At 64.5% G+C, this 57,671-nt stretch carries 40 protein-coding genes, 2 tRNA genes, 6 rRNA genes and 2 pseudogenes (2 of these 50 only partly in view); 34 read left to right on the plus strand and 16 right to left on the minus strand.

The window, feature by feature from the left end; genetic code table 11:
• Together lipB and lipA are read left to right on the plus strand one after the other, a co-directional pair.
• Positions 1 to 28, plus strand: the final stretch of a protein-coding gene (lipB, locus tag OU995_RS07415; RefSeq protein WP_267834894.1) for a lipoyl(octanoyl) transferase LipB. 641 nt of this gene lie to the left of the window's left edge; only the last 28 of its 669 coding nucleotides appear in the window; its start codon lies beyond the left edge, outside the window; the stop codon is at positions 26 to 28.
• Positions 29 to 51: 23 nt separating this feature from the next.
• Positions 52 to 1,074 (plus strand): lipoyl synthase, encoded by a 1,023-nt coding sequence (gene lipA / locus OU995_RS07420; RefSeq protein ID WP_267834895.1) that lies wholly within the window; start codon positions 52 to 54, stop codon positions 1,072 to 1,074.
• A gap of 59 nt (positions 1,075 to 1,133) precedes the next feature.
• Here the strand turns inward: lipA and OU995_RS07425 are convergent, their stop codons facing one another.
• The 9 genes from OU995_RS07425 to OU995_RS07465 form a co-directional block, all read right to left on the minus strand.
• Complete coding sequence (locus OU995_RS07425) at positions 1,134 to 2,579, minus strand: efflux transporter outer membrane subunit (protein ID WP_267834896.1); 1,446 nt, start codon at positions 2,577 to 2,579, stop codon at positions 1,134 to 1,136.
• A gap of 7 nt (positions 2,580 to 2,586) precedes the next feature.
• Positions 2,587 to 5,838, minus strand: a complete 3,252-nt coding sequence (locus tag OU995_RS07430; RefSeq protein WP_267834897.1) for an efflux RND transporter permease subunit — start codon at positions 5,836 to 5,838, stop codon at positions 2,587 to 2,589.
• Positions 5,835 to 9,077: an efflux RND transporter permease subunit gene (locus OU995_RS07435; RefSeq protein WP_267834898.1), complete on the minus strand. Its 3,243-nt coding sequence runs from the start codon at positions 9,075 to 9,077 to the stop codon at positions 5,835 to 5,837. The genes OU995_RS07430 and OU995_RS07435 overlap by 4 nt, the downstream gene beginning before the upstream one ends.
• 28 nt (positions 9,078 to 9,105) lie before the next feature.
• Positions 9,106 to 10,830 (minus strand): MdtA/MuxA family multidrug efflux RND transporter periplasmic adaptor subunit, encoded by a 1,725-nt coding sequence (locus OU995_RS07440; RefSeq protein WP_267834899.1) that lies wholly within the window; start codon positions 10,828 to 10,830, stop codon positions 9,106 to 9,108.
• Between the two features lie 409 nt (positions 10,831 to 11,239).
• Positions 11,240 to 11,755 (minus strand): TlpA disulfide reductase family protein, encoded by a 516-nt coding sequence (locus OU995_RS07445; protein WP_267834900.1) that lies wholly within the window; start codon positions 11,753 to 11,755, stop codon positions 11,240 to 11,242.
• A gap of 201 nt (positions 11,756 to 11,956) precedes the next feature.
• Entirely contained in the window at positions 11,957 to 13,159 is a 1,203-nt protein-coding gene (locus OU995_RS07450) for a hypothetical protein (RefSeq protein WP_267834901.1), read from the minus strand.
• A 138-nt stretch (positions 13,160 to 13,297) separates the two neighbouring features.
• Positions 13,298 to 14,041: an alpha/beta fold hydrolase gene (locus tag OU995_RS07455; protein WP_267834902.1), complete on the minus strand. Its 744-nt coding sequence runs from the start codon at positions 14,039 to 14,041 to the stop codon at positions 13,298 to 13,300.
• 106 nt (positions 14,042 to 14,147) lie between these two features.
• Entirely contained in the window at positions 14,148 to 15,416 is a 1,269-nt protein-coding gene (locus OU995_RS07460) for a CaiB/BaiF CoA transferase family protein (RefSeq protein ID WP_267834903.1), read from the minus strand.
• Positions 15,417 to 15,444: 28 nt separating this feature from the next.
• Entirely contained in the window at positions 15,445 to 15,972 is a 528-nt protein-coding gene (locus tag OU995_RS07465) for a hypothetical protein (protein ID WP_267834904.1), read from the minus strand.
• Between the two features lie 70 nt (positions 15,973 to 16,042).
• Here OU995_RS07465 and OU995_RS07470 point away from each other — a divergent pair, with 70 nt between their 5' ends.
• The gene (locus tag OU995_RS07470; RefSeq protein ID WP_267834905.1) at positions 16,043 to 16,453 is read left to right on the plus strand and encodes a PTS sugar transporter subunit IIA; all 411 of its coding nucleotides are present in this window, start codon (positions 16,043 to 16,045) and stop codon (positions 16,451 to 16,453) included.
• A complete protein-coding gene (locus tag OU995_RS07475) occupies positions 16,450 to 16,719 on the plus strand; it encodes an HPr family phosphocarrier protein (protein ID WP_267834906.1) in 270 nt (89 codons plus the stop codon). The genes OU995_RS07470 and OU995_RS07475 overlap by 4 nt, the downstream gene beginning before the upstream one ends.
• 63 nt (positions 16,720 to 16,782) lie before the next feature.
• Here the strand turns inward: OU995_RS07475 and OU995_RS07480 are convergent, their stop codons facing one another.
• Positions 16,783 to 17,634 (minus strand): GNAT family N-acetyltransferase, encoded by an 852-nt coding sequence (locus OU995_RS07480; protein WP_267834907.1) that lies wholly within the window; start codon positions 17,632 to 17,634, stop codon positions 16,783 to 16,785.
• A gap of 158 nt (positions 17,635 to 17,792) precedes the next feature.
• Between OU995_RS07480 and ptsP the strand changes: the two genes are divergently transcribed.
• The 10 genes from ptsP to rrf (OU995_RS07530) all read left to right on the plus strand — a co-directional run bounded on the left by ptsP (position 17,793) and on the right by rrf (OU995_RS07530) (position 31,286).
• Positions 17,793 to 19,565, plus strand: coding sequence for a phosphoenolpyruvate--protein phosphotransferase (ptsP, locus tag OU995_RS07485; protein WP_267834908.1), 1,773 nt, complete (start codon positions 17,793 to 17,795; stop codon positions 19,563 to 19,565).
• 551 nt (positions 19,566 to 20,116) lie between these two features.
• Positions 20,117 to 20,248, plus strand: coding sequence for a hypothetical protein (locus tag OU995_RS07490; RefSeq protein WP_267834909.1), 132 nt, complete (start codon positions 20,117 to 20,119; stop codon positions 20,246 to 20,248).
• A 99-nt stretch (positions 20,249 to 20,347) separates the two neighbouring features.
• Positions 20,348 to 21,876: ribosomal RNA gene (locus OU995_RS07495) — 16S ribosomal RNA — on the plus strand.
• A 429-nt stretch (positions 21,877 to 22,305) separates the two neighbouring features.
• Positions 22,306 to 25,184 (plus strand): 23S ribosomal RNA (locus OU995_RS07500).
• 169 nt (positions 25,185 to 25,353) lie between these two features.
• Positions 25,354 to 25,466: ribosomal RNA gene (gene rrf, locus OU995_RS07505) — 5S ribosomal RNA — on the plus strand.
• 406 nt (positions 25,467 to 25,872) lie between these two features.
• A 16S ribosomal RNA gene (locus tag OU995_RS07510) occupies positions 25,873 to 27,401 on the plus strand.
• A gap of 208 nt (positions 27,402 to 27,609) precedes the next feature.
• Positions 27,610 to 27,686, plus strand: a tRNA-Ile gene (locus tag OU995_RS07515).
• Positions 27,687 to 27,720: 34 nt separating this feature from the next.
• Positions 27,721 to 27,796: transfer RNA gene (locus OU995_RS07520), tRNA-Ala, on the plus strand.
• 328 nt (positions 27,797 to 28,124) lie between these two features.
• Positions 28,125 to 31,004 (plus strand): 23S ribosomal RNA (locus tag OU995_RS07525).
• A 169-nt stretch (positions 31,005 to 31,173) separates the two neighbouring features.
• Positions 31,174 to 31,286 (plus strand): 5S ribosomal RNA (gene rrf / locus OU995_RS07530).
• The 16S, 23S and 5S rRNA genes sit together here with 2 tRNA genes alongside, the layout of an rRNA operon.
• On the opposite strand, the gene OU995_RS07535 is transcribed toward rrf (OU995_RS07530), so the two are convergent.
• Positions 31,281 to 31,646 carry a hypothetical protein gene (locus OU995_RS07535; protein WP_267834910.1) on the minus strand — a complete coding sequence of 122 codons (366 nt, stop codon included), beginning with the start codon at positions 31,644 to 31,646 and terminating at the stop codon, positions 31,281 to 31,283. The two genes, rrf (OU995_RS07530) and OU995_RS07535, sit on opposite strands and share 6 nt — an antisense overlap.
• A 97-nt stretch (positions 31,647 to 31,743) precedes the next feature.
• Here OU995_RS07535 and OU995_RS07540 point away from each other — a divergent pair.
• The 3 genes and pseudogenes from OU995_RS07540 to OU995_RS07550 form a co-directional block, all read left to right on the plus strand.
• Positions 31,744 to 32,028 (plus strand): annotated as a pseudogene (locus OU995_RS07540) (hypothetical protein); the annotation flags it as partial.
• 137 nt (positions 32,029 to 32,165) lie between these two features.
• Positions 32,166 to 32,585 (plus strand): annotated as a pseudogene (locus OU995_RS07545) (LysR substrate-binding domain-containing protein); the annotation flags it as partial.
• Between the two features lie 400 nt (positions 32,586 to 32,985).
• Positions 32,986 to 33,651: an RNA polymerase sigma factor gene (locus OU995_RS07550; protein WP_267834911.1), complete on the plus strand. Its 666-nt coding sequence runs from the start codon at positions 32,986 to 32,988 to the stop codon at positions 33,649 to 33,651.
• A 97-nt stretch (positions 33,652 to 33,748) separates the two neighbouring features.
• On the opposite strand, the gene OU995_RS07555 is transcribed toward OU995_RS07550, so the two are convergent.
• From OU995_RS07555 to OU995_RS07570, 4 genes are all read right to left on the minus strand, one after another.
• The gene (locus OU995_RS07555) at positions 33,749 to 35,734 is read right to left on the minus strand and encodes an ExeA family protein (protein WP_267834912.1); all 1,986 of its coding nucleotides are present in this window, start codon (positions 35,732 to 35,734) and stop codon (positions 33,749 to 33,751) included.
• 96 nt (positions 35,735 to 35,830) lie between these two features.
• A complete protein-coding gene (locus OU995_RS07560; protein ID WP_267834913.1) occupies positions 35,831 to 36,931 on the minus strand; it encodes a hypothetical protein in 1,101 nt (366 codons plus the stop codon).
• Between the two features lie 33 nt (positions 36,932 to 36,964).
• Positions 36,965 to 37,456, minus strand: coding sequence for a CesT family type III secretion system chaperone (locus OU995_RS07565; RefSeq protein ID WP_267834914.1), 492 nt, complete (start codon positions 37,454 to 37,456; stop codon positions 36,965 to 36,967).
• Positions 37,457 to 37,522: 66 nt separating this feature from the next.
• Positions 37,523 to 37,855, minus strand: coding sequence for a hypothetical protein (locus tag OU995_RS07570; RefSeq protein ID WP_267834915.1), 333 nt, complete (start codon positions 37,853 to 37,855; stop codon positions 37,523 to 37,525).
• 884 nt (positions 37,856 to 38,739) lie between these two features.
• Here OU995_RS07570 and OU995_RS07575 point away from each other — a divergent pair.
• The 10 genes from OU995_RS07575 to OU995_RS07620 all read left to right on the plus strand — a co-directional run bounded on the left by OU995_RS07575 (position 38,740) and on the right by OU995_RS07620 (position 49,511).
• Positions 38,740 to 39,669 carry a toxin co-regulated pilus biosynthesis Q family protein gene (locus OU995_RS07575; RefSeq protein ID WP_267834916.1) on the plus strand — a complete coding sequence of 310 codons (930 nt, stop codon included), beginning with the start codon at positions 38,740 to 38,742 and terminating at the stop codon, positions 39,667 to 39,669.
• Entirely contained in the window at positions 39,666 to 41,411 is a 1,746-nt protein-coding gene (locus tag OU995_RS07580; RefSeq protein ID WP_267834917.1) for a PilN family type IVB pilus formation outer membrane protein, read from the plus strand. Before OU995_RS07575 ends, OU995_RS07580 begins: the two co-directional genes overlap by 4 nt.
• 12 nt (positions 41,412 to 41,423) lie before the next feature.
• On the plus strand, positions 41,424 to 42,716 hold the full coding sequence (gene pilO2, locus OU995_RS07585) for a type 4b pilus protein PilO2 (RefSeq protein WP_267834918.1): 1,293 nt from the start codon (positions 41,424 to 41,426) through the stop codon (positions 42,714 to 42,716).
• A complete protein-coding gene (gene pilP / locus OU995_RS07590; protein ID WP_267834919.1) occupies positions 42,706 to 43,353 on the plus strand; it encodes a type IV pilus biogenesis protein PilP in 648 nt (215 codons plus the stop codon). The genes pilO2 and pilP overlap by 11 nt, the downstream gene beginning before the upstream one ends.
• Complete coding sequence (locus OU995_RS07595) at positions 43,350 to 44,921, plus strand: GspE/PulE family protein (RefSeq protein ID WP_420714825.1); 1,572 nt, start codon at positions 43,350 to 43,352, stop codon at positions 44,919 to 44,921. The genes pilP and OU995_RS07595 overlap by 4 nt, the downstream gene beginning before the upstream one ends.
• Positions 44,911 to 45,987, plus strand: a complete 1,077-nt coding sequence (locus tag OU995_RS07600) for a type II secretion system F family protein (protein WP_267834921.1) — start codon at positions 44,911 to 44,913, stop codon at positions 45,985 to 45,987. The genes OU995_RS07595 and OU995_RS07600 overlap by 11 nt, the downstream gene beginning before the upstream one ends.
• Before the next feature lie 56 nt (positions 45,988 to 46,043).
• Positions 46,044 to 46,601 carry a type 4 pilus major pilin gene (locus tag OU995_RS07605; protein WP_267834922.1) on the plus strand — a complete coding sequence of 186 codons (558 nt, stop codon included), beginning with the start codon at positions 46,044 to 46,046 and terminating at the stop codon, positions 46,599 to 46,601.
• A gap of 16 nt (positions 46,602 to 46,617) precedes the next feature.
• A complete protein-coding gene (gene pilM / locus OU995_RS07610; protein ID WP_267834923.1) occupies positions 46,618 to 47,076 on the plus strand; it encodes a type IV pilus biogenesis protein PilM in 459 nt (152 codons plus the stop codon).
• A complete protein-coding gene (gene pilV / locus OU995_RS07615) occupies positions 47,073 to 48,800 on the plus strand; it encodes a shufflon system plasmid conjugative transfer pilus tip adhesin PilV (protein ID WP_267834924.1) in 1,728 nt (575 codons plus the stop codon). The genes pilM and pilV overlap by 4 nt, the downstream gene beginning before the upstream one ends.
• Before the next feature lie 156 nt (positions 48,801 to 48,956).
• A complete protein-coding gene (locus tag OU995_RS07620) occupies positions 48,957 to 49,511 on the plus strand; it encodes a lytic transglycosylase domain-containing protein (protein WP_324288722.1) in 555 nt (184 codons plus the stop codon).
• A gap of 146 nt (positions 49,512 to 49,657) precedes the next feature.
• Here OU995_RS07620 and OU995_RS07625 read toward each other — a convergent pair whose 3' ends face one another.
• Positions 49,658 to 50,761: a type IV pilus twitching motility protein PilT gene (locus OU995_RS07625; RefSeq protein WP_420714879.1), complete on the minus strand. Its 1,104-nt coding sequence runs from the start codon at positions 50,759 to 50,761 to the stop codon at positions 49,658 to 49,660.
• A 294-nt stretch (positions 50,762 to 51,055) separates the two neighbouring features.
• Here OU995_RS07625 and OU995_RS07630 point away from each other — a divergent pair, with 294 nt between their 5' ends.
• From OU995_RS07630 to OU995_RS07660, 7 genes are all read left to right on the plus strand, one after another.
• Positions 51,056 to 52,384 (plus strand): sigma 54-interacting transcriptional regulator, encoded by a 1,329-nt coding sequence (locus OU995_RS07630; RefSeq protein ID WP_267834926.1) that lies wholly within the window; start codon positions 51,056 to 51,058, stop codon positions 52,382 to 52,384.
• Between the two features lie 96 nt (positions 52,385 to 52,480).
• The gene (locus tag OU995_RS07635) at positions 52,481 to 54,100 is read left to right on the plus strand and encodes an ExeA family protein (RefSeq protein ID WP_267834927.1); all 1,620 of its coding nucleotides are present in this window, start codon (positions 52,481 to 52,483) and stop codon (positions 54,098 to 54,100) included.
• Positions 54,101 to 54,104: 4 nt separating this feature from the next.
• A complete protein-coding gene (locus tag OU995_RS07640) occupies positions 54,105 to 54,986 on the plus strand; it encodes a general secretion pathway protein GspB (protein WP_267834928.1) in 882 nt (293 codons plus the stop codon).
• 266 nt (positions 54,987 to 55,252) lie between these two features.
• Positions 55,253 to 55,465, plus strand: coding sequence for a hypothetical protein (locus OU995_RS07645; RefSeq protein ID WP_267834929.1), 213 nt, complete (start codon positions 55,253 to 55,255; stop codon positions 55,463 to 55,465).
• A gap of 126 nt (positions 55,466 to 55,591) precedes the next feature.
• Positions 55,592 to 56,761: an HrpJ domain-containing protein gene (locus tag OU995_RS07650; protein WP_267834930.1), complete on the plus strand. Its 1,170-nt coding sequence runs from the start codon at positions 55,592 to 55,594 to the stop codon at positions 56,759 to 56,761.
• Positions 56,762 to 56,768: 7 nt separating this feature from the next.
• Entirely contained in the window at positions 56,769 to 57,026 is a 258-nt protein-coding gene (locus OU995_RS07655; RefSeq protein WP_267834931.1) for an EscS/YscS/HrcS family type III secretion system export apparatus protein, read from the plus strand.
• A gap of 76 nt (positions 57,027 to 57,102) precedes the next feature.
• On the plus strand, positions 57,103 to 57,671 hold the beginning of the coding sequence (locus OU995_RS07660) for a hypothetical protein (protein ID WP_267834932.1). The gene runs 652 nt beyond the window's last position; only the first 569 of its 1,221 coding nucleotides appear in the window; it begins with the start codon at positions 57,103 to 57,105; its stop codon lies beyond the right edge, outside the window.

Here is a 57,671-nt window from a genome sequence, read left to right on the forward strand (position 1 = left end):
GCGCCTGCAAGCGCAGCTGAGCCCCTGAGCTTCCGACGGAGCACGCCTGCCATGGCAACCGAGAACATCACGCACGAAGCAAAAAGCGCGGCCGACTATGACGCGACCGCCAAACAGAAGGCCCAGGCCAAGACGGCGCGGATCCCGATCAAGATCGTGCCCGCCGAACAGCTGAAGAAGCCGGACTGGATCCGGGTGAAGGCGGGGTCGCCGACCACCCGTTTCTACGAGATCAAGCAGATTCTGCGCGAGCACAAGCTGCACACGGTCTGCGAGGAAGCGTCCTGCCCGAATATTGGTGAATGCTTCGGCAAGGGCACCGCCACCTTCATGATCATGGGCGACAAGTGCACCCGCCGTTGCCCGTTCTGCGACGTGGGCCATGGCCGCCCCGACCCGCTGGATGTGGACGAGCCGGTGAACCTGGCCAAGACCATTGCCGCGCTGAAGCTGAACTATGTGGTGATCACCAGCGTGGACCGCGACGACCTGCGCGACGGCGGTGCCGGCCACTTTGCGGAATGCATCCGGCAGGTGCGGGCGCTGAGCCCACGCACGCAGATTGAAGTGCTGGTCCCGGACTTCCGCGGCCGCATGGACCGTGCGCTGGACATCCTGCGCGCGGCTCCGCCAGACGTGATGAACCACAACCTGGAAACTGCGCCCCGCCTCTACAAGGAAGCGCGTCCGGGGTCGGACTATCAGTTCAGCCTGAACCTGCTCAAGCGCTTCAAGGAAGAAGTGCCCAACGTGCCGACCAAGAGCGGCATCATGGTGGGTCTGGGTGAAACGGACGAAGAAATCCTGCAGGTGATGCGGGACATGCGCGCCCACAACATCGACATGCTGACCATCGGCCAATACCTGGCGCCGTCCGGCCACCACCTGCCGGTGCGTCGCTATGTGCACCCGGACACCTTCAAGATGTTCGAGGAAGAAGCCTACCAGATGGGTTTCACCCATGCCGCCGTCGGCGCCATGGTGCGCAGCAGCTACCACGCCGACCAGCAGGCCCATGCCGCGCTGGAAAAGGCGGAGCAGCAGGCCGGTGCTTTGATTCAGCAGGGATCCTGATGAACAGCGGGGGCGTCTTCTGATCCTTACTTCCGATCACCCCCACGGTCACAGCACGCTCACGCCGGAGTCCACCGCCCGGCGATGTTCTTCAGCAGCAGGTTGACCGCCGCCAGTTGGCGATTGCGGATCGACAGCAGCGATGCCTCGGCGCTGAATGCGCTGTTCTGCGCGGTGGTGACCTCCAGGAAGCTCACCGTGCCAGCCCGGTATTGATCGGTCACCAGGCTCAGGCTGCGCTGCGCCGATGCCACCGCGTCCTGCTGCAGTTGCGCCTCGCGCTCCAACCGGTCCGCCAGGATCAGGTTGTCTTCCACTTCCTGCATCGCCGTCAGCACCGTCTGCCGATACGTAGCCACCGCAGAATCCGCGCTGGCACGGGCCTGGACACTCGCCATCTTGTGTTGCCCGTTGTCAAAGATCGACAAGGCCAGCGAAGGTCCCAGCGACCAGAACAGGTTGGGCGCGCTCACCAGGTTGGACACCGTGCTGCTGCGATAGCCCCCGCTGGCTGACAGCGACAGCGTGGGATAAAACGCCGCATCCGCCACACCGATCTGGGCATAGGCCGACACCACCCTTCGCTGCGCGGCCGCGATGTCAGGCCGGCGCTCCAGCAATTGCGAAGGCACCATGCGCGGCACCGCCGGTGGCGTCGGCAGGGCGGCGTGGGTCTCCAGCTTCAGCGCGGAGGGCGGCAGGCCCAGCAGCACGGCAATCGCATGTTCCTGCTGGGCCCGGGTGGCCTGCGTTTCCAGCAACTGGGCCTGCGCGGTGCGCAATTGCGTCTGCGCCTGCAGCACGTCGCTGCGAGCCGCCACGCCGCCTTGATAGCGCGCTTCCGTCAGGGTGAGATAACGCTCATAGGCCTTCACGCTCCGGTCGTACAAGGCCTCCTGGGCCTCCGCCGTACGCAACGAAAAATAGTTCTGCGCCAGCGTGGTCTGCGCCGACAGGCGCGCCGCCGCCAGATCATCCGCCGAGGCTTGCAAGGTGGCTTGCGCACCTTCGCTGGCCAGACGCAGACGACCCCAGAGGTCCGCCTCCCAACTGGTGCTCAGCGACAACTGCGCACTGTTGGTGGGGCCGCGGCTGATCGAGCCCTCGCTGACACTGCCGTCCGGGCTGGCACTGCGGGTGCCGGTGGCGCCCAGCGACAGCGTCGGGAACAGGGCGGAGCTGCTGGCATCCATCGACGCGCGGGCACTGGCCACCTGGGCAATCGACGCCTTCAGATTTTCATTGCCGATGACGAGCCTGGCCTGCAGGTCATTGAGCACCGGGTCCTGGAACAGCGTCCACCAGGACTCCGGCACGGCTTCAGCCGTGCCCGGCTGCGCACGTTGCCACAGGTCGGTTTCCTTGTAGTCGGCCGGCGCCGTCATCGGCGGCGGCGGGTCCTGGCGGGTGATGGCACACCCCCCGAGGCCGGCCGCCAGCATCACAGCCAGCAGCAGGGTCACGGAGGAACGCGGGAAGGGAGTGGAATCAAATCGGATCTTCATGGATCTCTCAGCCCTGGAGGGACGGAGCCGCAGGCGGCTCGGAAGTCTGTGCGGATGGTGGTGGCAGGCCGGCATCATGGCCAGCAGGCCGGGCCCGACGGCGCAGGCGCTGCAACTTCTGGCGCAGACGCTCCATCAGCACAAAAACCACCGGTGTGGTGTAGAGCGTCAGCAACTGGCTCAGGATCAGCCCGCCGACGATGGCGATGCCCAGCGGCTGGCGCAGTTCAGCGCCGTCCCCGGTGCCCACCGCCAGCGGCACCGCACCAAAGATGGCCGCGAAGGTGGTCATGAGGATGGGCCGCAGCCGCAGCTTGGCCGCGCGGAAGATGGCCGCCCCCGCCGTGAGGTGCGCGGTGGTGCGCTGCCGGGCAATGGCGAAGTCGATCATCATGATCGCGTTCTTCTTCACGATGCCAATCAGCAGGATCACGCCGATCAACGCAATGATGGAGAACTCGGTGTTGAACATCATCAGGGCCAGCAGCGCACCCACACCTGCCGAGGGCAGCGTGGACAGGATGGTCACCGGATGCACCAGGCTTTCATACAGCATGCCCAGCACCAGGTAGATGGCGATGATGGCGGCACCAATGAGCAGCGGTTGCGACTGGAGCGACTCCTGGAACGCATTGGCCGTGCCGGCAAAGGTGCCCCGCAAGGACACCGGCACCCCCAGCTCGGCCATGGCGTTGTGGATGGCATCGGTGGCCTGCGACAGGGACACGCCCGGCGGCAGGTTGAAACTGATGGTGGACGCCGGTGTGCCGCCCTGGTGGTTGACCGACAACGGCGTGTTGGTGGTCTCCACCCGGGTGAAGGCGGAGAGTGGCACCTGCGCGCCGCTGCTGCTGGTCACATAGAGCTTGCGCAGCGTCTCCGGGCCCTTCAGGAACTCCGGGGCCAGTTCCATCACCACCCGATACTGGTTCAACGGGTTGTAGATCACGCCCACCTGCCGCTGACTGAAGCCGTTGCTGAGCGTGGTGTCGATGTTGCTCACCGTGATGCCCAGGCGCGCTGCCGCCTCTCGGTCGATGACCAGCGTGGTCTGAATGCCCTTGTCCTGCTGGTCGGTGTTGACGTCGGTGAGCTCCGGCAGTTGCGACAAGGCATTGCGCACCCGCGGTTCCCAGGTGCGCAGCACCTCCAGATCGTCCGCCTGCAAGGTGAACTGGTATTGAGAATTGGACTGCCGGCCGCCGATGCGGATGTCCTGCACGGGCACCAGGAAAAGATTGGCGCCCGGCTCATGAGCCATCTTGTCCCGCAACCGGTTGATGACGGCATCGGCCGACACCTTCCGCTCCGCCAGCGGCTTGAGGATGATGTAGAAGTTGGCCGAGTTGCCGCCCGAGGTGCTGCCGTTGACGTTCTGCACGGCAGGATCGGCGAGGATGATGTCCATGAAGCGGTCCACCCGGTCCCGCATCATGCCGAAGGAACTGCCCTGGTCGGCCTGCACCCCACCGATCAGCACACCGGTGTCCTGCTGCGGGAAGAAGGTCTTGGGAATCACCCCGTACAGGTAGACGTTGATCGCCACCACCGCCAGCAGCGAGGCCAAGGCGACCGGTTGGTGGCGCAGTGTCCACATCAGGCTGCGGCGGTAGCTTCGCGATACGGCGCGATTAAAACGCGCGGCAGAACGCGTGGCATAACGCGCGACAGAACGCGTCAGGCGGTTCCCGGCGCGTCGGCGGTCCGTGGCGTGGCCACCCGCCGTTGTCTCCATCGTCCCTGACGTGGTGGAGGGTGAGGGCCCCGGCTCACGCTCACGCCGGGGCCGCAGCACGCGGGAGGCCATCATGGGGGTGGTGGTGAGCGACACCACCATGGACACCAGAATGGCCGCCGACAGCACCACCGCAAACTCGCGGAAGAGGCGCCCCACCACACCACCCATCAGCAGGATGGGAATGAACACCGCCACCAGCGACAGGCTGATGGAGATGACGGTGAAGCCGATTTCCTTGGCCCCCTTGAGCGCCGCTTCCCGGGGCGAATCGCCCTGCTCGATATAGCGGGAGATGTTCTCCAGCACCACGATGGCGTCATCCACCACGAAGCCGGTGGCCACCGTCAGCGCCATGGCGGAGAGGTTGTCCAGGCTGTAGCCACACAAATACATGACACCGAACGTACCCGCCAGCGATACAGGTACGGCTACCGCCGGCAGCAGCGTGGCACGCCAACTGCGCAGGAACAGCAGCACCACCAGGATCACCAGCCCCACCGACACCGCCATGGCCCGTTCCACCTCCTCCAGCGAGGCGCGGATGGTGGGTGTGCGGTCGCTGATGACCTTCAGCTCGATGGACGGCGGAATCGATGCCTGCAGATGCGGCAGCAGGGCGCGGATGCGGGCCACCGTCTCGATGATGTTGGCGCCCGGCTCCTTCTGGATGAACATCAGGATGGCCGGTTGCTTGTTGGAGGCGGCGTAATTGCGCACGTCCTGCACCGAGTCCTGCACCTCGCCCACATCCCGCAGTCGCAGGGCCGCGCCATTGCGGTAGGACAGCACCACCGGGGCATAGTCCGCTGCGGTGCGGGCCTGGTCGTTGGCGCCGATCTGCCAGTAGCGGCCCCCTGCTTCCACCGCGCCCTTGGGCCGGTTGGCATTGGTGTTGGCGATGGCCGTGCGCACCGTGTCCAGGGCAATGCCGTTGGCGGCGAGCTTGTCGGGGTTCAGTTCCACCCGCACCGCCGGCAGCGCACCGCCACCGACGTTCACCTGGCCCACCCCTTCCACCTGCGCCAGGCGCTGGGCCAGCACGGTGGAGGCGGCGTCATACATCTGGCCCCGACTCAAGGTCTGCGACGTGAGGGCCATGATCATGATCGGCGCATCGGCCGGATTCACCTTGCGGTAGGTGGGATTGCTGGGCATGCCGGTGGGCAGCAGCGACCGCGCGGCGTTGATGGCGGCCTGCACGTCTCGCGCCGCGCCGTTGATGTCCCGGCTGAGGTCGAACTGCAGGACGATGTTGGCCGACCCCTGGGACGACCGGGAGGTGATTTCCGTCACCCCCGCAATGCTGCCCAGGGACCGCTCCAGTGGTGTGGCCACGGTGGCGGCCATGGTGTCCGGGCTGGCCCCAGGCAAGGAGGCCGACACCGAAATGGTGGGAAAGTCCACCTGGGGCAGGGGCGCGATCGGCAGCAGCTGGAAGCCCAGAATGCCGGCCAGCGCGATGCCGATGGTGATCAGCGTGGTCGCGACTGGGCGGGCAATGAAGGGCGCGGAGATGTTCATCGCGCCCCCTGGTCATCAGCCGCCGGCAACGCCTTGCGGGCCTGTCGGTCGCGCCAGCGCTGGGCCAGGCCGGCAAAGCCGAGGTAGATCACCGGTGTGGTGAACAGCGTCAGCAACTGGCTCACGATCAGGCCGCCCACCATGGTCACGCCCAGCGGATGACGCAGCTCATGGCCGACACCGGTGCCCAGCATCAGCGGCAGTGCCCCCAGCAGGGCCGCCATGGTGGTCATCAGGATGGGACGGAAGCGCAGCAGCGAGGCCTTGTGAATCGCCTCACGCGGGGCCAGCCCCTGCTCGCGTTCGGCTTCCAGCGCGAAGTCGATCATCATGATCGCGTTCTTCTTCACGATGCCGATCAGCAGCACGATGCCGATGATGGCGATGATGCCCAGGTCCAGCCCGCCCAGCAGCAGGGCCAGCAGGGCGCCCACGCCGGCGGAGGGCAGGGTGGAGAGGATGGTCAACGGGTGGATGTAGCTTTCATAAAGCACCCCCAGCACGATGTACATGGTGACCACCGCCGCCAGGATCAGGAACAGCGTGCTGGACAGCGAATTGCTGAAGGCTTCCGCAGCGCCCTGGAAACTGGTTTCGACACTCACCGGCAGATCCAGTTGCGCCTGCTCGGCCTTGATGGCCTTCACCGCATCCCCCAGCGCCACACCCGGTGGCAGGTTGAACGAGATGGTGGCCGCCGGAAACTGGGCCACATGGTTGATGGCCAGGGCCGTCGGCCGCTCGACGATCTGTGCCACCGAACTGAGCGGCACCTGCACCGAGGTGGTGGTGGTCGTGCCGTTGACGGTGGTGGTGCTGCTGCCCGGCACATACAGGGCTTCCAGCGCCTGAGGTCCGGTTCGGAATTCCGAGCTGACTTCCAGCACCACGCGGTATTGGCTGGACTGGGTGTAGATGGTGGAAATCAGCCGTTGGCCGAAGGCGTTGTAAAGCGCGGTGTCGATGGCCGACACCGTCACGCCCAGGCGCCCGGCCGCTTCCCGGTCGATCTGCACCCACGCCTGCAGACCCTGGTTCTGCAGGTCGCTGGCGACATCCGCCAGTTGGGGCAGGGCCTTCAGGCGGGTCAGCAGGGCGTCATTGGCCTGGGCCAGATCGTTGGCATCCGGAGAACTGATCAGGAACTGGTATTGCGTTTTGGAGACGCGGTCCTCGATGGTCAGGTCCTGCACCGGCTGCATGTAGGCGGTGATGCCGGGCACCTTCTGGTTGGCCTCGCTCAGCCGGGCGATCACCTCGTTGGCCGAGCTGTGCCGCTGCGCGAAGGGCTTCAGCGTGATCTGCATGCGCCCGGTGTTGAGCGAGGTGTTGGCGCCGTCCACACCGATGAAGGAGGTGATGTGGTCCACATCCGGGTCCTTCAGGAAGGCTTCCGCCAGGCGGCGCTGCCGCTCACCCATGGCGTCAAACGAGGTGCTCTGCGTGGCTTCGGTGATCACCTGCACCAGGCCGGTGTCCTGCACGGGGAAGAAGCCCTTGGGCACCACCACGTAGAGCAGCGCCGTCAGCGCCAGCGTGGCGGCAAAACCCAACAGCGTGAGGGCCGGGCGGTCCAGCACCCAATCCAGACCCCGGCCGTAGGCCTGGATCAACCGGTCAAAGCGGTCCGCCGTCCAGGCGCCGAGCCGGGTGGGCTTGTGCTGGCTTTCCGGCTTGAGCAGCCGTGCGCTCATCATCGGCGTGAGCGTCAGCGACACAAACGCGGAGATCAGGATGGCCACGGCCAGCGTGATGGCGAATTCATGGAAGAGCCGACCCACCACATCCCCCATGAACAGCAGCGGAATCAGCACCGCGATCAGGGACACGGTGAGCGAGATGATGGTGAAGCCGATCTGCTTCGACCCCTTGAAAGCGGCCTCCATCGGCGAATCGCCTTCCTCCACGAAGCGGGCGATGTTCTCGATCATCACGATGGCGTCGTCCACCACAAAGCCGGTGGAGATGGTCAGCGCCATCAGGGTGAGGTTGTTGATCGAGAAGCCGGCCATGTACATCACGCCGAAGGTGCCCACCAGCGACAGCGGCACGGCCACGCTCGGAATCAGCGTGGCGCTGGCACTGCGCAGGAACAGGAAGATCACCATCACCACCAGCGCAATCGCCAGCAGCAGCTCGAACTGGGTGTCGTCCACCGAGGCGCGGATGGTGGTGGTGCGGTCGGCCAGCACCTGCACATCGACCGAGGCCGGCAGGGTGGCCTGCAGCTTGGGCAGCAGTTCCTTGACCCGGTCCACCGTCTCGATGACGTTGGCGCCGGGTTGACGCTGCACGTTCAGGATCACGCCCTGGGCCAGGGTGCGCGGAGCGGGGCCTGCGGCGGGGGTCGATCCGCTGGAAGCGCGGCTGCAGTCCTCGGCGGCGGCATCATTGGAGGCTCCGCAGGGCACGTCGGCCCAGGCGGCCAGGCGCCGGTTCTCGGCGTCATCAACGATCTCGGCCACGTCGCGCAGTCGCAGCGGGCTACCGTTTTTCCAGGCCACGATCAGGTCCTGGTATTCCGCCGCCGAGCGCAACTGGTCGTTGGCATCGATGGTGGACGCCCGCTGAGAGCCGTCAAAGCTGCCCTTGGCCTGGTTGACGTTGGCCGCCGCAATGGCGCTGCGCACGTCATCCAGCGACAGGCCCAGCGATGCCAGCGCACGCGGATTGGCCTGGATGCGCACGGCCGGTCGCCGTCCGCCGGCAATGCTGACCAGACCCACACCATCCACCTGGGACAGCTTGGGGGCCAGGCGGTTTTCCACCAGGTCATGCACCTTGATCACCGGCAGCGATGGCGATGTGATCGCGATCGTCATCACCGGCGCATCGGCCGGATTGACCTTGCTGTAGACCGGCGGCATGGGGAGGTCGCTGGGCAGCAGGTTGCTGCCGGCATTGATGGCGGCCTGCACTTCCTGCTCGGCCACATCCAGCGACAGGCCCAGCGAAAAGCGCAAGGTGATCACCGACGCCCCACCCGAGCTGGAGGAGGTCATCTGGCTCAGGCCGGGCATCTGGCCGAACTGGCGCTCCAGCGGCGCGGTGACCGTGGTGGAGATGACGTCCGGGCTGGCGCCCGGATAAAGCGTGGTGACCTGGATGGTGGGGTAGTCCACCTCCGGCAGCGCCGAGAGCGGCAGCAGCCGATAGGCCAGCAGGCCCGCCAGCAGGATGGCCAGCATCAGCAGCGACGTGGCCACCGGCCGTTGGATAAAGGGACGTGACGGGTTCATCGCCGCAGCTTCCGGTCGGTTGCGCGAATCATTGACCGTTGGCACCGGAGGCGCCTTGGCCAGCCTGGCGCCGCGCACGGCGTTCGGCGATCCAGGCTTCCCGCTCGGCGGGGCTCATCTTCATGAGCTTCTCGGCCACTTCCGGCGGGAGGCGGTCCAGCCAGGCCGGACGTTCGCCGTCGGCTTGGGCCAAGGGCGCAGAGGCACCCGAAGCAGGACGCACGCCGTCAGCCGGTGTGCCGGGGCGCGCGCCGGAGGCGGCATTGGCGGTTCCCCCTGCTGCGCCCGGCCCGCCCGCGCCGGACCACTGACCGCCTCCGGCGGCTCCACTGGCCCCCCGCTGGCGGCGCGGCGCGGCATTCGCGCCGGCTCGCTGCTGGGGATCGGCCGCAATCACTTCCACCTTGGCGCCCTCGCGCAGACGGTCCACGCCGTCGATCACCACCCGGTCACCCGGCTTGACCTTGCCTTCGATGGCCATCCAGTCGCCATCCACCGCGCCGGTCTGCACCACCCGCGTGGAGACGCTGTTGTCCTCGCCCACCACATAGACATAAAAGCCCTGCGCGCCGCGCAGCACCGCTGCGGACGGCACCGTCAGCTGGTTCTGCAGCGTGGACAGTTGCAGGCGCACGCTGACCGACTGGTTGGGGTAGAGCGCGTCATCGTCGTTCGGGAACAGCGCCTTCAGCTTGATGGTGTCGGTGCTCAGGTCAATGGCGTTGTCCGCCGTTGCCAGCTTGCCGGTGGCCAGGCGGGTCTTGCCGTCGCGGCTCCACGCTTCCACCGTCATGGGCGTGCCGGACTTCAGGCGGGTGTTGATCTGCGGCAGCAGGCCCGAGGGCACGGCAAAGGTCAATGCGATCGGACGGGTCTGGGTGATGCTGACCACGCCGTTGGTGTCGCTGGTCTGCACCACATTGCCGATGTCCACCTGCTTGAGGCCGACGCGGCCGCTGATCGGTGCAATCACCCGGGTGTAGGTGACCTGCAGACGGGCGCTGTCCACGGCGGCCTGGTCGGCCTTCACGGTGCCTTCCAACTGGCGCACGGTGGCCTCCTGCGTGTCCAGGGTCTGTTTGGCCAGCGCATCCTTGGCCACCAGATCGCGGTAGCGGGTCAGGTCGATGCGGGCGTTGTCCAACGTGGCCTTGTCGCGGGCCAGAGTACCTTCGGCCTGGGCGAGGCTGGCCTGGAAGGCGCGTGAGTCGATCTGCGCCAGCGGCTGACCGGCCTTCACCTGCTGGCCTTCCTTGAAATGCAGCGCCTGCAGCACACCGCTGACCTGGGCGCGGACCACTGCAGTGTTGGACGCGGTGATGGTGCCGATGGCGGAGGCGGTCTGGCGGACGTCCTGCTGGCGCGCCTGGGCGACCGAGACAGGCTGCACCCGGTTGGCGGCGAAACGGCGGTTGGCGCCGCCTGCGCCGGGGCCGCCCGGTCCAGCGGCTCCACCTGGGCCACCGGCACCACCCAGGCCCACACCGGGGCCGCTGGCTGAGCGGACACCCTCCGCGCCCATTTGGGCGTCGCGCCCCTTCCACCACCACCAGCCACCGGCCGCAGCGGCCAGCAGCACCACGGCCAGGATCCAAGGCGCGGCCTTGCCCGACTGGGACAAGCGGCGCCCGGTCTGAGGAGCGGGTGATCGGCGCGCCCCAGCGGGCGCGGCACTGGCGGCACTGGCGCCACTGACGCTGATGCGGATCGTGGTCATCGGGGAAGACGGAAGGCGGGTCGGATTGTTTTTCATGCGGGCCGGCAATTGGTCCTGGGGCAAACGGTCACGGCAACCCGTCCGGCAAGGGCGGGGCCAGTCAATGGGTACTGCATGGGGAGAGGGCCGCTGGCTCGCCCGGTTGTCTGCGTGAGAAAACGGGCCGGCTGGGCACTTGTGTACACCCTAGTATCGGGTGGCGACGCCCTGGTGTCCCTCAGGAAAAGAATCGCAAAGGGGTGGGCTTCCACCAACGTTGGCACGGCAATGCCAACGCCGATCAGGCAGGGCGGCGGCGGTGGACTAGTGGCCTTGGGGGCGCCGCGGCAGGGGGCTGAGCAAGAGCGTTATGGAAGGGAAGGCAGGACGGGAAGGCAGGACGGCGGTGCAGGATGGGGGGAGGGCGAGCGGGGCCCGGACGACCATGCCGCCGTGCGACCGCACGTCAACTTTCTGCCAGCAGCTTTTCGATGGTGGCATGCAGGGCGTTGAAGTCCGGCTCGCCCACAAAGCGCTTGACGATTTCGCCGCGCTTGTTGATGAGGAAGGTGGTGGGCGTGAGCTGCACCTTGCCGAAGCTGTGAGCAATCTCCCCGGTGCTGTCCATCGTCACTTTGAACGGGAGCTGGCGGCTTTCAGCGAAATTGGAGACATAGGCCGGCGGGTCGTAGCTCATGGCGACGGCCAGCGTGTCAAAGCCTTGGTCCTTGTACTTGAGATGGGTGGCGATGACCTCCGGCATCTCCTTCACACAGGTGGTGCAGGAGGTGGCCCAGAAATTCACCAGCATCACCTTGCCGGCCCAGGACTGCTGCGACTGCTGCGTGGAGCCATCCAGCAGCACGTATCGGATCTGCGGCGCGGTGTCACGCGCGTTCAGTGTCTGATAGGCCAGCCCGCCGCCGATACCGAGGGCGGCTACCAGCACCACGAGTCCAGTCCAGCGAGGCAGCTTGTTCATGCGGGTGAGTGTAGGACAGCCGCCCGCAGGCCACCAAGTCGGCGTCAATGTCCTGCTGCGGGCTTCAGATTCGGGCGTTGGGCGCACGATCAGCCAGTGGGCCGTCGCCGGGTGTCGGTGGTCGGCGGTCGTTTCTAGCAGGGGAGGGCGGATTGAAATGGGTCGGCGATCACCTGACGGCGATGGTGATGGCGATGCGCTCTAAATGGCCTTCGACAGCTCGAACAGCAGCACCGACGGCAGCGCATCGCCCAGGTTGGTCCGGGAGATGCGGGCCAGCCGGTCGGGCGTGGCGGTGGACAGCTGCGTCTGCTGCTCCCCGTCCCGCACTTCAATGAAGCTGAAACTGGGCACCTCGGCGGTGACGTCTGCGTGCAGGCGATCGAAGTCCGGGCCATGCAGGGACTGCTCGAAGGCGATACCGTGCGGCAAGCCCTCTTCGCAGAACGCCAGCGCCTCGTTCATCGACCCCACGCTGTCGATGATCAAGCCCATATGGCGCACCGCATCCTGGATCTGCTGTCGCAACTCCTTGCGGGGGGTGACGATCAGCAGGTGGCAGCCGGCCAGCGGCTTGGAATTGTGAGCGGGCAGCTGATCGTCCCGTTCCATCGGGGGCGCGGACGACGGTGGCACCGGCGGCGCCGGCGCCTGCTGTGACGCCGCGCCCGCAGGCACCGGCGCACGAGTCTCTTCGCTGACGATGTGCGGAAACTCCAGCGTCAGCAGCGTGATGCCGGCTTCGTCTTCCCGCAAGGGCAGGGCGCCCATGGTGAGCGCTGTCTGCTCGATCAGCCGCCAGGTGAGCGAGTTGAGCGATTCCGGCGTGTCCGACAAGGTCACCGTCGGCGCGCTGCCCAGATCCAATGAACGATGTGCAAAGCGGCAGACCAGCCGAGCCTTGGTCGGCCATGGGGTCAGATCCAGCCGCATTTCGAGCGAGGAGTGGGTGTTGGCAAGTGCCCAGTCCATCACCGCATTCAGCAGCGAGAACAGCAGCGAGCCGTCGGCCATGATCTCGATCGGCTGCAGCATCTGCCGCACCTGGATGCCGCGTGCCTGGGTTTCGCGGCTGCGCTGCGCCAGCACGCCCCGCATCACCTGCGTCAGGTGGACACGCTCCCGCGAGAGCCGCAACCGGCCGGATGCCAGCCGGGAGAGTTGCTGGGTCACCATGCCGGCCTCACGGGCCTGGGCGACCGACTCCCGCAGCGCCCGCAGGCCCTGGCGGTCGATCTGCCCGGTGGCGATCAGCTCCTGGATGCGTTCCAGCGCATGGCTCAGCGGCCCGGCGATCTCTGCGCCCAGCTGCTGGACGATGTCCCCCCACTGGGCATCATTCAGGCGCGGCGCCATGTCGTTGGCGGCGGCTGTCCCTGCAGCGGTGGGGGGGGAGCTGGGCATGGCTTCTCGTGGTTTTTGTGATTTTTGCCGCGATCGGACGCCGCGGTCGGAAGGCCGCCATGGTTCCGAGGGGGGGGGGGAGCGTCCATCCCCCGAGTCAGGGTACGTTTGACACCACCTGTTACACCGTGAAATGTCTCACGAATTGGCGGGGGTGGGCAGGGGGGACGGCTGCGCGCCGGCCATCGCAAGCAGGAGGTCCAGCAACGCCGGAGCCGCAGAAATCATCACGTTATGGCCGGTGGGGATCTCATGCACGGTCCAGCCGGGCTGCTGGCGGACCCGCTTGCGAGCCTCGGCAATGGTGAGCAGGGCGGGGCGGTCACAGTCGATGAAAGTGCGGGGCAGAGCCGCCCAGGCCTGGGCATCGAACTGCAGCGGGCTGTCATACACGCCACCCGGATGCGGGCGCTGCCGCCGCTCGACCCAGGCAAAGTCCTCGGCATTCAGCCCCATGCCCTGTGGCGGGGACGGCGGCAGATGGCCGTGGGCCTGGATGACCGCCCGACGCTGGGCCTGGGTGTCTTCGGAGTGGCGGCTGGACCAGGATTCCCCGGGCAGGGGCACAACCGCATCGACATAGACCAGTTGCGCAATCCGGTCGCGCATCTGGTCCGCCACGCCGGTGATCACCATGCCGCTGTAGCTGTGGCCCACCAGCAGGACCTGCGTCAGTTCCTCGCACTCGATCACGGCTTTGACGTCCTCGATATGCGTCTGCAGGGTGATGGGGGCATGAGGCTGATGGGCGCGCTCGCCGGTGCCGCTCAGGCTGACGGTGAACACGCGGTGGCCGGCGGCACGCAGGGGGCCGAGCACCCGTTGCCAGACCCAGGCGCCGCCCCAGGCGCCATGGACCAGGACGATGGCCGCGCCGCTCATGGCTGGTGCTCCTCGGCGGCAGCCGGTCGGCAAGGCGGGGCGGCATGGGGGTGATCGGCCCCGGGGTGTGGCGCCCGGCGTTGGGGTGGCAGCAGAGAGGGCAGGGTCATGCAATCACTCCTTGTTGGCGCCAGGCGGCGATGGCGTCCGGGCCATGGCCGAGTTCGGCGAGGATGTCGTTGGTGTGTTGTCCAAGCAGCGGCGGCGGCAAGCGGTAGGCCACCGGCGTCGCGGACAGTTTCATCGGACTGGCCACCAGCCGGAGCCGGTCGGTCAGCGGATGCGTCATTGGCACCACCATCTCGCGATACTGCACCTGGGGGTCCTCGAAGACTTCCGCCAGATCATTGATGGCGCCGCCCGGCACCTTGGCGGCCTCCATCGCGCTCAGCCAGTGCTGGCGCGGCTGGCGGGCCATGCACTCGGCCAGCAGGGGCACCAGCGTGTCTCGGTGACGCACCCGTTGGGCGTTGGTGGCAAAGCGGGGGTCTTCGGCCCAGGCGGGCTGCCCCAGGATCTCGCAGAACTTGGCGAACTGGCGGTCATTGCCCACGGCCACGATCAGATGGCCGTCGGCGGCCTGGAAGGTCTGGTAGGGGACGATGTTCTGATGTGCATTGCCCATGCGGCGCGGGGCCTGACCGGTGCAGAGATAGTTGGCGCCCAGGTTGGCCAGCATGGCGACTTGCGTGTCCAGCAGGGCCATGTCGATCTCCTGGCCCTGTCCGGTGGCATCCCGGTGCCGCAGGGCGGCGAGGATGGCCACGGTGGCATACATGCCGGTGAACAGGTCGGCCACGGCCACGCCCACCTTCTGTGGGCCTCCACCTGGCAAGGCGTCCCGTTCGCCGGTGACGCTCATCAGCCCCCCCAGCCCCTGCACCGCATAGTCATAACCGGCCCGGTCGCGGTAGGGGCCGTTCTGACCGAACCCGGTCACCGAGCAGAAGATGAGACGGGGATTGAGCGTGCGCAGGGCCGGCGCATCCAGGCCATACCGTGCGAGGTCACCCACCTTGTAGTTTTCCAGCAGGATGTCCGCCTGACTCGCCAACTCGCGGATCAGGGCCTGGCCGGCGGCGCTGGCAATGTCGATGGCGATGGAGCGCTTGTTGCGATTGGCACCCAGGTAGTAGGCCGCCTCGGAGGTGTCGTCGCCCTGGGCATCCCGCAGGTAGGGCGGGCCCCAGCCACGGGTGTCATCGCCGCCGGGGTGCCCGGCGGCGGGGGGGCGTTCCACCTTGATCACATCAGCGCCCAGATCGGCCAGGGTCTGGCTGCACCAGGGGCCTGCCAGTACGCGGGAAAGGTCCAGCACCCGGACGCCCTGCAGGGCCATGGCCTGGGAGACGGGGGGAGTCGTCGCTTGATTCATGGCAGGCATTGTGGCGCCAGCGCCGGGGTCAAGGCCCCGTCAGCACCACCGAGCTGACAAACACGTCCCAGGCTTCGTCATTGGGGGTGGGGCCCTGTTGCAGCAGTTGGTAGATATAAGGGCCCCTGGCAAAAACAGCCTGCCGCACCGACTGGGCCGGTTGACCGGCGGGTGCGGAAAAGCGCTGCTGTCCGGCGGAAGGGTCAGGGGTCATGCCCTTGATGGTGAGCGGCGCGCTCTCCCCGGGGACCACCAGGGCCGCCATCCGCTCCCGCAGCCGCCGCAGGGCCCCAGGGACTTCCTGTTGGGTCCCCAGGTTCACCCAAGTCAGCGAGTACTGACCGCCCTGTGCCTTGCAGCTGTAGCTGTGGACGCTCATCGGGCGGCCGTCCGGCCCGGGTTGGGGGCGGGTCTCCTGCTCCGGCTTGCAGGGGAACATCAGCCGGGCAGCGGCCCCCTCCGGCGTGATGTCCCGCCAGTTCAGCGACGGCGAACATCCGGCGGTCAGCGCCGTGAGCCCAGTGAGCACCAATCGTGTGCGAGTGATGGAAGCCATTGCCCATTATGTTGGCTCGCCAGCGGGCGGGCATCGCACCGTGAGGCAAACGAATGGGGATAATGAAGTCATGTCCGGCTTGCTCCTGATCGCCCACGCCCCGCTTGCCTCCGCCCTCAAAGAGGTGGCCGAGCACACCTTCCCGCATTGCTCGCTGCAGCTCAGCGTGCTGGACGTCACGCCCGACATGGGGGCGGACGAAGTGGAAGCCCAGGCCCGTGCGCTGATCGAGGCTTCCGGACATCTGCAGACCCTGGTGCTGACGGACGTCTACGGCGCGACCCCTTCCAATGCGGCGCTGCGTCTGCAGGGCGAACAGGTCAAGGTGTTGGCGGGTGTGAATGTGCCTATGCTCTGGCGGTCGCTCTGTTATGCCGGCGAAGGGCTGGAAGCGCTGATGCAGCGCGCCAGCCAAGGCGGCATGCAGGGCATCGTGTACGAACAGCCGACCAACTTTCCGCCTGAACGTTCCTGCTCATGATCAAGTCCACGCTCACCATCAGCAACAAGCTGGGGCTGCATGCCCGCGCCTCGGCCAAATTGACCAAGCTGGCAGGTGGATTCAAGTCCGAGGTCTTCCTCAGCCGCAACGGCCGGCGGGTGAATGCCAAGAGCATCATGGGCGTGATGATGCTGGCCGCCGGGATTGGTGCCGAGGTGGCGCTGGAGACCGAGGGTGAGGATGAGCAGGCGGCCCACGACGCCATCACGGCGCTGGTGAACGACAAGTTCGGCGAAGGGCAGTGAGCCTTCGCTGACCGCCTTGCCGCTCAGGGCATCAAGGCCGGGGCAGGACCCCGGCGTGGCGGATCAGGCGTCTCCGCCCAGGAAATGTCGGCGGTAGCGGGCCGGCAGATCGTTGATGCGCATCATCATCGGCAGGTCGGCGGTGTTGAAGTCCGGATCCCAGGCGGGCCGACCCAGCACACGCGCTCCGCAGCGCAGATAACCCTTGATCAGCGGCGGAGGTTCCACCGCCAGGTCCTGGCGCAGTTCATCCACCGGTAGCGGCAGACGCGGGCGCACCTGCCATTCGATGTCGGCCATATGGCGGTCTTCCAGCTGCTTCCAGATGCTGGCGGCGTAGTGACCCCCATCGCGCATGCTGATGCTGGCGCAGCCGATCATGGTGTCCAGGTCGTTGCGGACCATGAATTCCGTCAACGCTCCCCACAGGGCCATGATGGCGCCGCCGTTGCGGTGGTCCGGGTGCACGCAGGAGCGTCCCAGTTCCACCATGCGCGGACGCAAGGAACGCAGCCGGGTCAGGTCGAACTCGGTTTCTGTATAGAGACCGCCGGCGCGACGGGCGGCTTCGGGGGTGAGCACCCGATAGGTGCCGATCACCTCACCCGGCTGATCGTTGGCATCCAGCAGGCGGACCAGCAGGTGCTCACAGAACGGGTCGAAGATGTCCACATCGTGGCCGACGGGCGCATGGACCGGGACGCTCAGGCGGGCCCCCATCTCTTCCACAAAGACCCGATACCTCAGGCGCTGGGCATGGCGGACTTCTTCTTCGGAGCGCGCCCAGCCCACGTGGAAGCGAGCGCGCGCAGACGTGACAGCGTCCCCCTGCGATGCAACTGGAAGTGACCTCCGGGACGCCTCAGACGGGCGCAGATCGGAGAAGGGCAGGGTGGGCAGCGGCAGATCCCTCATGGCTGGGCCTCGTTCGGATGGGATGACGTGATGCTGAGCGAGTGGGGTGACTTGTCGGTGACCGACCCGTGAACGAATCGTGACATCACGACACGTCGCCGTGCCATCAGTGACCAGATGCGCCTGAATGATTCCGGCGCCGCTGCTACAGTCAGCGCATGAGCTTCCAGGTCTTCGGCATTTCCGTGTCGCGTGGCGTGGCCATCGGCCGCGCAGTGCTGGTTGCGTCCAGCCGCGTTGACGTTGCGCATTACTTCGTCTCCCCCACCGAGGTCGAGACCGAATACAACCGCCTGCTGCAGGCACGTGACGCGGTGTCACAAGAATTGCAGTCCCTGAAGGCGGACCTCCCGCCGGACGCCCCCCACGAGCTGGACGCGTTGCTGGACGTGCATCTGCTGCTGCTGAATGACGAGGCTCTGGTGGACGCGGCCCGGCAGTGGATCCAGGAGCGTCACTACAACGCCGAATGGGCCCTGTCGGCCCAGCTCGAAGTGCTGGCCCGCCAGTTTGACGAGATGGAGGACGATTACCTCCGTGAGCGCAAGGCCGACCTCGAACAGGTGGTGGAACGGGTGCTGTCGGCGCTGGCCCATGCCCAGGACAAGGGCGCGCCTGGCGCCGCGGCCGTGGTCGCGCGGGATTTTGCGGGGGAAGATCCCCTGTTGCTGGTGGCTGCGGATATTGCGCCGGCCGACATGATCCAGTTCAAGCGCAGTGTCTTCCAGGGATTCATCACCGATATCGGCGGAAAAACTTCGCATACCGCCATCGTCGCGCGCAGCATGGATATCCCCGCCGTGGTGGGCACCCGGGAGGCCTCCCGCCTGATCCGGCAGGACGACTGGGTCATCATTGATGGGGATGCCGGCACGGTGATCGTGAATCCGTCGCCCATCGTGCTGGAGGAATATCGGTTCCGCCAGCGCCAGTCGGAACTCGAACGTGCGCGGCTCGCGCGGCTGCGCCATACCCCGGCCATCACCCTGGACGGGCAGCGCATTGAACTGCACGCCAATATCGAGCTGCCCGGAGATACTGCCGCAGCGCTGGACTCAGGCGCAACGGGCGTCGGGTTGTTCCGCAGCGAGTTTCTATTCATGAACCGCAACGGCGAACTGCCGAGCGAGGATGAGCAGTTTGCCGCTTACCGCGCGGCGGTGGAGGCGATGCGGGGTATGCCGGTCACCATCCGAACCGTGGATGTGGGGGCGGATAAGCCCCTGGACCGCATGAGCGTGAATGAATTGCGCCATGAGCATGTCCTGAACCCGTCCATGGGCCTGCGCGCCATTCGGTGGAGCCTGGCCGAGCCGAGCATGTTCCGCCAGCAACTGCGTGCTATTTATAGAGCAAGCGCTTTTGGCCATGTGAAGCTGCTGCTCCCAATGGTGGCCCACCTGAGCGAGATCAAGCAGGTGCAAGAGGCGATCCGTCGCGTGAAACAGCAGTTGGATGATGCCGGGCAGCCTTATGGGCTGGTGGAATTGGGCGTGATGGTGGAGGTGCCTGCGGCCGCGCTGATGCTGCCGATGCTGCTGCGCCATGTGGATTTCATCTCCATCGGCACCAATGACCTGATCCAGTACACGCTGGCCATCGACCGTGCGGATGAGGCCGTGGCCCATCTTTATGACCCATGGCATCCGGCGGTGCTCCATCTGCTGGCGTCTTCGATCTCCCAGGCTCGCGCGGCCGGGAAGGGGGTCAGTGTGTGTGGGGAGATGGCCGGGGACGCTTTGTTCACCGATCTGCTGCTGGGGATGGGGTTGAACTGTTTCTCGATGCACCCCTCTCAAATCCCGTCTGTGAAGCAGCGGGTACTCCGGGCGGATACCCAACGCCTGGCGGCGGCGATCCCCCGCATCCTGGAAAGCGAAGAGCCCGGGCGCACCGCGCTGGATGCGCTGGCGTCGCAGCGCTTGCACTAACGGGCTGCGTCGGCTGCGTGGGCAGTGGCCGGCCCAACCCGCGAGGGCAGGGCGGTAAGCGCTGAGGGCCGGTCGCCGTATCGTTGCTGGCCTGTGTGCTCGCAAGCCGGTGCATCCTGCCGCCGGATTTACGACCTCCGTGTGAAATTTTCAGCCAGGACTTGTGCGGGCCAAAAAATGCGTGCTAGACTCTTGGTCTTCGCTGCTTACGACAAGTTTGTGAGCAGTTTCACCGGGAGCTTGATGCCCGGTTTGAGTTGTAGATTGAAGTGCTGGTTCATTCCAGAGCAGATGTCGGAAACTCAAGCAAGGCATCAAACAGGGCGAAAGCCAACCGAGTGATTAAGAAGAGATTGATTTGAGATTGATGTGCGAATCTGAAAAGAATCGAGATTAAATTCAAATCAAGCTGTGAAAGTTGATATATACTTCGACTCCTCACGGCGGCGAGAATCTCCGAAAGGGTTCCGAAAGGGGCAATCTTTTAGATAAGAATCTCGCAGTCAGCGTAAAAAATAATTTGCACTGACTGCTTGACGAAATCAGAAAGAATGATTCATAATCTCGCTTCTGCGCTGCTGACGACGTCAACAAAACGACGTAAGAAAGCAGCAGCAAACGAAGACGGCTTGGCTGCTTCGATGATCTTTAAAAATTTACAGCCAATAAGCGTGGGCGTCTGAATGGAGGCAACCTGAGAAGGTTAAATCTTTAGACGCTCACGGAAATGAATGAAGCTATGAAAGTAGTCTTTGTTCGATTCCGTTGAGTTATTCAAGATCGAACTGTAGAGTTTGATCCTGGCTCAGATTGAACGCTGGCGGCATGCCTTACACATGCAAGTCGAACGGTAACGCGGGGCAACCTGGCGACGAGTGGCGAACGGGTGAGTAATGTATCGGAACGTGCCCAGTTGTGGGGGATAACTGCTCGAAAGAGCAGCTAATACCGCATACGACCTGAGGGTGAAAGCGGGGGATCGCAAGACCTCGCGCAATTGGAGCGGCCGATATCAGATTAGGTAGTTGGTGGGGTAAAGGCCTACCAAGCCTACGATCTGTAGCTGGTCTGAGAGGACGACCAGCCACACTGGGACTGAGACACGGCCCAGACTCCTACGGGAGGCAGCAGTGGGGAATTTTGGACAATGGGGGCAACCCTGATCCAGCCATGCCGCGTGCGGGAAGAAGGCCTTCGGGTTGTAAACCGCTTTTGTCAGGGAAGAAATCCTTTGAGCTAATACCTCGGAGGGATGACGGTACCTGAAGAATAAGCACCGGCTAACTACGTGCCAGCAGCCGCGGTAATACGTAGGGTGCAAGCGTTAATCGGAATTACTGGGCGTAAAGCGTGCGCAGGCGGTTATGCAAGACAGATGTGAAATCCCCGGGCTCAACCTGGGAACTGCATTTGTGACTGCATAGCTAGAGTACGGCAGAGGGGGATGGAATTCCACGTGTAGCAGTGAAATGCGTAGATATGTGGAGGAACACCGATGGCGAAGGCAATCCCCTGGGCCTGTACTGACGCTCATGCACGAAAGCGTGGGGAGCAAACAGGATTAGATACCCTGGTAGTCCACGCCCTAAACGATGTCAACTGGTTGTTGGGAGGGTTTCTTCTCAGTAACGTAGCTAACGCGTGAAGTTGACCGCCTGGGGAGTACGGCCGCAAGGTTGAAACTCAAAGGAATTGACGGGGACCCGCACAAGCGGTGGATGATGTGGTTTAATTCGATGCAACGCGAAAAACCTTACCTACCCTTGACATGCCAGGAATCTTGCAGAGATGTGAGAGTGCTCGAAAGAGAACCTGGACACAGGTGCTGCATGGCCGTCGTCAGCTCGTGTCGTGAGATGTTGGGTTAAGTCCCGCAACGAGCGCAACCCTTGTCATTAGTTGCTACGAAAGGGCACTCTAATGAGACTGCCGGTGACAAACCGGAGGAAGGTGGGGATGACGTCAGGTCATCATGGCCCTTATGGGTAGGGCTACACACGTCATACAATGGCCGGGACAGAGGGCTGCCAACCCGCGAGGGGGAGCTAATCCCAGAAACCCGGTCGTAGTCCGGATCGCAGTCTGCAACTCGACTGCGTGAAGTCGGAATCGCTAGTAATCGCGGATCAGCTTGCCGCGGTGAATACGTTCCCGGGTCTTGTACACACCGCCCGTCACACCATGGGAGCGGGTTCTGCCAGAAGTAGTTAGCCTAACCGCAAGGAGGGCGATTACCACGGCAGGGTTCGTGACTGGGGTGAAGTCGTAACAAGGTAGCCGTATCGGAAGGTGCGGCTGGATCACCTCCTTTCTAGAGAATGGCCGAGCCACTCAGCAATTTCGGTTGTTGAATGAGCAAGGTCCACAAACGCCGATATTCAGCGCGCCCACACTTATTGGCTGTAGATGAAAGACAGTTGGTTGGCAAACCACAGTATCAAGGTCGCTTATTTGAGCGATAATGATGTTCTGGTTTGCCAGTCTGGCCTTTGAGGCCGCACTGTTGTTCTTTAACAATTCGTAGAGTCGAATCAGCGTTGCTGGCGGAAAGCTGGCTGCTCGTAAAGGGGCAGACTGGCACCGTGCCGCCAGCGACATTTGATTGCGTCACCAGACTTCAACTCTGACCGCAAGGTAAGAGAAGAAATTGAAGAACGGCGAAAACGCGTGATACTCAATAAAACGCTCAAGTTGTTGAGCGTCTGTCCTTGACGACATCTGCGTGATGTCAAAGTTATAGGGTCAAGTGACTAAGTGCATGTGGTGGATGCCTTGGCGATTACAGGCGACGAAGGACGTGATAGCCTGCGATAAGCTTCGGGGAGCTGGCAAATTAGCTTTGATCCGGAGATTTCCGAATGGGGAAACCCACCTCGCAAGAGGTATTGCATGCTGAATACATAGGCATGCAAGGCGAACCGGGCGAACTGAAACATCTCAGTAGCTCGAGGAAAAGACATCAACCGAGATTCCGAAAGTAGTGGCGAGCGAAATCGGAGTAGCCCTCGTGTTTTAGCAGTTGGCATATCAGAACGGAATGGAAAGTCCGGCCATAGCGGGTGATAGCCCCGTATGAAAAATGTTGATTGTGGAACTAGGCACGAAAAGAGTAGGGCGGGACACGTGAAATCCTGTCTGAACATGGGGGGACCATCCTCCAAGGCTAAATACTCGTAATCGACCGATAGTGAACAAGTACCGTGAGGGAAAGGCGAAAAGAACCCCGGGAGGGGAGTGAAATAGATCCTGAAACCGCATGCATACAAAAAGTAGGAGCCCTCAGGGGTGACTGCGTACCTTTTGTATAATGGGTCAGCGACTTACATTCAGTGGCGAGGTTAACCGAATAGGGTAGCCGTAGAGAAATCGAGTCCGAATAGGGCGAAATAGTCGCTGGGTGTAGACCCGAAACCAGGTGATCTATCCATGGCCAGGATGAAGGTACCGTAACAGGTGCTGGAGGTCCGAACCGACTAGTGTTGCAAAACTAGCGGATGAGCTGTGGATAGGGGTGAAAGGCTAAACAAACCTGGAGATAGCTGGTTCTCTCCGAAAACTATTTAGGTAGTGCCTCAAGTATTACCTTCGGGGGTAGAGCACTGTTTAGGCTAGGGGGTCATGGCGACTTACCAAACCTATGCAAACTCCGAATACCGAAGAGTACAGCTTGGGAGACAGAGCACCGGGTGCTAACGTCCGGACTCAAGAGGGAAACAACCCAGACCGCCAGCTAAGGTCCCTAAAATTGGCTAAGTGGGAAACGAAGTGGGAAGGCTAAAACAGTCAGGATGTTGGCTTAGAAGCAGCCATCATTTAAAGAAAGCGTAATAGCTCACTGATCGAGTCGTCCTGCGCGGAAGATGTAACGGGGCTAAGCCAGTTACCGAAGCTGCGGATGCACAGTTTACTGTGCGTGGTAGGAGAGCGTTCTGTACGCCTGTGAAGGTGGGTCGTGAGGCCTGCTGGAGGTATCAGAAGTGCGAATGCTGACATGAGTAGCGTTAAAGGGGGTGAAAAGCCCCCTCGCCGTAAGCGCAAGGTTTCCTACGCAACGTTCATCGGCGTAGGGTGAGTCGGCCCCTAAGGCGAGGCAGAGATGCGTAGCTGATGGGAAACAGGTCAATATTCCTGTACCGATCTATAGTGCGATGTGGGGACGGAGAAGGTTAGCTCAGCCGGGTGTTGGATGTCCCGGTTCAAGCATGTAGGCGTGCCCTCTAGGCAAATCCGGAGGGCTTAGCTGAGGTGTGATAACGAGTCTGCTTGCAGACGAAGTGAGTGATACCCTGCTTCCAGGAAAAGCCACTAAGCTTCAGCTATAGACGACCGTACCGCAAACCGACACTGGTGCGCGTGATGAGTATTCTCAGGCGCTTGAGAGAACTCTGGAGAAGGAACTCGGCAAATTGACACCGTAACTTCGGAAGAAGGTGTGCCTTTAGTAGGTGAACCATTTACTTGGGGAGCCCAATGAGGCCGCAGAGAATCGGTGGCTGCGACTGTTTATTAAAAACACAGCACTCTGCAAAGACGAAAGTCGACGTATAGGGTGTGACGCCTGCCCGGTGCTGGAAGATTAAATGATGGGGTGCAAGCTCTTGACTGAAGTCCCAGTAAACGGCGGCCGTAACTATAACGGTCCTAAGGTAGCGAAATTCCTTGTCGGGTAAGTTCCGACCTGCACGAATGGCGTAACGATGGCCACACTGTCTCCTCCAGAGACTCAGCGAAGTTGAAATGTTTGTGATGATGCAATCTCCCGCGGAAAGACGGAAAGACCCCATGAACCTTTACTGTAGCTTTACATTGGACTTTGAACAGATCTGTGTAGGATAGGTGGGAGGCTTTGAAACCTGGTCGCTAGATCAGGTGGAGCCAACGTTGAAATACCACCCTGGTGTGTTTGAGGTTCTAACCTTGGCCCGTGATCCGGGTTGGGGACAGTGTATGGTGGGCAGTTTGACTGGGGCGGTCTCCTCCCAAAGTGTAACGGAGGAGTTCGAAGGTACGCTAGGCACGGTCGGAAATCGTGCTAATAGTGCATAGGCATAAGCGTGCTTGACTGCGAGACTGACAAGTCGAGCAGGTACGAAAGTAGGACTAAGTGATCCGGTGGTTCTGTATGGAAGGGCCATCGCTCAACGGATAAAAGGTACTCTGGGGATAACAGGCTGATACCGCCCAAGAGTTCATATCGACGGCGGTGTTTGGCACCTCGATGTCGGCTCATCTCATCCTGGGGCTGTAGCCGGTCCCAAGGGTATGGCTGTTCGCCATTTAAAGAGGTACGTGAGCTGGGTTTAAAACGTCGTGAGACAGTTTGGTCCCTATCTTCCGTGGGCGCTGCAAGATTGAGAGAGCCTGCTCCTAGTACGAGAGGACCGGAGTGGACGCACCTCTGGTGTATCGGTTGTCACGCCAGTGGCATCGCCGAGTAGCTAAGTGCGGAAGAGATAACCGCTGAAAGCATCTAAGCGGGAAACTCGTCTCAAGATGAGTCTTGCCGGGGCCTTGAGCCCCCTGAAGGGTCGTTCAAGACCAGGACGTTGATAGGCTGGGTGTGGAAGCGCAGTAATGCGTTAAGCTAACCAGTACTAATTGCCCGTGAGGCTTGACCCTATAACTTTGACAATCATGTCGAAGCGAGTGGTCACGCAGATCGATTTAATCGATCAAAGCCGTTCCTCAAGCTGAGGACGCAATCAAATCAAAGCTGATTCACAAAAGACTCTACGAATTGGGCGAGCTGCCCACCCTTCCCAGGGACGCAGCTGGCCAACCAGTCAAGCCTGATGACCATAGCGAGTCGGTCCCACCCCTTCCCATCCCGAACAGGACCGTGAAACGACTCAGCGCCGATGATAGTGCGGATTCCCGTGTGAAAGTAGGTCATCGTCAGGCTAATATCTACGGACGCCCGGTCGTGTGACCGGGCGTTTGTATCTCTGCCTGCAGCCTGCAGAGATCAGTGTTGACCGATGTCAGTGCTGATCTTTGAAGGTTGAAGATCGGCGGTCAGGTTGCTTCAGCGACTTGCCAAAGATTTTTAAACAGAGTGCTTGACGGCTTGAAAAAGCTAGTTCATAATCTCGCTTCTGCGCTGCTGACGACGTCAACAAAACGACGTAAGAAAGCAGCAGCAAACGAAGACAGCTCAGCTGCTTCGATGATCTTTAAAAATTTACAGCCAATAAGCGTGGGCGTCTGAATAGAGGCAACCTGAGAAGGTTAAATCTTTAGACGCTCACGGAAATGAATGAAGCTATGAAAGTAGTCTTTGTTCGATTCCGTTGAGTTATTCAAGATCGAACTGTAGAGTTTGATCCTGGCTCAGATTGAACGCTGGCGGCATGCCTTACACATGCAAGTCGAACGGTAACGCGGGGCAACCTGGCGACGAGTGGCGAACGGGTGAGTAATGTATCGGAACGTGCCCAGTTGTGGGGGATAACTGCTCGAAAGAGCAGCTAATACCGCATACGACCTGAGGGTGAAAGCGGGGGATCGCAAGACCTCGCGCAATTGGAGCGGCCGATATCAGATTAGGTAGTTGGTGGGGTAAAGGCCTACCAAGCCTACGATCTGTAGCTGGTCTGAGAGGACGACCAGCCACACTGGGACTGAGACACGGCCCAGACTCCTACGGGAGGCAGCAGTGGGGAATTTTGGACAATGGGGGCAACCCTGATCCAGCCATGCCGCGTGCGGGAAGAAGGCCTTCGGGTTGTAAACCGCTTTTGTCAGGGAAGAAATCCTTTGAGCTAATACCTCGGAGGGATGACGGTACCTGAAGAATAAGCACCGGCTAACTACGTGCCAGCAGCCGCGGTAATACGTAGGGTGCAAGCGTTAATCGGAATTACTGGGCGTAAAGCGTGCGCAGGCGGTTATGCAAGACAGATGTGAAATCCCCGGGCTCAACCTGGGAACTGCATTTGTGACTGCATAGCTAGAGTACGGCAGAGGGGGATGGAATTCCACGTGTAGCAGTGAAATGCGTAGATATGTGGAGGAACACCGATGGCGAAGGCAATCCCCTGGGCCTGTACTGACGCTCATGCACGAAAGCGTGGGGAGCAAACAGGATTAGATACCCTGGTAGTCCACGCCCTAAACGATGTCAACTGGTTGTTGGGAGGGTTTCTTCTCAGTAACGTAGCTAACGCGTGAAGTTGACCGCCTGGGGAGTACGGCCGCAAGGTTGAAACTCAAAGGAATTGACGGGGACCCGCACAAGCGGTGGATGATGTGGTTTAATTCGATGCAACGCGAAAAACCTTACCTACCCTTGACATGCCAGGAATCTTGCAGAGATGTGAGAGTGCTCGAAAGAGAACCTGGACACAGGTGCTGCATGGCCGTCGTCAGCTCGTGTCGTGAGATGTTGGGTTAAGTCCCGCAACGAGCGCAACCCTTGTCATTAGTTGCTACGAAAGGGCACTCTAATGAGACTGCCGGTGACAAACCGGAGGAAGGTGGGGATGACGTCAGGTCATCATGGCCCTTATGGGTAGGGCTACACACGTCATACAATGGCCGGGACAGAGGGCTGCCAACCCGCGAGGGGGAGCTAATCCCAGAAACCCGGTCGTAGTCCGGATCGCAGTCTGCAACTCGACTGCGTGAAGTCGGAATCGCTAGTAATCGCGGATCAGCTTGCCGCGGTGAATACGTTCCCGGGTCTTGTACACACCGCCCGTCACACCATGGGAGCGGGTTCTGCCAGAAGTAGTTAGCCTAACCGCAAGGAGGGCGATTACCACGGCAGGGTTCGTGACTGGGGTGAAGTCGTAACAAGGTAGCCGTATCGGAAGGTGCGGCTGGATCACCTCCTTTCTAGAGAATGGCCGAGCCACTCAGCAACTTCGGTTGTTGAATGAGCAAGGTCCACAAACGCCGACATTCAGCGCGCCCACACTTATTGGCTGTAACTACAACAGTAGAGTGAACATAGTCGCACGGCGCCTGGCGAGCTGGCCTGAAGCACGGAGTTGCTGCCAGGTGAGCGATAACGACAGAGCTATGGGCGACGCAACAAACGCGTGGGTCTGTAGCTCAGTCGGTTAGAGCACCGTCTTGATAAGGCGGGGGTCGCTGGTTCGAATCCAGCCAGACCCACCACGAAGAACTCGGAGTCTGAAGATTCAGGGATCTTGGGGGATTAGCTCAGCTGGGAGAGCACCTGCTTTGCAAGCAGGGGGTCGTCGGTTCGATCCCGTCATCCTCCACCAGTTCACTTCTCACGGTTGGCAAACCACAGTGTCCTTCAGCGCAGGCTGTTGGATGTTCTGGTTTGCCAGTCTGGCCTTTGAGGCCGTACTGTTGTTCTTTAACAATTCGTAGAGTCGAATCAGCGTTGCTGGCGGAAAGCTGGCTGCTCGTAAAGGGGCAGACTGGCACCGTGCCGCCAGCGACATTTGATTGCGTCACCAGACTTCAACTCTGACCGCAAGGTAAGAGAAGAAATTGAAGAACGGCGAAAACGCGTGATACTCAATAAAACGCTCAAGTTGTTGAGCGTCTGTCCTTGACGACATCTGCGTGATGTCAAAGTTATAGGGTCAAGTGACTAAGTGCATGTGGTGGATGCCTTGGCGATTACAGGCGACGAAGGACGTGATAGCCTGCGATAAGCTTCGGGGAGCTGGCAAATTAGCTTTGATCCGGAGATTTCCGAATGGGGAAACCCACCTCGCAAGAGGTATTGCATGCTGAATACATAGGCATGCAAGGCGAACCGGGCGAACTGAAACATCTCAGTAGCTCGAGGAAAAGACATCAACCGAGATTCCGAAAGTAGTGGCGAGCGAAATCGGAGTAGCCCTCGTGTTTTAGCAGTTGGCATATCAGAACGGAATGGAAAGTCCGGCCATAGCGGGTGATAGCCCCGTATGAAAAATGTTGATTGTGGAACTAGGCACGAAAAGAGTAGGGCGGGACACGTGAAATCCTGTCTGAACATGGGGGGACCATCCTCCAAGGCTAAATACTCGTAATCGACCGATAGTGAACAAGTACCGTGAGGGAAAGGCGAAAAGAACCCCGGGAGGGGAGTGAAATAGATCCTGAAACCGCATGCATACAAAAAGTAGGAGCCCTCAGGGGTGACTGCGTACCTTTTGTATAATGGGTCAGCGACTTACATTCAGTGGCGAGGTTAACCGAATAGGGTAGCCGTAGAGAAATCGAGTCCGAATAGGGCGAAATAGTCGCTGGGTGTAGACCCGAAACCAGGTGATCTATCCATGGCCAGGATGAAGGTACCGTAACAGGTGCTGGAGGTCCGAACCGACTAGTGTTGCAAAACTAGCGGATGAGCTGTGGATAGGGGTGAAAGGCTAAACAAACCTGGAGATAGCTGGTTCTCTCCGAAAACTATTTAGGTAGTGCCTCAAGTATTACCTTCGGGGGTAGAGCACTGTTTAGGCTAGGGGGTCATGGCGACTTACCAAACCTATGCAAACTCCGAATACCGAAGAGTACAGCTTGGGAGACAGAGCACCGGGTGCTAACGTCCGGACTCAAGAGGGAAACAACCCAGACCGCCAGCTAAGGTCCCTAAAATTGGCTAAGTGGGAAACGAAGTGGGAAGGCTAAAACAGTCAGGATGTTGGCTTAGAAGCAGCCATCATTTAAAGAAAGCGTAATAGCTCACTGATCGAGTCGTCCTGCGCGGAAGATGTAACGGGGCTAAGCCAGTTACCGAAGCTGCGGATGCACAGTTTACTGTGCGTGGTAGGAGAGCGTTCTGTACGCCTGTGAAGGTGGGTCGTGAGGCCTGCTGGAGGTATCAGAAGTGCGAATGCTGACATGAGTAGCGTTAAAGGGGGTGAAAAGCCCCCTCGCCGTAAGCGCAAGGTTTCCTACGCAACGTTCATCGGCGTAGGGTGAGTCGGCCCCTAAGGCGAGGCAGAGATGCGTAGCTGATGGGAAACAGGTCAATATTCCTGTACCGATCTATAGTGCGATGTGGGGACGGAGAAGGTTAGCTCAGCCGGGTGTTGGATGTCCCGGTTCAAGCATGTAGGCGTGCCCTCTAGGCAAATCCGGAGGGCTTAGCTGAGGTGTGATAACGAGTCTGCTTGCAGACGAAGTGAGTGATACCCTGCTTCCAGGAAAAGCCACTAAGCTTCAGCTATAGACGACCGTACCGCAAACCGACACTGGTGCGCGTGATGAGTATTCTCAGGCGCTTGAGAGAACTCTGGAGAAGGAACTCGGCAAATTGACACCGTAACTTCGGAAGAAGGTGTGCCTTTAGTAGGTGAACCATTTACTAGGGGAGCCCAATGAGGCCGCAGAGAATCGGTGGCTGCGACTGTTTATTAAAAACACAGCACTCTGCAAAGACGAAAGTCGACGTATAGGGTGTGACGCCTGCCCGGTGCTGGAAGATTAAATGATGGGGTGCAAGCTCTTGACTGAAGTCCCAGTAAACGGCGGCCGTAACTATAACGGTCCTAAGGTAGCGAAATTCCTTGTCGGGTAAGTTCCGACCTGCACGAATGGCGTAACGATGGCCACACTGTCTCCTCCAGAGACTCAGCGAAGTTGAAATGTTTGTGATGATGCAATCTCCCCGCGGAAAGACGGAAAGACCCCATGAACCTTTACTGTAGCTTTACATTGGACTTTGAACAGATCTGTGTAGGATAGGTGGGAGGCTTTGAAACCTGGTCGCTAGATCAGGTGGAGCCAACGTTGAAATACCACCCTGGTGTGTTTGAGGTTCTAACCTTGGCCCGTGATCCGGGTTGGGGACAGTGTATGGTGGGCAGTTTGACTGGGGCGGTCTCCTCCCAAAGTGTAACGGAGGAGTTCGAAGGTACGCTAGGCACGGTCGGAAATCGTGCTAATAGTGCATAGGCATAAGCGTGCTTGACTGCGAGACTGACAAGTCGAGCAGGTACGAAAGTAGGACTAAGTGATCCGGTGGTTCTGTATGGAAGGGCCATCGCTCAACGGATAAAAGGTACTCTGGGGATAACAGGCTGATACCGCCCAAGAGTTCATATCGACGGCGGTGTTTGGCACCTCGATGTCGGCTCATCTCATCCTGGGGCTGTAGCCGGTCCCAAGGGTATGGCTGTTCGCCATTTAAAGAGGTACGTGAGCTGGGTTTAAAACGTCGTGAGACAGTTTGGTCCCTATCTTCCGTGGGCGCTGCAAGATTGAGAGAGCCTGCTCCTAGTACGAGAGGACCGGAGTGGACGCACCTCTGGTGTATCGGTTGTCACGCCAGTGGCATCGCCGAGTAGCTAAGTGCGGAAGAGATAACCGCTGAAAGCATCTAAGCGGGAAACTCGTCTCAAGATGAGTCTTGCCGGGGCCTTGAGCCCCCTGAAGGGTCGTTCAAGACCAGGACGTTGATAGGCTGGGTGTGGAAGCGCAGTAATGCGTTAAGCTAACCAGTACTAATTGCCCGTGAGGCTTGACCCTATAACTTTGACAATCATGTCGAAGCGAGTGGTCACGCAGATCGATTTAATCGATCAAAGCCGTTCCTCAAGCTGAGGACGCAATCAAATCAAAGCTGATTCACAAAAGACTCTACGAATTGGGCGAGCTGCCCACCCTTCCCAGGGGCGCAGCTGGCCAACCAGTCAAGCCTGATGACCATAGCGAGTCGGTCCCACCCCTTCCCATCCCGAACAGGACCGTGAAACGACTCAGCGCCGATGATAGTGCGGATTCCCGTGTGAAAGTAGGTCATCGTCAGGCTAATAACCCTGCAAACCCCTTGAACTCCAGTAGTTCAAGGGGTTTTGCTTTTGGGGCGACGAATTTAAGGGCGATGAATATGCCCCAATGAAACTCCCCGCTGGAATATTGCGGCGTTTTGAAATTCCCATTCCGGGGAATCAATCCAGGGAATGCCAATACCCGCCGGATCCCCTCCTCGACGATCTCGCCGTGGGCCATTGAACTGGGCAGCCGAGCTGTCGCGCAGGTCGCCTGTGGCAACACGCAAGCGTCAATGCAGGCTTGGCGGCGCTCACCCACTGCGGGGCCCCGCAGCATGGGGTCGCTTCCCTCGCTCGCCACCACCAGCGCTCCTGCAGCGATCAAGGCGTCCAACATCTAGGACACCCATCGGCTCTCCCGGTCAAACGGATTGGCCACCCCACCCGGTGAGAGTAGGGACGCAGCCATGCGCTGAAATACTGGCGTTCTTAAGGCCGCTCAGAGCTCGTTCGACACCGGCGTGCTGCTGCAAAGCGTCGACGAGATTGACGAGGTGGTCCGCCAGTTGTCTGGCGAGGGTGGGGTGAGGGACCAACTTCTTCAGTTGCATGCCATGGCCTGCACCATCCTCAACGGGGCTGGGATTTCTAGCTCAACCAGCGCGTCGTTGCCGGAAGCTGCGGCCGACGTCATTGAAGATGTGAGAGAGGTCGTATCGGTCTTGCGCCGCACCGCCGATCGAACCGCGCCGCTCGCGGCCTTGTCGCCAGGCACTTAGGCGTTCAGCCGAGCCGTAGCCGAGGCAGTCGGCGCTCTATATTCAAATTGCGAATAGAACGGTCAACGGTTAGATGTCAATCGCTTATGTAGGATTCTGACCCGTATCTCGGCAGACCCTCCAGTGAGGCGCCGCCGTCGGCGCGGCAGCGGCATCTGTTTCATGAGCGCTACGTGCTCATTGCTCGGCGGGACCATCCGGCCGTCCATGGGCCACTGACTGCGCGGCAGTTCGCCAAGCTGGAGCAGGTGATCGTCTCGCCAGCGGGAGGTGCATTCTCATCCCCGGTGAACCATGCGCTGGCCGCGCGGGGATTGACGCGCAAGGTGGTGCTTTACGCCGCGTCATTCCTGTTTGTGCCGGACATCGTGATGAAGTCCGATCTGATTGCACTGGTGCCTGATCGGTTGGTGAAGGGGCGTGCCTTGCGGCTCCAGGTCCTGGACTGCCCAGTTGCGATCGATGGATTCGAGATGGCCATGGTCTGGCATGAACGTAACCATGGGCATGTGGCGCAGCGGTGGGTGAGGGAAGAGATTCTGGCGGTGCTGGGGTGATCGGCAGCTTGCGTGGGTGTCAGGCGTGGCCGCCGCTGCGTTGGCGGTGCCTGGAAGGGCCACCGCTCAGAGTACGTCTGTCGGCCCCGCTCCCTTGCGCCACCCAATAACGCCGCATCCGGGGACGCGGCAATCCGTGACGCCATACGGCTGATAGGCAAGCTCCAGACGTACACCAGCAGGCATGCGGGCCTGCAGCCGTTCAGCTCCACGAGAACCTGGAAGGCATTCAAAGCCTTGTGTCCAAGACTTCGTGAACTGCGTCACGAATCATCTCCCCCGAAAGATCAAATCCCTTTCAAATCAAAGACTTGCGCCTGTGCCATTCGGTGGCACAGGCGTTGCAAAGCATCTGCTCGAACAGGCCACCGGCCCTTGTCTGATCGAGAGGATGCTCCCCATGTTTCCAACCATCGATGCCGACGTCCAGCCCCAGGCCGTGCGCCTGACCATGCACGACCTGGACCAGTTGATTCGAACCCATACCGCCCGCCTCACGAGCTTTCTCAGGCGTCGAGTGGGCAACCCCCAGGATGTGGAAGACCTGGTGCAGGACACGCTGCTCGAAGCCGTTCGATGCCTGGACCAGTTCCAGGGCCAATCCCGCCCGGAGACCTGGCTCTTTGGCATTGCGCTGAACCTCACCCGCAATTACTACAAGCGGGCCCGCCTGCGCGATATTTACGTGGATGTCGACACCGAAGAAATGCCGTCTGACGCTGGCGACAATCCGCTGGAGATTTCTGACCAGCGCCAGCGTCTGTCGCGCCTGGCGCGCGTGCTGCCGGAGCTGCCGGAAGAAAGCCGTCAATTGCTGCATTTCGTGGTGGTGGACGATCTCAGCTATGAAGAGGTGGCGCAGCAGTTGAGCATTCCCATTGGGACCGTGCGGTCGCGCATCTCGAGGGCGCGGTCGCATCTGAAGCGCCGGATCGAAACGGAGCCTTCACTGGCCGTGTCACCCTGCCCACCGACCACACGCGGCGAGACCCATCCTGATCCCCGGCGAGACGCTCGGCGGGAAGCCCGACGCGATTGCGGTCGCCAGATGGTTGCCACCAACTGAAAGAAAGTCCCCAACCCGGACCGCGAGGAGCACGCGGCCGGGTCTGAATGCCAAAGCCGCCATCAGGCGGCTTTTGTCATGGAGGCGGGGACGGGACCTAGACGCGGCCTTCCGTCGTCGAGCGGGCCCCGGACTGGATGGCGCCCGGCTGGTCGAGCGCGGGATGTGCGGGGTCTGTGCGTTGAGCCAGCCGCACCAGCGTCTTCATGCCTGCGATGCCGTCCGGATCCAGATGCTCCCGCAGCTGGAACTCACGAAGGCGGGATTGCAATTGCGCGTCAAACGGCTGTCGCGCACGCGGACGCACCACGCCGGATGGCAATTGGGCCAACCGATCCCGCAGCCAGGCGACACCGGGGCCGGAGGCGCCCAGCTGGAGCGGCTGCGAAAACGCAGGCGGTGAACGCCACAGCACGGTGAAGTCGCCGCGCCAGCGATCGGCCAGCTCCGTCAGCGAGACGCGTCGGTCTTCGCTGCCGATGCGCAGCAGCACCGATTCACGATCAATCGCATGCAGCAAGGCGTCTGCCCGCTTGCCGTGGCTGTCGGTCAGATGCAGCATCGTGGGCAGATTCAGCGCGCGCAGCTCCGCAAGACCGGCGCGCCCCTCCAGGCATTGAAGGCTTGCCGCGCGGACCGATGTGCAGCCGCGCCAGGGCGTGTTGGAGACTTTCCAGCGTTCCAGCAACGCGTTCCAGGTGGCAGCCATCGAGGTGGCACGTGCCAAAGCGGTCGTCGGCTCTGCGGGCCATCCGCTTGTCGCAGTGATGGTGCCAGAGCTCGCGCCAGCGATGGTGCCGGCGTTTAATGCACCCGCAGCGCCAGCCCCTCCTGCGCCGCCATCGTCCAGACGCGCGAGCGATCCGGGAGATGCCGTGTCGACGCCCGCAACTTTTGAATGGTCTGCCTTCGTGACCGTGGTCGCCGCCGCCGCTGCCGTCATCGCCGCCTCCGCAGGCGCAGCAGTGCTCGCAGGCGCGGAGCCGCCGGCGGTGGGCATGCCCAGACGGGCGGCTCCCGCAGGCGCTGCGCCCAGCCGCCCATCCGCCACCCGCGGCAACCCTTGCGTGGCGAGCACCTCATCCGGAGACGGGATGTCCATCCCGGAGCCATCGCGCTGCGGCGCCCAGGTCACAGCCGCCGCACAGGCCATCACCAGCGTCAGCGAGACGCCGGCCAGCGACGGGTTCCACGGCCACGGTGTCGCAGCGGGCGCCAGACCCAGGTCGTGGGCGGCGCGGGTCAGCATCCGTCGCTCCACCACGCTGCCTCCTTCGCTGGCCGCCAATTGCAGGGCCCTTTCGCACAAGGGATTGAGGCTGCGCGGCACCCCCGCCGTCCAGCCATACAGCGACCAGGCCAGGCGGCGCGGCATCAGCATCGGCGAGCCGCCCGCCACCCGCAGGGCATGGTGCACATACGGCATCACTTCGTCCCGCCCCAGCGGCGCCAGGTGATAACGCGCCACCACGCGCTGCGACAACTGCCGCAACTCGGGCCGGTCCAGCAGGTCCCGCAGCCCCGTCTGGCCGACCAGCACGATCTGCAGCAGCTTGCTGGCGTGGGTCTCCAGGTTGGTCAGCAGCCGCAGCTGTTCCAGCACATCGGGGGTCAGCCGCTGCGCGTCATCGATCATCAGCATCGCCCTGCGGCCGCGCGCGTGATGGTCGAGCAGGAATGCATTGAGCAGATCGATCAGTTGCCGCATCGGCGTCCCGTCGGCCACCCGCAAGCCGAATCCCCGGCAGACTGCCACCATCAGCGTGTGGACATCCGGTGCGGGGCGTGCGATGTGGGCCGCCTTGACCTCCGGCGGCAGCTCTTCCAGAAAGCAGCGGCAGATGCTGGTCTTGCCCGTGCCGATGTCCCCCGTGAGCAGCAGGATGCCGCCGTCGGCGCGCAGGCCATACATCAGGTGGGCCAGCGCCTCCTTGTGATGACGGCTCATGAACAGATCGTCCGGTTCCGCAGCGGACGGGAAGGGCGCCCGGCGAAACCGGAACTGTCGATCGAGGCTGGCGCCGCCACTGTGCGGAGGGGCCGACGGCAGCTCGTCGGGGCCGTGGGTCAGAGCAAAGGACATGATCACCTCGGTGCGCTGCCGCCGTCCCCAAGGCAGGCGGGGTCATGTCACGGAGCGTCGCGCTTATGTGGCGTCACGGGCCGATGCGTTCCTTGCCTACTGGATGCGCTTGAGCCGGCCCATCAACTGCTGCTCCACGTCGAGCGCCGACCAGGCGGTGCTGGCAGGCGCCTCGGGCTGGATCAACGGATCTTTGGCAAAGTCCTCCAGGCGACTCCAGCGGGCCGCAGGTGCCTCCTTGATCAGCGACTCCAGCGGCCCATGCCCCTGACATTGCAGCCACTGCGCCAGCTGCGCCAGCGTGGCGTCACTGCCAAGCCCCGGCTGAAAGCGTACGCCCGCCCCCTGCGCTGCCCTGGCCAGGCGCAGCAGTTCCGAGCGACCAGCCACCTGCCGAGCCGCCCGCGCGCGTTCCTGAGGCGACAGCGCCTCCAGGTGCTGGCCATGGTCCCCCAGCAGCAGCGTGAGCTGCGATTCGCTGCTGGCAAAGGCAAGGCTGCGCAGCAGGAATCGCGTGGCGGTGACGGGCGATGGACACAAGGTGTCCCGTGCCTGGTGGATCAGGGAGAGCCCGTCGGGATCGGAGCTGCCGGCGCCCACCATCACTTCGCGCAGCAGGTCATCCACGCGGTTCTGCTGCGCTGCCGGGGGCAGGGCGCGGAACAGCCTCATCAGCTGGACGAACCGTGCCTGCGTCACTGGCATGGATCGCAGTGCCGTGTCGAACTGGGCGCCCAGCACCAGAGAGGCCACGTGGGGTCTCAAGGCCTCGACCTCCGTCTGGGTGCGCGCCGCTGCGCCGGGCTTGCCATCCGTGTGCGATGCGCCGGTGGATGCGGACCTGGAGGCCTGGCGTGCCTGGCTCTGCGCTAGCAGGCGGGGCCCCACGGAGGACCAATGCGTCCCCAGTTCCTCGATGAGCGCGCCGGTCTTGTGCCCGCCTATCGAGACGGGCGCTTGCGCCACGCGCCAATGGCGCTTCTGGATCAACGGCGCGTGCAGCACCAGCACCCTGGCCTTCGGACCCGGCTCGGGTGGCGCCAGGCCAGGCCCTGGAAGCGCACGCACCGCGGGCATCGCGCCCACGCGTCCGGAGGACTCACTCCGCTGCAGGTCACCACTGCGGGCAGGTGCATCCGCGCCCTGGGCAGAACCGGGGCCGCCATTGCCGCCGGGCGGCAATCCTGAGACGCTCATGGGCGCGGCGCGCGGGGCGTGGGCGCGCAGGGCTCAGTTCGGCCGGCCCAGGCTGCCCCGAGCGGCATTGAGCAGCGCGCGGGTGCCTCCGGAGACGGCATGCGAAGCCACCGCGCGTGTCGGCTCTGCAGCCTTCAGGAAATAGGTGCGACGCCACTCATGCGCCTTCTCGGCGATATGGTGCAGCATGTCCGCCAGGCGCTGCGCATTCACATCGGCGGTGCGCAATTGCTGCATGCACACGACGTGGCGGGCCACGCCGGAGTAGCCGAAGCTCACCCCCGCGTCCGGCGCGCCGATGTAGTTCTGCGATAGCAGCTCCTCAAACACCGCAACCTCGCGGCCGGCCGGCACGCTGCCGAATTCCGTATACAGCACCAGCGCATCCATCGGACGCTGCCGGCTGGCGGTGATGGAACAGGTGATGCCGTCGACCTCGATGGGGGAGCCGCTGGCCACCGACGCTGCGTCCGGCAGCCCCGCCATGGCGCAGAAATCCTGAATCAAACGTTCATAGTCGGTCATGGCTTGTCTCTTGTTGATGGGTCCGGGAGATGGAGGAAGGGCGCAGCGCCTGCGCGCCTCAGAGGCTCAGCGCCGCATGCCGAAATCGTCCATCCGGCCACTGTGGGCATCGGCAGGCGGGATCGGAAAGTCACTGCGAAGGCTCAGGTCATCGACACTGGGCAGGTCCATCCAGGGCGCAAGGTAGTCGGGCTGCGTCGGAGGGTGAACGGCTTCGGCACTCTCGCTGCGCAGCCGGCCCTCCAGCTTCAGCAGCAAGGCGGCGGCATGCACGCGCACTTCATAAGACGCTGCCGCCCGGCCTGCCCGGATCTGTTCGATGTGCCGTCGCAGCAGCGGTGCCGGGGCGCCGGCGGTTTCGCGTTCAATGCGGTGCAGCAGATGATTGGTGAGTTCCATGATGACGATCGCCTTGTTGTGTCGTGGTGCTCGGTAGGTGGTCGGTGGGTGGGCGGAGTTCCCGCTGGTCTCACTCGATTGACGTCGCCGCATGAAGTGCCTATTCTGCGCTGCGAGTCGCCCGGACTGCGGAAGCGCGGGTCCTCGCCAGCAACACTGCTGAATCACATACCGGCTGCATGAGCCCTCGATTTGCGTGAACACGCATTCGGGGGCTTTTTGTTTTTGGAGTCCGACATGGCCATTCCGAATGCAATGACTGCTTCATCCCTCGTCTTCACGGTGATTCAGACATTCATTGCCGCGTGTTTTTCCTCATCCGCTTGTGTCATGTATTGCAGGTGGTTGCGAGGTGTAACTTGTAAGAGGACTGAAAGCGCATCTCCCTAGCGTGAGCCCCACATCAACAGCCGGTGCGCATAGAAAAAGAGCACCGGCTGGGAGAGGCGTCCGGGCTGTTCATCGGGCGTGATGGAGAGAACCTCGATGCCGCGACAACGAAGCGCGGTGCGGGTTCCACGATAAGGGCACCCGGCGGGCCATACCGCCGACGCACTGGGAGGTGCGCAGGGGTGACCTCGGCATTGCGTGCGTACTTTTTCGTATGCGTTTCATGCGCTGTTCCTCAATGAATCCGGCGATTCATTCTTGTTGGATTCATTCGGAACTGGATCAAAAGCGGTGCCACTAATGGCCCGCTGCGAATGACAACTTTCCAATCTGCCGGGATCGGTGATCCAAGGAGTTAGACCGTGGGGCCACACACTCAGAGGTTCTCCAGCGCGATGCTAGTCATCGTTGCCACGCAACTCTTGACGCAGGGCTGTGCGTCCCGAGCGTCAGAGCCAGCGCCACAAGCGCCAAAGGGTCATGATGCGGTGCTGATGTCCGGCACCGACCGCGCCTTTGGCGTGCTGGCCAATGACGGTCAGGCGGTGCCCCTGCGCAAGGCCCTCGAACAATTGGCGCCGATGGACTACGGTGTGCGTTGGGTGGGCGTCGATGCCACCCGCATGAACGCGCCGGTCACCTGGCAAGCAAACCAGACCTGGCCCGACGCCATCGGCGAAGCCGTCAAAGCCGTGCCGGGACTCGTGGTGCATGTGGCCACGGGCTCGCGCTTGATCCTGGTGCGCGCCGTTTCCGACGACCTGCGCCCGCTGCCGCCTACCCCGGCCACGGTGGGCAAGGTGGAGGGGCCCGCGACGCCAGCAGCGACGACCAGGAGCGCCACCGCTGCATCCCCGTCACCTGCCACCGCCCGCGTGGCGCCGACGCTCACCAGCCTGCCTGCCGCTCCTGCCGCATCGCCAGTGCCCGACCCTGGCTCTGCAGCATCCACGCCGGCGCCGACGCCCCTGAAGGAGGCCCCACGTCCGCGGCTGATGCCGGCCAAGTTTGAAGGCAGCGCGGCCCCGCGCACGTCATCTGCTGGTCCGCAATCCTCCGGCGCGTCATCCATCAACACCCCGGCCACGGGCACGCAGTCCTCCGGCATGCGGCCGACGGTCCTGGAGACGGTCTCGGTCAGCGGTCGTCGCACGGAGCCGCCCGCGGTCCAGCGCTGGTCCCTGAGCGAAGACGACCGAACCCTGCGCGTGGCCCTGGACCGCTGGGCACAGCAAGCCGGCTGGCGGCTGTTCTGGGAGATGGGCGTGGACTATCCGATCACCGCTTCCGCCAGCATCAATGGAAATTTCGAGGACGCCATCTCCATGGTGGTCCGCAGCCTGGAACAGGCGGATGTGCCGCCCAAAGCCATCTTCTATCGCGGCAATCAGGTGCTGCGTGTGATTCCGAGGGGCAAAGAATGACAGCGATCACCACACGACCCACCGTGGTCTCCCGTGCGGCAGCCGTGGCCTTGGCGGCCGCTACGCTGCTGGCCTTGCTGGCCGGCTGCACCGGTCTCACGCAGCGCGTGGACCGCGAGACCGACGAGCTGAACCGCCGCGCCAGCAGCCATGCCCAGGCCGTTGGCACGACGGTGGAAGGCGGGCGCTCGGATGGCGTCCAGGTCCGGGACGGCATCTGGATTGGCAAGACCAGCATCCGCATGCAGGAGGCCGAAACGCTCCCGGCCGTGTTCTCCTCCCCCGTCACCTTCAACCGCCGGGTCCGCTCGCTCTCGGAGTTCGCGGAACGCGTGGCGGTGCTGGCCGGAGTGCCCACGCGGGTCACGCCCGACGCACTGGAGGTTTCCCTGGGCGGCGGACGCGCAGCGCCCCGCGCCGGTGCCGCCCCGATGGCCAGCACCTCGGGTGCCGCCATCCCCCCGCCGAGCAGCCTGCAGCAGTCGCTTCCCGGGGCCGGTACGGGCGCCATGCTGCCGATGGGGGACGGCCTCGGGGCTTACCTGGTCTACCGCAATGGCGACCTCAAGGGCCTGCTCGACCTGGCCGCCACGCGCTTTGGCGTGTCGTGGAAATACACGCAGGGCCTCATTGAATTCCTGCATGTGGACACGCGCACCTTCCAGGTGAATGCGGTGCCGGGCGACTCGGCACTCAGCGCCAACGTCGGCAACACCTCGACCACGGGCGGGGAGGGCGGCAATGGTGGCAGCGGGGGGCTGACATCCACCAGCGCGGGCGGTGGCACCGGTGGCGGCGGAAGCACCACCAGCAATGCCCAGAACACGGCGGTGCGCTCGCAGCTCTCGGTGTTCTCCAGCCTGGAGAAATCCGTCGCGGCGATGCTGTCCCCGCACGGCACCGTGGTGAGCTCCACCGCCACCGGCACGCTCACAGTGACGGATACGCCGGCCATCCTGGCACGCGTCGAGAAGTTCCTGGAACGCGAGAACCGCACTCTGTCCAAGCAGGTCATGATCAACGTGACGGTGCTGGCGGTGTCGCTGTCGGACGAAGACAACTACGGCCTGAACTGGAACCTGGTCTACAGCGATCTGTTCCGTCGCTACGGCGTGCGCAGTGCCTTCGGTGCCGGACAGTCCAGCACCGAATTTGCTGCCAGCATCCTGGACACCTCGGGCAGCCGCTTTGCGGGCTCCTCGCTGATGATCAACGCGCTCTCCACCCAGGGCAAGGTCCGCAAGGAGACCTCGGCCTCGGTGGCCACGCTCAACCACCAGCCCGTGCCTGTGCAGGTGGCGCGGCAGACGGCCTATCTCAAGTCGTCGCAGACCACCATCACCGCCAATGTCGGCTCCACCACCAGCCTCACCCCGGGCGTGGTGACCTCCGGCTTCACCATGACCGTGCTGCCCAACCTGCTGGACAACGGCACCGTGATGCTGCAGTTCTCCACGGACATTTCCACGCTGCGGCGCCTGAACCTGATCAGCAGCACGGGCAACGGCAACGGCACCCAGATCCAGACGCCGGAGGTGGACACCCGCAACTTCCTGCAGCGGGTGGCGATGAAGTCCGGCCAGACGCTGGTGGTCAGCGGCTTCGAGCAGATGGAAGGCAATGTCGACCGGCAAGGCACCGTCGTGCCCTCCAACGTGCTCTTCGGCGGTGGTGTCGCGACCCGGTCCAACAAGGAGGTCATCGTGATCCTGATCACCCCGATCACGATGCCCGGCGCCTGAGCGAGGTTCCCAATGGCTGTTGTCGTCACCGAAATCCGCAAGCGCCGCTACGTCTGCGGCCTGCTGTGGCAGTCGCTGTCCAATCCACGCGAGTTGCGGGGTGAGGCGGTCGAGCTGGCGCGCAAGATGAACGTCGACCTGATGGTGTTGCGCAAGGACCTGGGCATTGCGCAGGCCGGTTACGCCAGTTCCCGCGAGGGGGCGCAGCCCGGCATGCTGTCGCTGGGGGCGGTGGTGGCCAGCGTCATGTCGGTGCGCGGCCTCAAGGACAACGGTCGCCGCCAACCGGCCAACAGCTGGCTGGCCGCGCTTCGCCTGGATGAGGAGCGCTGGGCGTATTTCGCCGTGCGCGATGACAGCTTCCTGCCGTCCGGCGACTACGCCGGTTCCCGCGCCGAGGTGCTGGACCGCCTCTATGCCGACTACGGCCTGGGGGGCTGGAATGCGGTGATCGGCGATGCGGACCTGGAGGATCAGGGCTTCCACAATTTTGAAGCGGTCACGCTGGACGATTTTCTGCCGCGCTCCAAGGGCCAGCGGCTGTGGCTGTCCCAGGCGTGGGAGCTCAAGCCGGTGGAGCGCTCACGCCGCCGGATGGTGGTCGCCGCGGGTGCGGTGGCCGCAGGTGCCGCCGTGATCGGCCTGGTGCACTGGCAGCGCCAGCAGGCCGCCGAGCAGCAACTGGCGGCTGAGCGCAGCCGCATCGCCCAGCAGCGGCAGGCGCAGGCGGTGGCCGAGGCCAACCAGAAGCCCGAGCCGCCCTGGCTGCGCCAGCCCGTGCCGCGGGAGCTGGTGCGGGCCTGCGCCGGGCAGCTCGACCTGATGTCTCCCGGCGGCTGGCGGCTGGAGGAATACACCTGCTCGGCCACCCAGGCCACCCATGTCTGGGCGCGGGGGGATTCAAGCGTTGGTTACCTGCTGGAGCAGCAGCCGCAGGCGTCGGTCGAGCTCAGCGGCGAGCGGGCCAGCCTGGTGCAGCCGCTGCCGTCCTCCGGCGGCTGGAATGAGGAACTGCTGGCATCGCGGCAATTGCTGCAACCGCTGATCTCGCGCTTTCAGCAACTGGGGCTGCGCATCGCGCTCAAACCCGTGGCCGTCCCGGCCGCGGCGCCGTCCACACTGGCGGGCCTGCGTCAGAAGGCCCCGCAGCTCCCGGACTGGAAGGCCTACAGCTTCACGCTGCAGGCCGGTGGTGTTCCCCTCACCGACATCGCGTCGGTGCTCAGCCAGCCGGGTATCCGGCTGGACCGGCTGGCGTATCGCCAGGGCGATTGGTTCCTGGAAGGAGTGGCCTATGCGAAATGATCAACACCCCCGAATTGGCGGTTTCTGGCTGCTGGCGGCCGCTGTCGCCCTGGCCTGCTGGGCCGCGCCGTCGGCGCAGGCCGGCACCACGGCCGAAGAACTGGCCCAGATCGAGGCCGAACACGTGGTGCTGAAGGCTCGATTGCGCCTGGCGGAGACCCGGGCGCTGATTGCCGCCCGCCAGGCGGAGATCGACCGGCAGGCGCCGTTCACCCCCAACGGCCTGCCCACCGTGCTGGGCATTGACGGCATGGGCTCCCGCATGAGCGCCACATTGGCCATGGACAACGGCTATGTGACCGAGGTGGCCGTCGGGGATCCGCTGCCCGGCGGCGCCCGCGTGGTGGCGATTGCCGCGCAGGGCGTGACGGTGCAGACCAGCGACCGCAAGCGGGTACGGCTGCGCACCGGTGGGGAGCCCGCCAGCGAGATGGCACGTGTGATGCCGGCGCCGATGAGCGCGCTGCCGGCCCAGCGCGTGGCGCCTGCTGCCGTGCCGCCCGCGGGCGTGCTGTCCATGTCGCCCGTGGGGACCTCGGCGCCAGCAGTCTCCGGCAGCGCAGCCGCCGCCGCACCGACCACCCTGGCCGCCTTGCCCGCGCCGCGCGCGCCGGGCGCCTCGGGTGTGACGCGATGAATGCCCGGGTGCCCTTGCAGGCCGTGGGGCGGGAGGTCCCGCGACCCGATACCACGATCGTGACCGTGCTCAGCGTCTCCGGGCGTCTGGCGGCCAGCGACGAAGAGCGCAAGTTTGTCTGCCTGCTGTCGGATGGGCAACTGCTGGTGGCCCAGGGCCAGGCGATGAATCCCTTCGTGCTTTCCTACCGTGCACGGCTGGACCACCTGCGCCACAAATGCCGCGTGGTGCCCGTGCCCATCGAAAGCATCGGCCGCCACTACCAGTCGGCGCACCGCGCGCAGGGAGACACCGACCACACCAAGATGCAGCATGGCGCCAAGGAGCTGCTGGCGGCGGCCTGCGCGGCGCAGGCGTCGGACATCCACATCCGCGTCAAGCAGCTCGGGACCGAGGTCTACTTCCGCATCCACAACGACCTGGAGCGCATCGGCGGCTACACGCGGGAATACGGGGAGCGGCTGCTGGCCACCCTGTATGGCGCGATGACCAGCGTCTCGGACAACGCCTACAAACCGACCGAGCGTCAGGACGCCAGCATCGCCGACCGCGACAAGCTGCCCGAGCAACTGATCGGCGTGCGCATTGCCACCACGCCCACCAGCGAAGGCTCGCTGATGGTCATGCGCCTGCTCTACAACGATGCGGGTGAAACGCTGGACCTGCTTCGTCTGGGCTTTTCCCCTGCGCAGGAGGCCAGCCTGCAGGCCTTGAAGGAGAACCCCACCGGCATGAACCTGATCAGTGGTCCGGCCGGCTCAGGCAAGTCCACGACGCTGCAGCGCGTGCTGCTGGGGCAATTGGCCCAGAACGACGGCGGCCTGCATGTGATCACGGTGGAAGACCCGGTGGAGTACCCGATTGCCGGTGCGGTGCAGACGCCGGTGACCAACGCATCGTCGGAGGACGAGCGCGCGCGCCTGTTCTCCCTGGCCATCGTCAACGCCATGCGCCTGGACCCGGACACCATCATGGTCGGCGAGATCCGGGACCGGGCGTCGGCCCAGAGTGCCCTGCGGGCGGCCATGACCGGCCATCAGGTCTGGAGTACGGTGCATGCCAACAATGCCATCGGCATCGTGGACCGGCTGGAAGACATGGGGCTGCCGCTGCGCATGGTGGCGGACCCGTCCATCATCACCGGCCTGATCAGCCAGCGGCTGGTGAAGCTGCTGTGCCCGCACTGCCGCCAGCCGCTGCTGGGAGAGGCGGGCCGCCAGCGGGTGGCGCCGGCGCTGATGGCGCGTCTGCGTGCGGCGCTCGGGGACCAGCTGGAGCGCGCCTGTGTCGCTGGCGACGGCTGCCTGCACTGCAATGGCCGGGGCACGGTGGGGCGCACCGTCCTGGCTGAGGTCATCACGCCGGACGAGCACTTCTGCGCGCTCCTGCGCGCGGGCGACAAACCGGGCGCCATCCGCTACTGGCTGGGCGAGATGGGCGGCATCACCATGACCGAACATGCCCTGGCCAAGGTGCGTGACGGCCTGGTCGATCCGTTGATGGCTGAGCGTGCGGTCGGCTGGCTGCAGGTGCAGCCACGGCTGCGGAGGACCCACCATGCGGTTTGACTTCAACCGGACCTGGGCGCGCATGGTCTTCACCGCCCCGGTGCGCATGCGTGTCTACCGGCAGATTGCCACCATGCTGGCCAACGGCCTGCCGCTGCTGCGGGTGCTGGATGACCTGTACCAGCGGGCCTCGGCGCGCGGACGCAAGCCGTCCGAACCGCTGGCCATTGCGCTGTTCGAATGGAAGCGCTCGGTGCAGAACGGCCACACGCTGGCCGAAGGCATGCGGGACTGGGCCCCGCGCGCGGAGCAACTGCTGGTGCAGGCCGGGGAGCAGTCCGGCCGTCTGGAGGCCAGCCTGCTGGCGGTGAGCGAGGTGGTGCAGGCCACGCGCAAGATCCGCGGCGCCATCCTCGGTGGGGCTGCGTATCCGCTGCTGGTGTTCATCTTCATCATCGGCTATGTGTACCTGTTCGGCACTCGCGTCGTCCCTGAGTTCGGCCGTCTGAGCGACCCTGCGCGCTGGCATGGCCCGGCCCGCGGCCTGCATCTGATGTCGCTGTGGGTGCAGCAGTGGATGCCGATGGCGGTGCTGAGCCTGATCGCGCTGCTGGCACTGCTGGTGTGGGCGCTGCCGCGCTGGCGCGGTCATGCCCGGCTGGTGGCGGACCGGCTGCCGCCGTTCTCCATCTACCGCATGCTCAGCGGCAGCAGCTTCCTGCTGGCCTTCAGCGCCTTGCTGTCGGCCGGCATTACGGTGGAGAAGTCGCTCTACCGCCTGTGTGAATCGGCCGGGCCGTGGCTGCGCGAGCGGCTGGAGGGCGCGCTGCTGGGCGTGAAGTCCGGCCTGAACTGCGGGCAGGCCCTGCGCCATGCGGGGTATGGCTTTCCGTCACCGGACATCGTGGACGACCTGTGCATCTATTCCGAATACCGCGGCTTTCCCGAGGTACTGCAGCGGCTGGCCAACGAGTGGATGGAGGAGGGCGTGGCCCGCATCTCCATGCAGATGAAGGTGGTCAACGGCGCCGCGATTTCGGTGCTGACGCTGCTGATTGCCTGGTTGGCCATCGGCATGTTCAGCATCCAGGAGCAGGTCGCGTCCACGGCCCGGCTCGCGCATTGATTGGTGTCAGGTCCCAAAGGCCATTCAGCGTTCCCATCCATCCCCAGGAGAACTCCATGAAACAACCCAAGCTCTTGACCCCCCAGTCCTCCCGTCGCTCGCGGGTGCCGACGGCCCGGCGGCAGGCCGGTGCGTCGCTGCTGGAAGCCATTGCCTTCCTCGGCGTGGCGGCCACCATCGTCGTGGGGGCGGTGGCGCTGCTGTCCAACGCGTTCAGCGGGGCGCGCTCCAACCGGTCGCAGGAAGAAGTGGCTGCCATCAGCACCGGGGTGAAGCGTCTGTTCATGGCGCAGGCCGGGGCCTACGGCAATGGCAGCCTGAACGAGGTGCTGGTGCAGGCCAAGGTCTTCCCGTCCACGCTGGCGGTGGAGGGCAACTCGGTCTTCAATGCCTGGAACGGGGCCGTCACCGTCAACGGCAGCGCCGCCACGTTTGACATCAGCTATGCCAATGTGCCGCAGCAGGTCTGCGTGGACCTGGTGGCCACCTCCGGGCAGTGGATCAGCGTGGCGGTGAATGGCAGCGGTGCGATGACGCCGCCCATCACGCCGGTGCAGGCAGCCGCCCAGTGCACCCAGGCCAATGCCAACACCGTGGTCTGGACCACCAGCTAAACCCGGAGCAACAGCCATGTGGGCACAGGCAGTCGTGGTGGGCGTGGTGGCAGCGGCCGGCTGGTGGGCGGTGGATGCGGCACTGGAGGTGCCGGTCACCGATGCGGCACGCGCCCGGACCGTGGCCGAGAGCATGGCGGTGTACCGGGCGGCCGTGGTCGCCTATGCCACCGCGCAGCCCGGATTCGAGGGAAGCGTCGACGACGGCCTGCTGAGCCTGCCCAGCTGGTGGAACGGTCATCCCGGCATCAGTGCCGTGGTGCAGGGGCCGTGGGTGGCCGTCTACCTGAACCGGCCGGCACCGGTGGATGTGCTGGCGCAAATGCAGCGCCTGTCCGCCGGCTCGCTGCTGGTGGGGGTGGCACACAGCGCCAGCGGCACCTTGTACGCCCCGCTGCTGGGCGACACCGGCCTGCCGGTGCCCGCCCAGGTGCCGGACGGGGCGCCCGTGTGGCTGGGCGTGAGGGGAACATGATGATCTCGCAGCTGCATCCGGTCGCATCAGCGACGCCCCGTGCCTGTGGCGGTCCGCATGGCGGTCGAGCGCTCGTCGACCGTCGAAGCCATCGTGGCGGTCTCCGCGATCGCGGGGTGACGCTGGTCGAGATGCTGGGCGCCCTGGCACTGCTGGCCATCCTGTCGGCGGGGGCCACGGTGCTGGTGAGCAACGGGCTGGACGATACCCGTGGACAGCATGCGGGGCGGCATCAGGCGACGGTGGTGGAAGCGACCGAGCGCTACATCCGCGAGCACTACGCCGATCTCCTCACCGCCACCTCCAGCGGCCCGGTGGCGGTGCCGATCACGGTGTTGACCGATTTGCTGCCCGCTGGCTTCCGCCCGGCCAATGCCTACGGTCAGACGCCCTGCGCGCGCATCGTCCAGCTGTCGGCGGGGCGACTCAATGCCCTGATCGTGGCCGAGGGCGGCGAGTCGATTCCGGCCAAGGACGTGGCCTACGTAGCCGCTCATGCCGGCCCCGGGGGCGGCCAGATCGCCACGGCGCAGCCGGGCCTGGCGCAAGGCGTCTTTGGATCCTGGCAGCTGGACCTGGCCCCCTACCAGGTGGTGACTTGCGGCGGGGCCAGTGCCAACGAGGGCCAGGCCAACCGACTCGCATCCGCGCTGTTCTTCGATGGTCCGTCCTCCAGCGCGGTCGACTATCTCTACCGTCAGGAGGTGCCCGGGCATCCCGAGCTCAATGCGATGAATGTGCCGCTGGGCTTCCAGGGCAGCGCCGTGGTGGTGGAAAACGATGCCACCGATCCGCGCTGCAGTGTGGGCGACCCGGCGTCCCAGGGGCGGATGGGCGTCAGCAATACCGGCGCGCTGCTGAGTTGCCAGTCCGGCGTGTGGCGTCGGCAGGGCTCGGCCTTCTGGAAGGACCCGGTGGCCACCGCTACCGCGCTTCCGGCGACCGACAACCAGCCGGGTGACGTGCGTCTGACGCTGGACACCTCCCGCGCCTTCTCCTGGACCGGCAGCGCGTGGAAGGCCCTGGCCGTGGACGAGAACGGCAATCTGGTTGTGCCCGGGACGGTCACCGGGCGTTATCTGCAGGTCACCAGCACCGAGACGGTGGATGCGGCCTGCCCGGTTGACGGGTTGATTTCCCGGGATGTCGATGGCCTGCTCATCACCTGTCGGGACGGCCGCTGGCGTTCGCAGGCCACGCAGGAGCTGGCCTACACCGAGACCGGCGGCTCGGTGCTGATGCGGTCCGCCTACATGGCGTATCCGGCGGGCACTTCGTTCTACAACGGCGGCTTCAGCTATGACGCCCCCAACGACACGGTGATGGCGTCGGTCGAGCGTGAGCTGGTGCCCGTCAAGGACGGCCTGGTGATCACCAACGTCAATGCGTCGATGAACAACGGCAGTGTGGACGGACCGCCCGCCGTCGGCCAGGTGACGCTGGTGGTCCAGGTGATCGATCGCGATACCGGCAATGTGATTGCCGCCAACCGGGCCATGTCGCCGCGTCTGACCAATGACATCGCCAGGCTGGCCGTGACCGTCTCCAAGGCGGTCCCCCGCAATCGCAACGGCTACGTGCTGCAGATGCTGACGCTGTGGACCACCTACCGCGGCAGCTACGAAGGCAATTTTTACAACCGCGCCAATTATCTGAATGCGGCCGGCCAGGTGGTGGAGCAGACCCCGCTGACGCTGGACTGGTCCATCGACCTGACCTACTGATTTCTTGAGGCGGCCCCCGCACCAGACAAGAGCGTCCCCCAGGGGGCGCCGAATGCACAAGGAACACCGGAAGCAAAGCAAGACCTGCGACCCCAACAGGCCACAGCAACACATCGGGCGAAGAACGATTCAACGAGCAACGCACGAGGACAGATCATGCGATGGATGTCAGGCAATACCCGCGGTGGACAGGCAATGTCCGGCCAGGCCCCACAAGGGCACGGCACCGGCAGCTCCTGCGCGCCCCATCCCAGCCGCCGCGCCGCGCGCCAGCCCCTCATGGCCCTGGCGGGCGCACTGGCCATGGTGGCGGCGGGCTCCGCACATGCCTGCTGGGAGCAGGCAGCCTCCAAGTACGGCGTGAGCGCGCAGCTGCTCTACGCGATTGCCAAGACGGAATCGAGCCTGCAGGCCAAGGCGATCAACCGCGCCAACAGCAACGGCAGCTATGACGTCGGGCTCATGCAGATCAACAGCAGCTGGTTGCCCACGCTGGGCCGTTATGGCATCCGCGAGAAAGACCTGTACGAACCCTGCGTGAGCATCGAGGTGGGCGCCTGGATCCTGGCGCAGAACATCCGCAGCCACGGCTACACCTGGGCTGCGGTGGGGGCCTACAACACCCCCAATCCGGAACGCGGGCTTCAGTACGCCCGGCGCGTGTACAACAACCTGCCGCAGGAACTGCGGGCGGGGCTGGGGTCATGGTGAGCGCGGGGAAGGGGTCGAGCCGGGCGGGCTTCGCCGGGGGGCGCCAGCGGCTTGGCCCGCTTGGTAGGCTTGGCAGGCTTAGGACGGCAGTGGCGGCTATGGCCGCGGCACATGGTGCCCGGGCCGCGGTGGGTGCGCGTCTGCGCTCAGCGGGGATGGTTGAGCAGGTCGTGCAATTCGCCGCGGGCGTAAGCCGCGCGCATCGCATCCTTGGCCGAGATTTTGCGCGCCTGGGTCAGCTGCACCAGGCTGTCGTTCAGCGTCCGGGACATGTTGTCCTCCTTGCGACGCATGAAGTCCGCCAGCAGGTGGAACTTGGCGGACTCCTCGATGAACGGGGTCGCCTGCTGGTGGTTGTTGAAGATCATCTCGCTGGCCAGCACGTAGCTCTCGCCGTTCTCGGCCGGCACCAGGCTCTGGCAGATCACGCCCAGCAGCGCGGTGCCCAGGGTGGCGGCACGGCGTTCGCGCTGTTCGGCCGGGAAGAAGGACAGCAGTTTGGAGATGGCGCCCATCGCGCTGCTGGTGTGCATGGTCGCCACCACCAGGTGGCCCGACTCGCCGGCATGCAGCACGGTGTCGGCAGTGTCGGGGTCGCGGACTTCGCCCACCATGATCACGTCGGGCTTTTGCCGCAGCGCCTCGCGCAGGCCGGCGCCGAAGCTGGGCGTGTCGCTGGGCACCTCGCGCTGGGAGATCAGCGCCTGCCGCCGGTTGAACTGGTATTCGATGGGTTCTTCGATGGTGACGATATGCGAGCTGCGGCTGGCATTGATGTGCTGAAGCATGGAGGCTGCCGTGGTCGTCTTGCCTGAGCCGGTGGGCCCCGTCAGCAGAATCAGCCCCTTGCTGGCTTCCAGCAAGGCCGAGCGCACGTACAGCGGCAGCCCGGTCTGCTCCAGCGGCAAGGGTTGCAGCGGCAGCCGTCGCAGCGACAGCACGACGCGTTGCCCGCCATGGACTGCATACACATTGCAACGCATGCGACTGCTGGGCAACAGCAGCGGCCGGTCGATGGCGCCGGACCGGATGCGGGTTTTCCAGTCCTCATCGATGGCGGCCAGCAGCGGATACAACTGCTCCTCACGGATGGGGCCCCAGGGCAGCGGGCGCCAGCCGCGCGGCGTCTTGATCATGGCCAGCTCATCCTGCTCGATGTGGATGTCGGTGACCGCATGGGCCTCGGTGGCCAGCGCCTCAAGCCGCTGCAGCAGCGGCGCACCCGAGCTGTCCTGGGGCGATGCGGCCATGAAGCCGCCGCTGGGGGGCTGGGAGGCGGGTCGCACGCGTGCGGCGGTGTCTGCGGTGTCGGAGCTGGCGTGCATGGCGGCCTCTGGTGTCTTGGTGGACGGGCAGAATGGGGCCCGGAGCCCGGCGGCCGCATCGGCGGGCTCGCGCCGCGCGGTGTCGGTGGTGTGTGGCCGCCGAACCGAGGCGGTTCCCCGCTTGTCCCGCACGACCGTGTCACCGGGGGTTAAGTGTGTGGCAGTGTGGATCCCGGGGACGGACGGGCCGCAGCGTGCCACAAACGCGGGGAGACCGTCATGAGCCGCATGATGGATCCGCTCCGTCTGTCCCGCCTGGACGGGACGCGGGGCGACCCGTCCGGGGATGACCCGGCGCCGGCACCGCTGCTGACGCCGGCGCTGGTGCGCCAGGACGGTCGCTTTGGACGCGAGGCGCCTATGTCTGGGCCCATGTCGGCGCCTGCATCGGCAGCCATCGCTTCTGTCTCCCCGCGCAGCGCGGCGCATGCAGGGGCAGGAGGCGGCAGCGGCCTGACGGAGGCCACGACGCCGCCGCCGACCCACCCCGACGCCTGGACGGCCGCGCGCCGCGTCGCCCCGCTGGCGGTCGACGTCCTGCTGCAGGGCGAGACTGGCGCGGGCAAGGATGCCCTGGCGCGGGAGATCCATCGCTGGTCGGGCCGCCACGGCAAGTTCATCGCGATCAACTGCGCGGCCATTCCCGAGCATCTGGCCGAAAGTGAGCTGTTCGGTCACGAGGCCGGGGCCTTCACCGGCGCGGTGAAGGCCCGCGAGGGCAAGCTGGAAGCCGCGGACAAGGGCACGCTCTACCTGGATGAAATCGACAGCATGCCGCTGGACTCGCAGGCCAAGTTGCTGCGGGCCTTGCAGGAGCGCGGGGCGGAGCGCTTGGGAGGCAGCCGTTTCTACCGGGCCGACTTCCGCGTGATCGCCTCGACCAAGGTACCCTTGCCGACGCTGGTGAAGCAGGGGCGCTTCCGGCAGGACCTTTACTTCCGGCTCAACGTGGTCAAGCTCCAGCTCACGCCGCTGCGGGACTCACCGGACCGCGTGCAGGCGCTGTTCGAGGCGTTTGCGCGCGAAGCGTCCGAGCGGCACGGCCTGCCCGTGCCGCCGATGGTGCCGGCCACCCGGCAGCATTTGTTGACACACAGCTGGCCGGGCAATGTGCGGGAGCTTCGTAATGCAGCGGAGCGCCACGTGCTGGGGTTCGAGCTGGTGGATGAAGAGATGGCGGCGATCATGGGAGCCAGCGTCCCTGGCAGCGTGGGCGGCGCCGTGCTTTCCCCGGGGGCGGCGTCTGGCGGTGGTGCCAGTGTCGGTGCAGGGTCTTGCGGCGCGCCGCCAGGCGGCCCCGCGATGGGGACCGGTCTGTCTCCGGGCCTGCCGCCCCACGAGGGCGACGGCACGCCTCCCGGCGCGGAGGAGGGCGCCGCCGCGGGCTCGCTGCGGGACCGCATGCGGCTGTTCGAGCGCGAGCTGATCGTCCACACCCTGAAGCAGCATGGTGGCTCGGTGGCCAAGGCCAGCACCGAACTGCAGGTGCCCCCGAACACGCTCTACTACCGCATCAAGACCTTGGGCATCCAGTTCACGCCGGAATGAAGGGGCACGGCCAACGCATTCGGGAACGCTTGGTCGTCTCGCACTACATACCAGGGAGCGTCGCGCGGCGACGCCCCAACCACTGTCTTGCGAGCCATGTACAAGGACCATTTCCAGCTGCGCGGGATGCCGTTCTCGATCGCACCCGACCCCGGTTACTTCTACCTCAGCAACCAGCACCGTGATGCCTGGGTGCATCTGGGCCATGCGGTCAACGGCGATGCCGGCGTCGTGCTGCTGACGGGCGAGGTCGGGGCGGGCAAGACGACCGTGTGCCGCCGCTTGATGGATGAGTTGCCGGCCCATGTGCAGGTGGCGCTGATCTTCAACCCGCGCATGAGCCCGCTGGACCTGCTGATCGGTGTCTGCCGCCAGTTTGGGATCCAGAACGCCAGTGATGCCCTGGCCCCGGAGGCGCTCGAAGCCCTGATCGCGGCCCACGTGGCCGAGCGGCGGCGAGACCAGAAGGCCTGCGTGCTGATCATTGACGAGGCGCAAGGGTTGCAGCCAGAGGTCCTGGAGACGCTGCGCCGTCTGCGCGCCGCCGCCTGGGATGAACGCGAGAGCCTGCGGCTGGTCCTCATCGGTCAGCCGGAACTCAACGAGCTGCTGGCCCAGCCGACCTGTGCGGCGTTCAACCAATGCATCACCCTGCGCTATCACCTCGGGCCGCTGGGGCTGGACGATGTGGCCGCCTACGTGGCCCACCGCCTGCAGGTGGCGGGGGCCCGCGAGCAGTTGATCCCGCGCCGCCTGGCCGGACCGTTGCACCGCATGAGCGGTGGCATTCCGCGGGTCATCAATCTGATCTGCGACCGGGCGCTGCTCGGGGCGTTTGTGCTGGGACGCCGCCGCGTCAGCCATCGCCTGCTGGTGGAGGCCTGCGGGGAGGCGACCGGCCGTGAGCCGGCAGCCAGCCAGTGGTGGCGGCGCGCGGGTGCGGTCATTGGCGCGGGCGGATTGCTGGCGGCCGGCGCCGTGCTGGCGGTGGCGGCGCGGCCCGCGCCCCCCATGACCGGTGCGCCGGCGGCGCCGCTGTTGCCGGTCATGGCGGCGGCGGACGATGCGAGCGTCGCGGGACTGGATCCGCAGAACCCTTCCGAATGGCCTGAGGGCATGGCCGGCCCCGCCAGTGAGCGGCTGGCCTTTGCGGCGCTGCTCAAGCGCTGGGATCTGCCCGCGCCCGGGCCTTCGGTGGCGCCCTGCCGCGCGGTGGTGGAACGCGGGCTGATGTGTGTGCAGGGCCGGGACGAGATCGAAGCATTGCGCCGCCTGGACATGCCAGCCGTGCTGCAGCTCGTGGACCGCCAGGGGCGGCAGACGCATGTGGCGCTGGTGCAGTTGCGGCGCCATCAGGCGGTGCTGCAGGTGGGCCGCAGCCTGCGCACCGTCTCCATCCCTGTGCTGGAGTCGCAGTGGACCCGTCACTACACCGTGGTCTGGCGCCCCCCGGCGGACCTGAAGGGCACGGTGGCGGATGGCGCGGAAGGTGCCCCGGTGGCCTGGATGCGGGAGCGCCTGGCACGTTTGCAAGGAGACCGGATCGAGACGCTCCCGCTCAAGCTCGAGGGGCGGCTGCGCAGCGCGCTGCAGGACTTCCAGCAGGAGGAGGGACTGCCGGTGAGCGGCGCGGCAGACCTGCGCACGCTGATGCATCTGGCCAGCCGGACGGAGCCGCTGGCCCCCTCGCTCGACAGTCGACAGTGCGGAGCCTGAGACCATGTCCATCATCCTGCAGGCGGTGCGCCTTCGCGAAGCCATGCGCGCGCCGCGCCTTGTCTCCCTGTACGGCGATCTGGCCCGGCGGACCCCATTGCCGTTGCCGCTCCAGCTGCCGCTGACACAGCCGCAGCGCCGCACCGCCGTGGGCGCCGCCGCTATGTGCGGCTTGCTGTTGCTGCTCTACAGCGTCGGGGACTGGCGTGCGGCCCAGCGTCGGGATCGGCCCTCTGTGCCCGTGGGAGCCGTGTCGTCGGAGGTGGCGGACATTCCGATGTTGCAGTCGCTGCCAGCCCGGCCTTCGACAGGGTCGGCCGTTGGCTCGCGTCCGGGCGGCTCCGCCGGGTCGATGGCCGGGGGGGCGGCAGGGGTGGGAGGCACGACACCGGCAAGGCAGGCGACGACCACGACGTCCGCGACCGCCACAACGTCCGCCGCTCAAGCCGCACAGGTCCCCGCGGCACAGAGGTCGGCTCCGGTGTTCCGTCCGCCCACCAGCCTGGCTGCGCCGCTGCCGGGGCCGTCGGCCACCGTGGCGACCTCGGCGTGGTCCGGGGGCGTCCCGCCGGCACCTGGCAGCGCGACGGCGGCCCCCCCATTCGCCATGCCGGTGTTCACGCCCGCGCCCAAGGTGGAGCCGGTCTACCAGACCGTGGCCGACCTTCCCGAGGAGGTCCGCCGCGCCGTGCAGCGCTTGCGGGTGCAGGTCCACCTCTACGTGCCGCTGGCCCGCCACCGACTCGTGATGGTGGACGGGCAGTCGGTGCGGGAAGGGGAGGAGCTGCTCAGCGGCGTGCGGCTCGATGAAATCACACCTCGCGGCCTGGTGCTTCGCCATGGCGAGCTGCGCGTGAAGCTGGAGACGCCATTCGTCCGCCCCTGACCGAGACCGCGGAGCTGGTCCGGTCGGCGTGGCCCCTTCGGTCGGCCTCCCGGGTTTTGTCGGCGGTGTCGGCGGTGTCGGCGCGGCTGGCGTCGTCTGCGCGGCGAGCCCCTGCAACGCGGGGGACTTCGTGGCCGCCACCCATATCGTGCGAACTCTCGTGGGGTTCGGGCCACCCACCTGACAGAGGCTTGCGCAGATGCTTCCCGGAACCTCCCTGGACGGCGCTACGGATTCCTCCACAGACCTCATCGCCTGGAGAAAAGATGAACGACCTTCAACGCAACCTGACCCAGAATTTCGCCGTGGCCTACGACCGCTACGAGCAGCACATGCGCGGTGCGGATCCCCAGTCGTTGGAGGATCTCCAGGCCGTGGTGCCCTTGAACATGGAGATGATGATCTCGCAGTGGGCGGCCAGCCAGGAGGTGAAGACACGGCACGACCTGATGAAGTCGAGCATCGACGCCATCCGTTGAATTCCAGCCCCTGATGCCGCCAGCCCGTGACGCCAGCCACGCGCCACGCCAAGCCAGGCGGAGCTTCTAGCGAAAGCACCCGCTGCCCCCACCGATCCAGCTGCCGCCCGCCCCAGGAGAATCGCCATGAGTGCCTTGATGCCCTTCAGCAGCCCGGAGGCGCTGCGCCCACTGGAAGGCCTTCGGCCACCGGTGTCCGCGCGGGCCACGGAGATGCTCGATGGACCGATGGCAGGGCCAGGGGCCGCCAGTCTGGCCGCAGGAGCTGCGGTGGCCACCGCAGGCGCTTCCGGTGAGGTGAATCTGAATGATGCGGCAGAGGAACTGACGTTCGGCGCCGCCTCGCGCATGGCGCTGCGCGGCCTGGGAACACCGGACCGCACCCACCTGGCCAACTTTGGCCGCGACCCCCGCACCCTGCGCCAGGTCTACCGCATTGCGCGCCTGAAGAGCCTGCACGCCGCCTACCAGGACACGCCCTGGGGCGCGCAGGCCCCCGCAATGGCGCAGGAACTGCTGGCCAAGGCCAAGGAGGGCGGCAACGTCCAGCATCTGGCGGACCTGCAAAGCGTCGACCCCTTCAAGCGTTATGCCTATCTGCTGGAAGCGGACGAACTCGCCCAGCGCGATCCGCAGGCCGACCCCGCCGTGCGCGAGCGGCTGCAGCAGGCGCAGGTGTCCTTCTGGCAGCAGCACCAGCGCCGCATCATGGCGGGGTTCAACACAGCCAGGCCGCTGGCGCGCTTTGCACAAAGAGGGCAGGAATGGGACGACTTCCGCGAGATCTACTACGACTGGGTGCTGCAGGGCGGCGGGCTGGCGGCTACCTTCAAGAGCCTGCTGTCACGCTTCGGCCCCGACCGCATGCGCGACGCGGTGGACACGCTGCGGCAGGCGATCGTGGCGGACCTGGCCTCGCCGCTGGTGCAGGCCGATTGGTCGCGACTGGTGCAGCAGCAGGGCGACCTGGAGCGCACCCGCACGATCTGGTCGCTGGTTGTCGACGCCGATCGCTTCCTGGCCGCGGCCCATCGCCGCGAGCCCACCGATGCGCAGGTGATGGGCTTTGTCTCCGACGTGCTGGACTACGCCACGCTCGCCGCCAATGAGCGACGGTTCAGCGCGTTGTGCGCGACGGCTTATCCGGGCGGCGAGGTCAGCCCATGGCAGCGCAGCGAACTGACGAAGTTCCTGCGGCGCCACCTGCCCATGGAGATCTGGAGCAGTCCCGAAGCGCGCGAGACGCTGTTCACCGTCACGCCACCCAGCCTCAGTGCTGCCATCGCCGTCCGCTAAGGCCATCATGGAAACGATCACGCTCTTCCGCGAAGCCCTGGTGATGGTGGTGATGCTGTCGGCGCCGGCCCTGGTGGTGACCACCGTGCTCGGGGTGCTGGTCTCGCTGGTGCAGGGGCTGTTCCAGGTGCAGGACCAGGCCCTGTCCTTCACCATCAAGGTGGTGGCGTTGGTCGTGGTGCTGCTGCTCACCGGCCAATGGATGCTCACCGAGCTGTTCTCGCTCACCAACCACATGTTCGTGTTGCTCGGGCAGCGGCGCTGACGCGCGGAGCCCGCCGCCGCGACCGACCCGTTCCTTCCTGCCGTCCATTCGACTTCCATCCGATCAAGGACCTCCCATGGAAACACCGCCTCTCACCGACTTTCCGACCTACAGCTTCACCAGCGGGCCGGCGCCGCAACCCGGCGCGTTCCCGGAGCACAGGCAGGCGCTGAACATTCCCAGCGTCCCCAGCCTCGGGGGCAGCCAGATGCCGGACTTCCCCAGCTTCTCCTCCAGCCACGACGACACCAGCGTCGTGTCGTCCGAGAACGCCAGCGTGGTCCGTGACCGCACCGATGCCACGCTCACCCTGCCCACGACCGAGAACGCCGAGCACAAGGATCTGGAGATCCAGATGGGCGACAAGACGGTCAAGCTGCGCTGGCATGAAAAGCTGGGCTACGTGATGGTGGGCGAGAAGACCGGCTCCGGCGAGATGCACATGTATACCGAGGCCGAATTCCGCGAAGCCAACAAGGGGCAGCTGGAGCAGAGCGGTGGTGGGCGAATTCCTCCCGCCACGTCGCAGAAGCCGGAATATTTCGTACCGCCTGAAGGGTCGCAATCGCTCATCTACCGCTATGACCCGGAAAGCGGGAAGGACGTCATCGTGGGCTATCGCGTCAATGGCGAGCGCCATTACTT

Origin of the sequence: Roseateles sp. SL47 (assembly GCF_026625885.1) — a bacterium.
In the GTDB taxonomy this organism is placed as follows: Bacteria; Pseudomonadota; Gammaproteobacteria; order Burkholderiales; family Burkholderiaceae_C; genus Roseateles.

Bases quoted from the DNA above. Each gene is read 5' to 3' on its own strand.
- lipA (WP_267834895.1), top strand. From the start codon at position 52: ATGGCAACCGAGAACATCACGCACGAAGCAAAAAGCGCGGCCGACTAT.
- OU995_RS07425 (WP_267834896.1), bottom strand. From the start codon at position 2,579: ATGAAGATCCGATTTGATTCCACTCCCTTCCCGCGTTCCTCCGTGACC.
- OU995_RS07430 (WP_267834897.1), bottom strand. From the start codon at position 5,838: ATGAACATCTCCGCGCCCTTCATTGCCCGCCCAGTCGCGACCACGCTG.
- OU995_RS07435 (WP_267834898.1), bottom strand. From the start codon at position 9,077: ATGAACCCGTCACGTCCCTTTATCCAACGGCCGGTGGCCACGTCGCTG.
- OU995_RS07440 (WP_267834899.1), bottom strand. From the start codon at position 10,830: ATGAAAAACAATCCGACCCGCCTTCCGTCTTCCCCGATGACCACGATC.
- OU995_RS07445 (WP_267834900.1), bottom strand. From the start codon at position 11,755: ATGAACAAGCTGCCTCGCTGGACTGGACTCGTGGTGCTGGTAGCCGCC.
- OU995_RS07450 (WP_267834901.1), bottom strand. From the start codon at position 13,159: ATGCCCAGCTCCCCCCCCACCGCTGCAGGGACAGCCGCCGCCAACGAC.
- OU995_RS07455 (WP_267834902.1), bottom strand. From the start codon at position 14,041: ATGAGCGGCGCGGCCATCGTCCTGGTCCATGGCGCCTGGGGCGGCGCC.
- OU995_RS07460 (WP_267834903.1), bottom strand. From the start codon at position 15,416: ATGAATCAAGCGACGACTCCCCCCGTCTCCCAGGCCATGGCCCTGCAG.
- OU995_RS07465 (WP_267834904.1), bottom strand. From the start codon at position 15,972: ATGGCTTCCATCACTCGCACACGATTGGTGCTCACTGGGCTCACGGCG.
- OU995_RS07470 (WP_267834905.1), top strand. From the start codon at position 16,043: ATGTCCGGCTTGCTCCTGATCGCCCACGCCCCGCTTGCCTCCGCCCTC.
- OU995_RS07475 (WP_267834906.1), top strand. From the start codon at position 16,450: ATGATCAAGTCCACGCTCACCATCAGCAACAAGCTGGGGCTGCATGCC.
- OU995_RS07480 (WP_267834907.1), bottom strand. From the start codon at position 17,634: ATGAGGGATCTGCCGCTGCCCACCCTGCCCTTCTCCGATCTGCGCCCG.
- ptsP (WP_267834908.1), top strand. From the start codon at position 17,793: ATGAGCTTCCAGGTCTTCGGCATTTCCGTGTCGCGTGGCGTGGCCATC.
- OU995_RS07490 (WP_267834909.1), top strand. From the start codon at position 20,117: ATGATTCATAATCTCGCTTCTGCGCTGCTGACGACGTCAACAAAACGA.
- OU995_RS07535 (WP_267834910.1), bottom strand. From the start codon at position 31,646: ATGTTGGACGCCTTGATCGCTGCAGGAGCGCTGGTGGTGGCGAGCGAG.
- OU995_RS07550 (WP_267834911.1), top strand. From the start codon at position 32,986: ATGTTTCCAACCATCGATGCCGACGTCCAGCCCCAGGCCGTGCGCCTG.
- OU995_RS07555 (WP_267834912.1), bottom strand. From the start codon at position 35,734: ATGTCCTTTGCTCTGACCCACGGCCCCGACGAGCTGCCGTCGGCCCCT.
- OU995_RS07560 (WP_267834913.1), bottom strand. From the start codon at position 36,931: ATGAGCGTCTCAGGATTGCCGCCCGGCGGCAATGGCGGCCCCGGTTCT.
- OU995_RS07565 (WP_267834914.1), bottom strand. From the start codon at position 37,456: ATGACCGACTATGAACGTTTGATTCAGGATTTCTGCGCCATGGCGGGG.
- OU995_RS07570 (WP_267834915.1), bottom strand. From the start codon at position 37,855: ATGGAACTCACCAATCATCTGCTGCACCGCATTGAACGCGAAACCGCC.
- OU995_RS07575 (WP_267834916.1), top strand. From the start codon at position 38,740: ATGTCCGGCACCGACCGCGCCTTTGGCGTGCTGGCCAATGACGGTCAG.
- OU995_RS07580 (WP_267834917.1), top strand. From the start codon at position 39,666: ATGACAGCGATCACCACACGACCCACCGTGGTCTCCCGTGCGGCAGCC.
- pilO2 (WP_267834918.1), top strand. From the start codon at position 41,424: ATGGCTGTTGTCGTCACCGAAATCCGCAAGCGCCGCTACGTCTGCGGC.
- pilP (WP_267834919.1), top strand. From the start codon at position 42,706: ATGCGAAATGATCAACACCCCCGAATTGGCGGTTTCTGGCTGCTGGCG.
- OU995_RS07595 (WP_420714825.1), top strand. From the start codon at position 43,350: ATGAATGCCCGGGTGCCCTTGCAGGCCGTGGGGCGGGAGGTCCCGCGA.
- OU995_RS07600 (WP_267834921.1), top strand. From the start codon at position 44,911: ATGCGGTTTGACTTCAACCGGACCTGGGCGCGCATGGTCTTCACCGCC.
- OU995_RS07605 (WP_267834922.1), top strand. From the start codon at position 46,044: ATGAAACAACCCAAGCTCTTGACCCCCCAGTCCTCCCGTCGCTCGCGG.
- pilM (WP_267834923.1), top strand. From the start codon at position 46,618: ATGTGGGCACAGGCAGTCGTGGTGGGCGTGGTGGCAGCGGCCGGCTGG.
- pilV (WP_267834924.1), top strand. From the start codon at position 47,073: ATGATGATCTCGCAGCTGCATCCGGTCGCATCAGCGACGCCCCGTGCC.
- OU995_RS07620 (WP_324288722.1), top strand. From the start codon at position 48,957: ATGCGATGGATGTCAGGCAATACCCGCGGTGGACAGGCAATGTCCGGC.
- OU995_RS07625 (WP_420714879.1), bottom strand. From the start codon at position 50,761: ATGGCCGCATCGCCCCAGGACAGCTCGGGTGCGCCGCTGCTGCAGCGG.
- OU995_RS07630 (WP_267834926.1), top strand. From the start codon at position 51,056: ATGAGCCGCATGATGGATCCGCTCCGTCTGTCCCGCCTGGACGGGACG.
- OU995_RS07635 (WP_267834927.1), top strand. From the start codon at position 52,481: ATGTACAAGGACCATTTCCAGCTGCGCGGGATGCCGTTCTCGATCGCA.
- OU995_RS07640 (WP_267834928.1), top strand. From the start codon at position 54,105: ATGTCCATCATCCTGCAGGCGGTGCGCCTTCGCGAAGCCATGCGCGCG.
- OU995_RS07645 (WP_267834929.1), top strand. From the start codon at position 55,253: ATGAACGACCTTCAACGCAACCTGACCCAGAATTTCGCCGTGGCCTAC.
- OU995_RS07650 (WP_267834930.1), top strand. From the start codon at position 55,592: ATGAGTGCCTTGATGCCCTTCAGCAGCCCGGAGGCGCTGCGCCCACTG.
- OU995_RS07655 (WP_267834931.1), top strand. From the start codon at position 56,769: ATGGAAACGATCACGCTCTTCCGCGAAGCCCTGGTGATGGTGGTGATG.